We start from the raw sequence: 48262 nt of genomic DNA on the forward strand, positions 1-48262 counted from the left end.
TATATTTTTACACTTCTGAGCATCGGAGCTTTCTGGCATCCTGCGCCTCCCTATTCCGACCCGAGCCCATATTTTGTCTGACGCTCAAGCCCCCCGCCCCCGCTATAAATCCGACCTGATCTACGGCCTGGAAGACCGTCCGCACTTCAGCGCGGCGATCTTCGCTGCGCTGCAGCATGTGCTGGCCAGTTTTGTCGGCATCATCACCCCGACCCTGATCGTCGGCGGCGTACTCGGCCTGGAAAGCGAAGTGCCGTACTTGGTGAGCATGGCGCTGTTCGTCTCGGGCCTGGGCACCTTTGTCCAGGCGCGTACGTTCGGCCCCATCGGCTCGGGCTTGCTGTGCCTGCAAGGCACCAGTTTTTCGTTTATCAGCGTGATTCTCAGCGCCGGTTTTATGGTCAAGGCCCGCGGCGGCGGCACCGATGAAATTCTCTCGACGATCTTCGGCATCTGCTTCTTTGCAGCGTTTATCGAAGTGGTGCTCAGCCAGTTCATCGGCAAACTGCGCAAACTCATCACCCCGGTGGTGACCGGCACCATCATCACCTTGATGGGCCTGTCCTTGATCAAGGTGGCCGTCACCGACATGGCCGGCGGCTTCGGCGCCAGCGACCTCGGCGCGGCCGGCAATATGGGCCTGGCGGCCCTGGTGTTGCTGACCATCGTGGTGCTCAACCGCTTCAATAACCCGTTCCTGCGCCTGGGTTCGATCGTGATCGGCCTGACCCTGGGCTTTGTGGTGGCCTGGTGGCTGGGCCGCGTCGATATGGCGGCGCTGCCCCAGGTGCCGTTGATCAGCGTACCGGTGCCGTTCAAGTACGGGTTTTCGTTCGACTGGGTGGCGTTTATTCCAGTGGCGGTGATCTTCCTGATTTCGCCGTTGGAAGCCGCCGGCGACCTGACCGCCAACTCGATGATTTCCCAGCAGCCGGTAAAGGGCCCGCTGTATATCAAACGCATCAAGTCCGGCCTGCTGGCCGACGGCCTCAACTCGGCGATGGCCGCCACGTTCAACAGCCTGCCGATGGTGACCTTTGCCCAGAACAATGGGGTGATCCAACTGACCGGCGTGGCCAGCCGCTATGTGGCGTACTTCATCGCCGGCCTGCTGGTGCTGCTGGGGCTGTTCCCCATGATCGGCGCGGTGCTGCAACTGATGCCCAAACCGGTGCTGGGCGGCGCCACTCTGATCATGTTCGGCACTGTGGCGGTGGCCGGTATCAAGATCCTCGCCGAAGCCGGCCTGCACCGGCGCAACGTACTGATCGTGGCGATTTCCCTGGGCATGGGCCTGGGCGTCGCCGCCGTGCCGGAAGTGCTGCGCGAGTTGCCCAAGGCGCTGCATAACATCTTCGAGTCGCCGATCACCGTAGGAGCGTTCTGTGCCATCCTGCTGAACATTTTCCTGCCCGAAGAGTTCATAGAGCTGGAAGAAGATGAATTCGATCCGGAGTCCTCTACCCTCAAGGTGATGCAAGACCCGGACGTCACGAACTAGGAGACCTCACATGCGCAAGCTCATGGTGCTATCGCTGCTGCTACTGACCCTGAGCGCCTGCGCGCTGTTTCCGAACCGCGACCCGGTGAACATCAACGTGGTGGGCATCGAACCGCTGCAAAGCCAGGACCTGGAAGTGCGCTTCGCCGTCAAACTGCGGGTGCAGAACCCCAACGAAACGGCGATTGACTACAACGGTGTGGCTCTCGATCTGGAAGTCAACGGCCGACCGTTGGCCTCAGGTGTGAGCGACCAGGCCGGCAGCATCCCACGCTTCTCCGAGACCGTTCTGACGGTGCCGGTCAGCGTCTCGGCATTTTCGGTGTTGCGTCAAACCCTGGGCCTGAGCCAGACCCAGAGTTTGAACAACCTGCCCTATGTGCTGCGGGGCAAACTGGCCGGGGGGCTGTTCGGCACCATGCGCTTCGTTGACCGGGGTACGTTGGACATGCCTAACGGCGCGACGTGGTAAAGCCTGCGCAACCGACCGATACCCCGCCATCGGGGGCAAGCCCCCTCCCACATGTTGGCCCATGGGCAAATTTGGACGCACACAGCCCCCCCTGTGAGAGGGGGCTTGCTCCCGATGGCAGTGGCGCAGTCAACATATCGACTGGCTGGCTCTGCGCCATCGGGACGAGCCCCCCAGCCTTCCCGCCACTGCTTCAGTCCGTGATATAGCGCACGCCGGGTTTGGCGCGTTCATCCACCACCAGCTCGAACACATCCGGCCGTGCGTAATGCCCCACTACGTCGTAGTCATACCGCGCGCGCACCAGGTCGTCGGTATCGATCTGCGCCGTCAGCAGCCCCGCTTCGCCCACCAGCGGCCCGGCCAGGATGTCGCCCATGGGGCCGACAATCACGCTGCCGCCTGCGATCAACGGGCGGTCCGAAGGCCAGTTGGCAATCTCCACGCCGAGGGCTTCGGGCGACGCCTGCACCTGGCAGGCGCTGACCACGAAGCAGCGGCCTTCATGGGCTACATGGCGCATGCTCACCTGCCACATCTCGCGCTCGTCCACGGTGGGCGCGCACCAGACTTCCACGCCCTTGGCGTACATCGCGGTGCGCAGCAGCGGCATCATGTTTTCCCAGCACACCGCGCCGCCGATACGGCCCACCGCGGCATCGATCACCGGCAAGGTGGAGCCATCGCCCTTGCCCCAGATCAGCCGCTCGGTGCCGGTAGGCATCAGTTTGCGGTGCTTGGCCACCAGGCCGCCGGCGGGTTCGAAATACAGCACCGTGCAGTACAAGGTATTGCCGCTGCGCTCGATCACGCCCAGCACCAGGCTGGCGCCCGTGCGCGCCGACAACCCGGCCAGGGCGTCGGTTTCCGCGCCAGGTACATCGATGGCATTGGCAAAATAACGGGCAAAGGCTTCACGCCCTTCGGGCAGGCGATAACCCAGTTGCGTGCCGAACCCTTCGCCTTTGGGGTAGCCACCGAGCAGCGCCTCGGGCATCACCACCAATTGCGCGCCGCTGCGGCGGATCTGGTCTTCATAACCGAGGATCTGTTCCAGGGTGTCGGCCTTGCCGCCCGGTAGGGAGCCGATTTGCAAGGCCGCGACGGTAGAAATAGGCATAACGTTCACTCCGATGATTGGCTGGGGATTGCCCATTCTCCCGCCACCCCGGATCATGAATAAAGCCCACTTCAGTACTGAATGATATGAGCCAAATGAATATCGCCCAGGTCGATCTTAACCTGCTCAAAACTTTCGAAGCACTCCATGACGAGTCCAGCGCCAGCCGCGCCGCCTTGCGCCTGGGCGTGACCCAATCGGCCATCAGCGCTGGGCTGCGGCGCTTGCGCCAGGTGTACGGCGACCCGTTGTTTGTGCGCACCGGCCGCGGCCTGGCGCCGACGTTGCGGGCCAATCAACTCAAACCAGTGATCAGTGAAGCGCTGGACCGTTGCCGCCAGAGCCTCGCCATGGTCGACCCGGTCAATCAGCAGTACCAGGGGCGTTCGGTGGTGGTGGGTTTGTCCGATGACTTTGAAATCGCCTACGGCCGTCGGTTGATGACGCAGATCGCACAACGCCTGCCGCAATTGCGCGTGATCTTTCGCCAGACCCATAGCCAGATTGTCGCCGGCGCGCTGCTCGACCGCACACTGGACCTGGCGATCACCGCCGGCGGTTTTGCCCAGGGCCGGTTGAGCCGACAGGTGTTGGGCGAAGGGGATTACCGCTGCCTGGTGGACCCGGACAGCCTGGCGCCCGGTCAGCAAGGCATCGACCTGGACGAGTTTGTGCGCCGCGCCCATGTGTTGGTGTCGTCCGGCGGGTTTATCGGGATCACCGACGAGGGGCTGGCGGCGCAGGGGCTGAGCCGCCATGTGTGCGCCTCCACCAGCCACTTCGCCGCGCTGCCGTTTTTGCTCAAGGGCAGCCAGGCCGTTGCCACCATCCCCGGGCATGCGGCGCAGGCCATCGCCGAGATGACCGGCCTGCGCGTGCTGGCCTGCCCGTTGGCGCTGCCGCGCTACCCGGTGGAACTGGGATGGCGCACCCAGGCTCAGCTCGATCCGATGTTGCTGAAAGTCCGCGAAGCGATTGTGGCGAGCTTTACTTAGCTGCTGCCATCAGTTTGTTGACTTCGCTGCGCACCATGTTGGAAAACTCCGGCGGCGACATGCCGTCCAGTTCCGCACGGACCCACTCGGCCCATTTGCCCTTGCGCTTGGCGCGCTCGCCGAACAACCGCGCGGCTTCGCCCTTGGCCTTGCCCAGATTGGTTTGCCACAGGTCGTAGAGGCGCGACTTTTCATCTTCCAGCTCGGCGCGTTCGGCGAGGGTCTTGTTGGCGAGATTGAAGCTCATGTTGAATTACCTGCTGCACAAATAGGTGGCATCTTACACTGTAGGTCGAAATTTCCTGATTCGGATTTTGCCCGGCACTGCGCCCCAGCAAAAAAAAAGCAACTTTTAAGGGCGCCGGGTACTCCATTGTTCACTGTTACATTCACTTGCAAGGAGTCACCCCATGGCCCGCAAAACCGCCGCGCAAACCGCCGCCGACCAAATCAAGGACCAAGCTTTCAGTGAGCTCGCCGCGCTGATCGAAGAGTCCGACAAGTTGCTCAAGAGCAGCGCCAACCTGGTGGGCGAAGAAGGAGAGACCCTGCGTGAGCAGGTCGCCCTGAAGCTCAAACAAGCCATGGACTCCGTGACCAACGTACGTGAGCGCACCCAACCGATGGTCGACGCGACCGAAACCTATATTGGTGGCCACCCGTGGCAGACCGTCGCCATCTCGGCCGGCTTTGGCCTGGTGGTTGGCCTGTTGCTGGGTCGTCGCAACTAAACGTCGCCCGTCGCGCCGCTGCCACGCAGCGGCGTTTCAATGTCAGTTGGCCCAGTCACGCAACTGATTCAACGCCTGAAGTTCCACTTCAACCCCCTGCCCCAGCGACTTCGCCCGTGTGCGATGGCGTCTATCCCCCGGTAACCGCCGCAACCCTACGGCATGCATCTGCCGCACCAATTCCTGGCTGCGCTCGGCAAAACTTTGCCCGGCGGTTTTGCTCGGGTCGATAACAATCAACAGTTGCCCGGTCCACGGCGTACGCGCGCCAGGGTGATCGGCCCAGTTGAATTCGAAGGAAAAGTGCCCGCCGGTCAGGGCAGCCGCCAGCAGCTCGACCATCATCGACAGGGCCGAGCCCTTGTGCCCGCCGAACGGCAACAGCGCACCGCCCTCCAGCACGGCCTTGGGATCGGTGGTGGGCTGACCGAGGCTGTCCACCCCCATGCCAGGCGCCAAACGTTCGCCCTTGCGCGCAGCGATCTGCACGTCGCCATGGGCGATGGCGCTGGTGGCCAGGTCGAAGACAATCGGCGGGCCGTCGGCGCGCGGGGCCGCGAACGCAATAGGGTTGGTGCCGAACAACGGGCGATCGGCGCCGTGGGGCACCACGCAGGTCATGCTGTTGACCACGCTCAGCGCCACCAGCCCCTCTTCGGCGAACGGCTCAACGTCCGGCCACAGCGCCGCGAAGTGATGGGAATTGTGAATCGCCAGCAAGGCGATGCCGGCACTGCGCGCCTTGCTCACCAGCAGTGGCCGGGCCGCCGCCAGTGCCGGCTGGGCGAACCCATTGCCGGCATCCACCCGCACAAACCCGGACGCCACGTCCGTGACCACCGGAATGGCCTTGCCGTCGACCCAGCCGCTGGCCAGGGTGCTGAGGTAACCGGGGATACGGAAGATGCCGTGGCTATGGGCGCCGTCGCGTTCGGCACTGGCGCAATTGTGCGCAAGGATCGCGGCCACTTCCGGCGACGTGCCGTGCTGGACGAACACCCTGTGCAGCAACGCCACCAGTTCGGTGAAGCCGATAAGGGTATGGGGACTGTCGACTATCGGGGACTGGGCAGACATCTGTAGCTCCGATTTTATAATTGGAAGAGACAACAAGAATCCAGCCCTCCGATTAAACAACGCCCCATGTGCCTGCTGTCAACGGGCGCCCCCAGTTATCTACCGCCATCCGCGCCACCGCGCCGCCTACCGTGAAGCCTTATCCCGCCGCCTTGCTGGAGAGCGCACCATGGCGAACCTCACGCCCCCGTATTTCTTCGATGAGTTCCTGCAAAACGTCAAACGCAAGACCCCCACGCCCCGCGAGCGCGCGCTCGGGTTCTCGGTCAGGGACCTCGATTGGCTGCACACGCTGTACTACGCCACCCACACCGCGCGTATCGACCCCAGCGTGCAGCGTTACCCGATGCACGTCGAACGCTTGTCGGTCAACCGGCCCGACCACGCCCCCGTGCCCCTGGCGGGTGTGTTCATGATGAGTCCGACACCCGATGACCACAAAGCCGTGCTGTTTACCCCCTACGGCGGCCTGGAACTGTTCGACAGCCGCGCCGCGCTGCTCCATGAGGTGGATGAACGCCTGACGCAGCCAAGCCGGCGCGCCGAACTCCTGCAATTTCTGGCGATTGTCGAACGCGACGGCTTGCCCAGCACAGAACCGCTGAAGACAACGGGCGCGGTGATTCCAGGCGCGGTGATGCAAGACCAGGAACAAACCATCCTGGCCGGCCAGCAACACAACGTCTCTGCGATGCTGGAGGAACTGCGCAAGCTCCCCGACCTGCGCGGCATGCTCGACACCCTGCTGGGCATCATGGCCCGCTCGTACTTTCCGGGCCTGGACCAGCGCGACACGCGGGTGAATTTTTTTACCCAGCCCACGCCTGTGGAGGAGAGTCGCTGGGTGGCCTCCGAGTCATTGCGCGATGCGCTGCTGCAGTTTTACGTCAAGCAAGCCTGGCCGGCGAACCAGACTCACACGTATTTCAATGTGGGCCATGACGACAGCGCACACACCGCGCAACAGAGGGCCCAAGACCACCAGCGCTGGGACAGTGTGGTCGAACAGACCTGCGGCATCCTCTCGAAGCTGTTGAACAGCCTGCTGCAAACCTACTGGAATGAAGATTTCAACCGCGGTCAGTCGCGCCTGCGTTTTTTTGCCCGGGTCATGAGCGACAAGTTTCGCGCCGATCTGTTGTTCAAGCAGCAGGGCCTGGTCCTGTCCAGCCAGGAAAGCCTGGACCTGCGTGCGCTGTTCCTTCCCGACCAGGCGGCGCGTAGCGCCTATGCCAGCCATCTGAGAATAGAAAAGGTCCGTGTGCATGCCCCGTTCCAACACTATGTGGAGCTGGCCAGCACGCTGATGATCAGCGATAGCCAGGCCTACCTCTACACCCAATCGCGGGGGTTGCAGGTACTCAAAAACCTGAGCGACCTCAAAGATGCCTTGTTGCAGATGCTCAGAACGGCGGGCCACGAGGACGAACTGCTGCACTTTCTGTCGGTGGATGAACGCAGTGCGTTCGTGGGCATGGAACATATCCAAGTGACCGGCAAGCCCATCGCGGGCGATGTGTTCCAGGCAATGATCGAGGACATTGTCACCAAGCAGTCCGACAATCTGGACTATGCCTTGGGGCTCTATCGGCGCAGCAACGGCGTGATCGACCTGGCCGCGCTGCTCGACACTGCCCTGGACGTGCGCAGCATGCTCGACACGCGGCTGCTGGAGCAGGAGGCCGATGGGCGCTGGACCCTTCACCCCATCACCAGCGGCAATGGCCGCCCTACTACCGTGCAATCGGAGAAGGCCAAGGTGCACCTGGAACGTTTGCAGGCGGTGGACGCGGCCATGGCGCTGGAACGTAACCGGCAGCCGACCTTGCGCAGCCTGGTCGCCCATGCACTGGACACCGAATTGGCCAAGCGTCTGCTCGATCTCAAGGCCGAGCACGTCTATATCAACACCTATGCCACCCCCGCCGCAGAGCGCGAAGAGCGTGCGCCCCATAGGTCATTGAGCATGGTCGAGTACTTTATCGCGCGTCTGGCCGGGCAAGCCGATCGGCTCACCGAGTCGGCCCTGACCTGGTTCTACACAGAACAGAGCGCCGGCGTGGCCTACCAGTTGCACAACCTGACCATCGACAGTTTCAACGCCGTCATCGAAGAGGTGCTCAGCACGTTCGCGCAATGGGACCTGCGTACCCTGCCCCAGTTGCTGCTGGAGAATAACCGGGCGCACCTGAGCCAGGGCATGTTGCAGGGGCTGCGCGGCGAAACCGAATTGAGGCGCCTGGACCATAGCCTGCCGCCCCCTGCCCTGGCGTTACTCGATAGCGCCCTCAATGCCGACGGCATGAGCCGGCTGACCCGCCATGGCCTGAATGGCTTTATCCCGGATGCGTTCAGCCTGAGCCTGTTCCTGGGCACCGCTACCGAGCCTCAGCCCCTGGCCAATGCCTTTGTGCTGACCGAGCGCGGTGGCATCGACCCCATCCACTCGGGCACCGCCCTGCTGTGGACCCCACGGGGTGGCTATGAGGCGTTTGCGTCGATCCAGGCCCTGCGCGACAAGCTCGAACAGCGCTTGCAAAACCCCGTGCAGCGTCTGCCCCTGCTGGAGAACCTGCCGGTGTCGCGGCGCATCCCTCACCATGCCTGTCGCCTGGGGCCCTTGCAGCGAATCGGCGAACACCTGCTGCACAACCGTCAGCAGAGCTACAGCGACTTCACCCGCGACGAAATCGACCAGGTGCTGGTGATGGGGCTCAGCGCCACGCGCTTCCAGGACTGCATGGACCGGCTGATCAGGCGTCAAACCCCGTCCAATCTGCCCAGGTCGATCACCCTGGCGCGCGCCCTGATCCACCAACAAGCGCTGCCAGTCTGGCTGGGCATGGCGCGGCCCCACGAACAGATCCTGCAGGCCGAGCTGCTTGAGCAATATCGCGTCAGTGCGCCTGACGAACGGGACTATCTGCACAGCATCGTGCCGATGCGCGAACACATCTTCAGTACCCTCTCAACCCTGCTCGGCGCGCGGTTCCCAGGCCAGGTGTACAACCCGGATCACGTGCTGATTCCCGGACGTATCGACCTCGAAGGCCACACCCAGACCCTGACGGACTTCGCGTTGCGGCACCTGCCCGATCTGCGCGCCGAGACGATCCGCCCGCGCTCGCGCACCAGCATCCCACTGCCGGAGACACTCGACGGCGCGGCCATCGTGCAATTGGTGCGACAACTGGATTTGAAAACGCTGTACCGCCAAGTGTTGAGCGGCCTGCTCCAGGGGCAGAGCGACGACGCGCGTGAGCGGCGCCGCCTATTCTGCCGGCAGCTGCCGTGGCAATTGTTGCAGTACGCCCATGAACAAACCCTCACTGAACGGCTGTCCGCCACGGCCTGGGGCTTTATCCGGCAAGTCTTCGACATGCCCGACGCAGTGGCCCGCGCGGCGGTGCATGGGGTCACGGCGATGATCCGCCCGCTGGAGCTGATCGCCACCGCCGGCGCCAGTCAGGCCAAGGCATTGGGCTGTTACCTGATCGGCCCCAAGCCCGGCGCGTCCGGGCCGTTGGTGCTGTATGCACCGTACAGCCCTAAACATTTGTTGAAAGAGTTCCCCAGCGAGGCGGCGCTCCTGCACGAATTCACCAGCCCCGGGGCGCTACAGGAATGGGTGATCGGGCAGTTGCAAGCGCCCCATCAAGCCACTTACCGCAATCTGCTGAGTGAGCGCTGGCGCCCGGATCTCTCGGACATCCGCTTGGGTGACTCGCCCATCGCCGGCAATCTGCTCAACCGACTGTTCGACGACAATACCCAGCTGCTGCTGCAGATGCTGGCCGGCCAGTTTTGCGCGTCAGGCAAGACCCATTGGGACGCGGTGACCAGCCTGTTGAGCAAGGGCATTCCCAAGAGCCTGCAATTTATGGCGGGCAAACTGACCTACCCGCTGACGGTGTGGCGCAGCTACCAACTGTTCAAAACATCGGCCGAAGACTTACAGGAACACCGTTGGCAGCACTCGCTCAAAACCTTTGTCGCGGGCGTGGCCGAGCTTGCCTCTTTACGCAAAGCTCTGGACCAGTGGCTGCCGCCAACCCCATCCAGCGAACAACCGCTTCCCTTTGACGACTGGCTAGATGCCCCTGCCCCCGTGGCCGCCAGCCTGGACGAGCTGGACCTGACCGCACCTGGGCGAACCGCCCTGCAAGCCTTCGAAAATCACCAGGTTGCCCTGAGCGACCTGGAGCGCAGCGCGCCACCCTTCGTGTACACCGACAACGACACGCGCACGCATTTCGTGCCATTGGCGGGAAAGGTGTATTCGGTGAGAAAAGCCGGGGAACGCTGGCGCCTGAGCCGCGACGAGCAGCACGGCCCTTATGTGCGAGCCAACGCCCAGGGCGAATGGACCCTGGACCTGGACCGCCATCACCCGCGCTACGGCAAAACCCTGAGCCGCTACGCGGGCAAAATGCAAACCTGGGCGGCGGAGCGCGACGCTATCAATATCGAGGCGGTGGGCATGCGCGAAATTGCCGCCCTGTCGAGCTGGAAGGCCCAGTGCATCGACGAAGCGCTCAACGTCGCGACCTATTACGCGGTGACGTGCAAACGCAACCTGCTGCACTTTGCACCGCTGCGCGAACCCGGCAGCCGGCTGGGACGGTTCTTCAGTGAGTTGTTCGGCGTGGTTACGCTGACCGGCGAGCAGGTGCAACGAATTGAGCGACGCGTCGACGAAGTGCTCGATGAGCTGATCAACCATACCCTGGTCGGCCCGGACTCCCAGCGCTTCGTCTGCGGCACCCATCGCTACAGCCCGCAAAACACTTTCGCTTTTGTGCTACCCGAGGACCGGGAACAGAAAATCTACCTGGTCGACCGCTTTTTCGATCCGCCGCTGGACATCTATCAGAATCGCCTCACGACACCCTTCAACATCTCTGCCCATGCCCGCGCCACCACGTTGATTCACGAGATCACCCACCTCAAGTCCTTGACCGAAGACCTGGCGTACCTCGACAGCATGCGGCCGTTCCACGACCTGATTAACCTCAACGTCAGTGGCGCCAGGCGAATGCACACGGATCTGGCCGACTTGCGCGATACCGCGCTCTCCACACTCACCCCGGCCACCATGCTGTTCAGAACGTGGGACGAGTTCACCCAGCAATGGGAAGACTTTGGAGCCAGTCGTGGGACTTCGCCGCAAAAGGACAAGGTGTTGAGTACTACCGGGACGCGAACCCTGGACGATGCGCGGGCGGTGTTTATGAGTGACGCCAACAAGCGAATCGATACGATTTTGGCCAACGCCGATTCGGTGACTTACCTGATCAGCCAGCTCGGCAGGGAGTTGGATGCGGGAGCCTGAACCGGCTCCCGGCGCGAGACGTCAGTCTTTCTGGTCACGCAGGATATTGCCCGAGGCGCCGTCGATGCGCGCTTCATACACGGTGCCGTCAGACTTGCGCCCTTTGACTTCCCAGTAGCCGTTATCGTCGGCTTCGGCGGCATAGACTTCAACGTAGCCGGCCTTGGTCTTGGCCACTTCGATGGCCTTTTCGATAGTGATCCAGCCTGCGCCCGGCTTATCGGCCAGGGCGGCACCGGCACTGAGCAGCGCGGAGGTTGCACACAGGGCGACTAAGGTTTTCTTCAACATAACGGAACTCCATAGTGGGAATAACGGACGCGTGTCCTGAAATTTTTAGGTACTGGCAAATAAGAATAAGTTCCAATTGATGTGCAATCGCCATGATGGCTGTTCTCCCCATCGGCCCGCGGAGGTTAGAATGTGGGAAATCAGGATGCGTAAATGACCGAAAAGTCTGTTTCAGAAGCCGAATACGACACCATCACCGATGCCGCAGCGCACTGGTGCATGCGCATGCATGCAGGTGATTGCACACCGGCTGAACGTCAGGCTTTTCAACAATGGCATGACGCCCATCCCCTGCATGCCTTTGAATACGCCGCGATGCTGGAAATCTGGGACGTCGCCGATCACTTGCCGCGCACCGCGCCCACCGCACCGGTATTGGCGTTCAAATCGCGCAGCCGCGTACGTCGTTATGCCGTGGCGGCGGCGCTATGCCTGGCGGCCCTGCCGCTGGCCGCGTTCACCGGGTGGCAGGCCGGGTGGCTGCCCAATTCCTATGAACGTTTCGAGGCGACCCAGGGCTTGCGTCAGGTGACCTTGAGCGATGGCAGCCAGGTAGAGCTGAACCTGGGCACCGAACTGGTCTATAGCAACTACAAGGATCAGCGCCGGGTCACGCTGAAGAAAGGCGAGGCGTTTTTCAATGTCAGCCACGACAGCACCCATCCGTTTGTGGTGCGCGCCGGTGAAGGCCAGGTGCGCGTGACGGGCACCCAATTCAATGTATGGAAATATGGCGATCAGGTCCGCGTGATGCTGCTCGAAGGCTCGGTGCAGATCGCCAGCGATGCCACGCATTGTAGCGTGCCCCTGACTCCGGGCATGCAGGCCAGCTACCAAGCGGGCGATGCCACTCCGCGCGTGAGGCCGTTCAGCCCGAATGACAGCGCACTGGCCTGGCGCCAGGGCAAGCTGATCCTCGATAACCTGGCCTTGGTCGACGCGTTACCGCTGATCAACCGCTACTTGAGCAAACCGGTGATGCTGGCCGACGCCAGCACCGGGGCGATTCGAATAGGCGGCATCTACAACCTCACCGAGGTCAACAACCTCATCCCCTCGCTGCCAAAGGTACTGCCGGTCTATCTGACGCAGAACCAGGACGGCAACCCCGTTCTCAATTCCATCCCGCGTAAAAGCCCTAAAGGCTGAGCCCGGCCGATTCGTGCGGGCCTGTTCGCGCCCGCAGTGTCCATTTTTGAAACACCTGCCTGCCCTGAAGCCCGTGTACAGCGTGGGTTCATGCTTTTGTCATGTGCGGTGTTACGCCGCTGATACACAGGGGTGAATCGTTTGTGGCACAGCGGGCTGCACGCGCTTGAAGGGCAGGTGTTTCAGCACTGAGACACCGGCAACGTCGACGCGCCTCTAGTTATTCACAAACCATTGAATATCAAGACAATTCAAAAAGCGGCACGGCATCTGCTCTATTCCTCATAGCACTGTTTAGGGTCAGTGCTGAGAATAAGGACATGCCGCCGTGAACACACTCACACAACACTCGATGAAGGTACTGCTGACCAGCTGTGTACTCAGCCTCGGCATCAGTGCACCAGCCTTTGCCGGTGATGGTGTGATCGTGACGGGCCGCAACGTACAGGCACACATGTACGGTCGCGCCGCTTTCGGTAAAGACCCCTACCCCACCACCGCCAATGCCAATCCCACCCAAGAGGTTCTTGGCGCCACCGGCGAGCTCAGTGACCTGGCTATCAGCGGTGTCAGCAGCGGTTCAAGTTTCGCCCGCGCCAGCCAGATCGATAGCACGTTGACCGGCGTGCATGCCACGCAGAACAGCATGTCGACCCTCGGCACCGGCGCCACCGCCGGGCATGGCAGCGGCAGCAGCATGGGCGGACAGATCAGTGACTCGATCCAACGCGGCATGGCCCCTCTGAATAACCTCGGCAACATGATGGGGGGCAAATAATGAACCGTACCTTGCTCTTGCTCGCCCTGCTGGGCAGTGCCTCGGCCATGGCCGACAACAACGCTGTGATCAACAACAGCGGCAAAGACTACCGCGGTAACTTTTCGATCAACCAAGCGGCGGGCAATCAGCAGCAACAGGCCAATAACCGTGCCGTCACGCTCGGCGGCCAGGCCACCACCGTGAATATCCAACGGCTCGACGGTCAGGTCGATCCGTCTCTGAACGCCAAGGCTGCGATTCAGGGCGCTTCTTTTACCAATGGCAACGGCATGTTGGGCGTCAACCAGGCGGCCGGGGCCAACAACCAAACCGTCAACGCCGTGCGGATCAGCGTCAACCCTGGCCCGCAAAGCATCGACGACAGCGTCTTGTTGCAACAGAACACGACGCAATTAACCGACTCAGGGCTCACCCCCACCACTGGCAGCCGCCTGGTCGTTACCAGCGACCAGGCCTTCACAGGCAGCCGAGGAGTGATTCAGGTGAACCAGAGTGCCGGGGTGGGGAACCGAATGGCTAACACCCTGGGCATCACTATCAAGTAACGACTTGGTAGTACTCGCAAGACCGTACCAACACTTAACCAACTAATAGAAGCAAGGAGAAACACCATGAAACCTCAAATGGCTCTGAAACCTCTGGTTTTCGCTCTCGCCGCGCTCATGGCTGCTGCTGCTCAAGCAGGTGGCTGGCACCCTGCGCCTCAACCTACCGGCACTATTGCCGCTGTGGTCACTGACGTTCAAAACAGCGCCGGCAACAAGTTTGACGATACCAAGACCGAAAATAACGCCTCTGCCGATAATTCGGTCAACAGCAACAGCGGTAACGCGGGTGTCAACGCGCAAGCTGGCAGCGGTAACCAGGCTGACAACTCTGCCGCTATCTCCAGCGCCAAAAGCGATGCGGCCACTGTATTCGGTCTGGTCGACGTGAATCAGAACAGCGTGCTGAACACCTACGTCAACAAAGGCACCCAGAACAACGCGTCTCTGGATAACTCCATCAACGGTAACTCCGGCAACGTGGGTTACAACGGTCAGGCCGGCCAAGGCAACCAGGGTAAAAACAACCTGGCGATCGTCACTGCCGACGGCAAAAACATCGCAGCTGCCGCCAATACCGAGCAAAACTCCCTCGGTAACAGCTACCTCAACGCTGCGGCCACCAGCCACGGTTATGGCTATGGCGGCAAGCCTCAGTATGTGTCCAACAACGCCAGCCTGGACAACTCGGTTAACCGCAACTCCGGCAACATGGGCGTGAACCTGCAATCCGGCTCCGGCAACCAGGGCAGCAACAGCCTGGCAATCGGTCAAGGTTGCACCGTCTGCGCCAGCGGCGTGCGCTTCTGATCCAACGGGGCCTTGGCAACAAGGCCCTTTCCTATTCCAGTGTCCATCCGGCCTTCGATCATGCGCCTCGCGACCCTTACCCTGCTGATGCTCCTCACCGGCCCGACCTGGGCAGGCACCATGGCGATCTCCGCCATGCCTGGCGGTGCAGTGATCTACAAGAAGGTCGAGAGTATCCGCGAGCGCCGGTTCGCCAACCTGGTGGAACAGAAAACCGATTTCAGCTGCGGCGCGGCCGCCCTCGCCACCATCCTGCGTCAGGGCTATTGGCTGGACGTCGACGAAGACCATGTAATCAAAGGCATGCTGATCAACGCCGATCAGGACCTGGTGCGCACCCAGGGCTTTTCCATGCTGGACATGAAGCGCTACCTGGAAAGCATCGGCATGCGGGCGCGGGGCTACAAGATCTCGCCGGAATCCCTGCTGACCGTGAAGATTCCGGTCGTGGTGCTGCTGGAAATCCGTGGTTACAAGCACTTCGTGGTGATGCAGCGTGCCGACAAAGACTGGGTCTACATCGGCGACCCGGTGCTGGGCCATAAGCGCTACACCCGCGACGACTTCGTCAAAGGCTGGAATGGCATCGTATTCGCCGTACTGGGTGAAGGTTACGACAAGACCAACGCCTTGCTCGCGCCCCCTCCCCCCCTGACCGCCAAGAACCAGTTGAATGAGTTCAGGCCCGTGGGCGACGCCGAATTGATGGATTTCGGTTTTATCCAGAGCGACTTCTTTTAATAAGAAGCGCCATAAGGGACCAGGATGCTCCAGGAGCAGAAGATGAACACTTCCCGTTGGCTGACAGTTGTGTGGCTGGCAGCCGCAATGCCCGCTTATGCGTCATCGGGTTTCAAACCGATCGAATTGAAAGACTCGGAAATGGCCGACCTGCGCGGTCGTTATGTAATGCCGGGGCGCATCATCAGCTTCGGTATCGTGATGAGCAGCACCTGGACCAATGCCATGGGCGACAGCATCACCGGCAAGGCCAGCATGCAGGTCGATAAAACCACGATCACCCCGCAATTTTATGTGCAGACCACCGGCTCGGCGGGCAGCGGCACCGGCCAGAGCACCGGTACCGGCAATGTCGTCGGCGGCGCCGGTTTGGGCAGCGGCCAGGGTGTGACGCAAAGCGTGCGCGCAGCCGGCGATGGCAACACCGCGAACAACAATGTCGGGATCACCGTGAGTCAGGACGGCCTGGCGCCGGCCAATCTCGCGCAATCGGGGCAAGTGCTGGTGGCCGGCGGCACCGTGACCGGTGACAGCGCGGCCGGCAAAGTGAGCGTGTCGGCCAATAACGGCGGACTGCAAATGGCGATCCAGGCCAACCATAACCAAGGCAACAGCCTGCAGCAGATTGGCGGCGGCACGGTGCTGCAAGGTACTGTCTTGACCGGCAATACCAACTTCGTCAACAACATGACTCAACTTAACGTCGTGATGGGCAATAACGGGCTGAACAACCCGGCGTTGAATTGCAACCTGGACCAACTCAAAGGCCTACGTACGCTCGGTTATTGAACTACGCTGACCCTCGACACTTACGCATTAAAAAAGGACGGCTTATTTCATGCATCGATCGTTATCGCTTCGTGCGGTGGTCTGTTTAAGTACGCTCTTGCCCGCATCCGTGTTGTATGCCGCGCCAGATGCCGATATCGAAACACTCAAGCAAGAACTCCTGGAACTCAAGCAACGTTACGAAGTGCAGCAAAAGGCCCTGGCGGTGCTGGAACAGCGAGTGCGTCAGGTCGAAGACCAACCGGCGACGCCGGCGCCCAAACGCCTGGCCAAATCCCCCGCCGACTTCCAGAAAGGCGGCACCACCGTGGCCGGCACTGGCGCCGCTGCGGCCTCCGGTGGCGCGGGCGGCGGCAGTTCCTATGGGCAGTCCCTCAAGGACGACTCGGCGCCTGCGCAAAGTGTCAGCAACCTTTATAACGAAGCTAGTGGCTTCTTCGGCAATGGCAAGTTCAGCTTCGAAACCGGCGTGACCTACGCTCGCTACGACGCGCGCCAACTGACCCTCAATGGGTTCCTGGCGCTGGACTCGATTTTCCTCGGCAATATCAACCTCGACCGCATCAAGTCGGACAACTGGACCCTGGACCTCACCGGCCGCTACAACCTCGACAACCGCTGGCAGTTCGACGTTAACGTGCCGGTGGTGTACCGCGAATCGACGTACCAATCGGCCGGTGCAGGCAACAACGGCACGGCAACATCGGAAGCATCGGTGACCCGCGACCCGACCATCGGCGACGTCAACTTCGGTGTGGCCTACAAGTTCCTCGACGAGACCCCCACCCTGCCGGATGCGGTGGTGTCGGTACGGGTCAAGGCGCCGACGGGCAAGGAACCGTTCGGCATCAAGCTCATCAACCAACCCGGCAACGACAACTTGTTCGTACCTGAAAGCCTGCCCACCGGCAACGGGGTCTGGTCGATCACGCCGGGCATCTCCCTGGTCAAGACCTTCGATCCGGCCGTGCTGTTTGGCTCGTTATCCTACACCCACAACTTCGAAGATTCGTTCGACGACATCAGCAGCGACGTCAACCAGAAGGTCGGCGGCAAGGTCAGCCTGGGTGACAGCTTCCAGGTCGGCATGGGCGTAGCGTTCGCGCTGAATGAGAAAATGAGCATGTCGTTTTCGGTGTCTGACCTGGTCCAGCGTAAAAGTCGCCTCAAACCCAATGGCGGGGACTGGCAATCGGTGGTCTCCAGCGATGCCAACGCCGGCTACTTCAACGTGGGCATGACCATTGCCGCCTCGGATAACCTGACGATCGTGCCGAACCTGGCGATCGGTATGACCGACGATGCGCCGGACTTCACCTTCAGCCTGAAATTCCCGTACTACTTCTAACCAGACGCACAAGGAAAAGCCCCGCAACGATAAGGGTCGTTGCGGGGCTTTTCGGTTTACCCGCCCTAGCGGATCTGGTGTTTGTGCAGCAACCGATAGAACGTAGGCCGGGACACGCCGAGCACACGGGCAGCGACACTCAAGTTGTCGCTATGACGGTTGAGCACATCGCACAGCGCCTGACGTTCGGCGCGGTGCTTGTAGTCTTCGAGTGTAGCCAAGGGTGGCGCGATTGCCTGCTCGCTCTGCAATCCCAGATCAACGGCTTCGATCTGCCGCCCTTCGGCGAGCACCAGGCCACGGCGCACGCGGTTGGCCAACTCACGCACATTGCCGGGCCACGGATGCTGCGCCATGGCCGCCAGGGCATCTTCGCTGAAACTGCGCGGGCGGCGTCCGGTTTCCTGGCTGTAGAAACGCGCAAAGTGGTTGGCCAACATCGCCACGTCACCATGGCGCTCGCGCAACGGCGCGGTGACCACCTGCAGCACATTGAGGCGGTAGTACAAATCCTCGCGGAAGGCGCCCTTGGCCACCGCCGCTTCAAGATTGACGTGGGTCGCCGCCAGCACACGCACATCCACCGGGATCGGCTGGCTGCCGCCGACGCGCTCGATGTGCTTCTCCTGCAAAAACCGCAGCAGGTTGGCCTGCAGCTCCATCGGCAGGTCGCCGATTTCATCGAGAAACAGCGTGCCGCCGTTTGCCGCTTCGATACGCCCGATCTTGCGCTGGTGCGCGCCGGTAAACGCACCTTTCTCATGGCCGAACAGTTCGGACTGGATCAGGTGTTCAGGGATGGCACCGCAGTTGATCGCCACGAAAGGCTTGGCATGGCGCTGGGACTGACGATGCAGGGTTTTGGCCACCAGCTCTTTGCCGGTGCCGCTGTCACCGCGAATCAAGACGGGGGACTCCGTCGGCGCCAGCTTGGATAAGAGTTTGCGCAGCTCGCGAATGGGCCGGCTGTCGCCCAGCAGTTCGTGCCCCTCATCCACCGGCGTGTGGCCTTTACCGCGCAAGCGCGCCATGCCGAATGCGCGTCCCAGAGTGACCTGCACCCGCGAGACGTCGAACGGCAACGTATGGAAGTCGAAAAACCACTCGCAAACGAAGTCGCCGACATTCTGCAAGCGCAGTACATCCTGGCTGAGCACGGCAATCCATTCAGTGCCGCTGCGGCCGATCAGCTCCTTGACCGCTTCGGGCCTCTTCAGGTGTTCGGGCTGCAAGCGCAGCAGGCCGACATCGCAGGAGCGATCCCCCACGTCCTCCAGCGCACAGCTGTCCACTTCCCACCCCGCCGTACGCAGCCCGGGCAACAGCCCATGGCAGTCATCGCACGGATCGACCACAAGCAAACGGCGTTGGACGAGAGGCACACCCATGACTGATCCTTGGCGTCAAAAATCGTTAAAGTTATTTAGAAACAACCAGTTGTAACGACTGGTGCTAACCCTAGCAAGATATTGACGCGCGCCTTGTACCGTTTCGCTATAAGTCGGGGCAAAAAGCCATCTTCTTGCTTCAGCGATTAAAAAGTTGCCGACTGTGGAAACTTTCAATCAGCTTTCAAAACAGGCGCTTACATGACCTCAATCACGGAAAGTTGAAATTTGTTGCTCTAACATGTGACCCGCACCCCGCCATCGCGCATCAGTACAAGTAACTCGCCGCCTGGCTCGCCCAACCGACGGCACTCATTTGATTGGGCATTTAGAGAGAGACCCCAATGAACGCCCCGCTCCGCATCAACGAAGCTCTTTTGATCGCAGACCGTGCCTTCCAGCCCTTTCAGTGCGTGGCCTGGCACGATGGCAATGGCGCCCTCAGCCTCAGCGTCGTCGACCGCACCAACAACCGCATCGGCCGCAAGCAACTCTCGTCGAGTGCCTACACCGATCCCGCGCAATTGGAAAACCTGCTGTTGCAGGCGCGTGCCGAACTGGATAAAAGCGGCTATCAGTTACAATCCTGGGCAATGCCTAAGTAAATAAATCGACGGCACAACTTTCGATCCATACAAAGCGTGATCGTAAGTTGTGCCGTTGAACTTAGCGTATTGAGTGTGACGGCAGAATAAACCGCTCGAAAGCTTCTGCGGCACCGTCGTCAATATTAGTGCCTGTCACTACATTGGCGCGACGTTTGACGGTTTCTTCCGCCTGGCCCATGGCAATCGCCAGCCCGGCCACCTCAAACATCGCCGGGTCATTGCCGCCATCACCGATGGCCGCAGTGTGCTCAAGCGCCACGCCCAGATGCTCGGCCAACGTTTTTAACGCCTCGCCTTTATTGGCCAGCATGGCCGTCACATCCAGATAAACCGGCTGCGACCGCGAAACCTGCGCCAGCCCCTCGACCTTGGGGTGCAAACGCGCCTCCAGTTCAACCAGCAGTTGCGTGTTAAGGCTGGCAGCGACAATCTTGTCGACCCGATCCAGATAGGGTTCAAAACTCTCCACCACCTGCGGCCCATAACCCAGCCCAGCGGTTTCCCGCGGTTCCATCGGGCCGGGCGAACCACGGCGCAGCCAATCGCCATCGGCAAACATCCAGACTTCCACCTCCGACTCGGCCGAAAACAGCGCCAAGGCGATCAGCGCGGCTTCAGCAGGCAGGTGATGAGCTATCAAAACCCTGCCGTCCGGATGGATCAACGTACCGCCATTGAAGCCCGCCACCGGAACATCGATACCGAACGTTTCAATCAGGTGCAACATGGCCTTGGGCGGTCGCCCGCTGGCCAGGCTGAACAGCACACCGGCGTCACGCAAGGCACGAACCGCATCGGCCGTGCGTTGGCTGAGGCTGTGGTCGGGATGCAGCAACGTGCCATCCACGTCGCTGAGGATAAAACGGATGGGTTGGATCGCGGCATCACTCATCCGAGTGTGTGCCAGGTACGACCATCCCGGGCCAGCAGCGTGTCAGCCGCCGCCGGACCATCTTCACCTGCCTTGTAAGTCTGGATGCCATCATCTTCCTTCCACGCATCGAGGAATGGCTGCACCGCGCGCCAGCCGTTCTCAATGTTGTCGGCGCGCTGAAACAAGGTCTGGTCGCCGGTCATGCAGTCGTAGATCAGGGTTTCGTACCCCGTCGACGGTTGCATCTGGAAAAAGTCCTTGTAGGCGAAACCCAATTGGATATTGGCCATATCCAGGGTCGGCCCAGGCTTTTTCGCCAACAGGTCGAACCACATGCCTTCATTCGGCTGGATCTGGATTTTCAGGTAGGTAGGCTTGAGTTCATCCACGTCGGTATCGCGGAACTGCGCATAGGGGGCCGGCTTGAAGCAGATCACGATTTCGGTATCGCGCACACTCATGCGCTTGCCGGTGCGCAGGTAGAACGGCACGCCGACCCAGCGCCAGTTGTCGATCATCACCTTGAGCGCCACGAAGGTCTCGGTGCTGCTGTCCGGCGCGACGTTGGCCTCTTCGCGGTAACCCGGCAATGCCTTGCCGCCGATCTCGCCAGCGGTGTACTGGCCACGTACCGAGTTGGCCCGTGCATCTTCCAGGGACCAGGGGCGCACCGCGCCAATCACCTTGGCCTTTTCCCCGCGCACCGCGTCGGCGCCGAACGCCGCTGGCGGCTCCATGGCGACCATGGCCAACAGCTGGAACAGGTGGTTGGGCACCATATCCCGCAACGTGCCAGTTTTTTCGAAGAAGTTACCCCGCGTCTCCACGCCGACGGTTTCGGCGGCGGTGATTTGCACGTGATCGATGTAGTGATTGTTCCAGAACGCTTCGAACAGCACGTTGGAGAAACGGCTGATCAGGATGTTCTGTACCGTTTCTTTGCCCAGGTAATGGTCGATGCGGTAGATCTGCTTCTCGCTCATCACCTTGAGCAGGCACGCGTTCAACGCTTCGGCGGTGGCCAGATCGGAACCGAACGGTTTTTCGATGACCACGCGACGGAAACCGTGGTCAGTTTCCGTCAACAAGCCGGCGCTGCCCAACCGCTGCACCACCTCGCTGAAAAAACGCGGCGCGGTGGCCAAATAGAACACCGCATTGCCGGTGCCGCTCTCGGCGATTTTCTTGCCGATGTCGGTGTAGGTGCTGTCGTCGAGGAAGTCGCCCTCGACGTAGCTGATGCCTTTGGCCAACTGAGCCCACAACTGCGGGTCCAGCGCGTTCTCGGCATTGCCTTTGACCTTGCTCGCGGCTTCGGTGCGAATGAAATCTTCGAGTTTCTTGGCGAAGTCGGCATCGCTGATGGCGTTGTGATCCACCCCGACAATGCGCAAGCCATCGCCCAGCAACCCGTCGCGACTGAGGTTGTACAGCGCCGGCATCAGCAGGCGCTTGACCAAGTCGCCATGGGCGCCAAACAGGAACAAAGTGGTAGGTGGAGCGGGTTCGGCCTTCAGTTTTTTGCCGTTAGCCGTCATTTTTTGGAAGTCTCCACGTGACCACCGAAGCCGAAGCGCATCGCCGACAGCATCTTGTCACCGTAAGTGCTCTGCTGGCGCGAGCGGAAACGGGCGAACAACGAGGTGGACAGCACCGGCACCGGCACGGCTTGTTCCATGGCCGCTTCGATAGTCCAGCGGCCTTCGCCACTGTCGGCCACGGAGCCGGAATAGCCGTCGAGTTTCGGGTCGGTGGCCAGGGCATCGGCGGTCAAGTCCAGCAACCACGACGACACCACGCTGCCACGGCGCCACACTTCGGCGATATCGGCCACATTCAGGTCGAAACGCTGATCTTCGGGCAAGTTCTCCGAGTTCTTGGTTTTGAGAATGTCGAAACCCTCGGCGAACGCCTGCATCATGCCGTATTCGATGCCGTTATGGATCATCTTGACGAAGTGCCCGGAACCGGCCGGCCCAGCGTGGATATAACCGTGTTCGGCGCGCGGGTCGGCGGCGGCGGAACGGTCCTTGGTGCGCGGAATGGTGCCCAGGCCTGGCGCCAGGCTGGCGAAGATCGGGTCCAGACGCTGCACGGTTTCGGTATCGCCGCCAATCATCATGCAATAGCCGCGTTCCAGGCCCCAGACACCGCCGGACGTGCCGACGTCGACATAGTGCAGACCTTTTTCCGCCAGGGCCTTGGCGCGGCGTACGTCATCCTTGTAGTTGGTGTTGCCGCCATCGATGATCACGTCGCCGCTGTCCAGCAGTTCACTGAGTTCTTGAATGGTGTTCTCGGTGGGGTCGCCCGCCGGCAACATGACCCACACGGCGCGAGGCTGCTGCAGCCCGGCGACCAGGGCTTTGAGATCGGCAACGCCAGTGGCGCCCTCTTCGCTCAAGCCTTTGACAAATGCTTCGTTACGGTCGTAAACAACGGTGGTATGCCCATTGAGCATCAGGCGCCGTGCAATATTCCCGCCCATGCGGCCTAGTCCGATAATCCCCAGTTGCATGTGCTGATGCTCCTAACTACTAAAAAATGTGTGACATAGTTTATAGCGCAATGAGGCTAATGAGGGTTAGTCCAGAGCGGATCGGTGTAGTTTCATGCCAAAAAAGATGCCATCGTTTCACCATTACCGCGGCAAAAGTCACACGACCACCAAAAATAAAAAAGTTCCATTGCTGTGAAAAAGAATTCAGAATTGCTTCCGACTGATGCCGAGAACCTCGACTCAAGCGTTCTGGCACACCGCGACACACCGGCTATTTGCGAGGCAAGCAATGAGCACAGCACAGATGACCCGCCCTCCCCAGACTCTCTACGTCAATATCCGTCGCGATGAGTTGCGTCAGTTGAAAGACGAGCGCGAACAATTGCAGCAGGAAGTCATGCGCCTGCGCTCGTACATCATCCAGGCTCAACTGGATCAGCCGGCCGGCGCGCAACCTGCACTCTGCTGAGCCCTGTCACCGCTTTGTAAGATAACCCCTACAAAAATCTCACAAAGTTTTCACACGCCCATCCCGATACTCCCGCCCCCAAAGGCCGCCCCTTAAAACCAGGGTGGCCGGTGTTGCGTGCAGCCCTGCGCGTCAACTGGAAAACTCTTGGGTTGGAGCGCCGGATGGCAATGTTCAAACGCAGCACTAAGTCTGCGAAAGGCTTTGATTGGGCTGGCCTTGGCTGGCTGTTCCTGTTTTTCTGGTACTTCTCGGGTATTACCCAACTGCTGATCCAACTCAGCGGCACCTCGGGTTTCAGCGGGTTTCGCCAAGCCTTTTTCATGAGCGCCCTGTGGCTCGCGCCGATGCTGGTCTTTCCCCGCCAGACCCGTGTACTCGCCGCTGTGATTGGCGTGGTGCTGTGGGCCTGTTCCATGGCCAGTCTGGGATATTTCTTCGTTTATCAGCAGGAATTTTCCCAGAGCGTCATCTTTATCATGTTCGAGTCGAACATCTCCGAAGCCGGTGAATACCTCACCCAGTACTTCGCCTGGTGGATCGTACTGGCGTTCATTGCCCACACTGCCTTAGCCATCTTCCTATGGACCCGCGTGCGCCCGGTCTACCTGCCGCGCGGCCAGGCGTTACTGGCGGCAACCGCGATCCTGGTGGCCATTGTCGGCTACCCGCTGGTCAAGCAGATTGCCCGTAGCGAGACCCTGGCCGACGGCATCGACCGCTTCGAAACCCGCATCGAGCCGGCCGTACCTTGGCAGATGATCGTGGCCTACCGCCGTTACACCGAACAACTGGACAACATGCAGGGCATGCTGCACAGCGCCAGCCAGATCCCGCCGCTGACCAACCTCAAGGACGCCGCCGCCGGCCAGCCGTCGACACTGGTGCTCGTCATCGGCGAATCGACCAACCGCCAGCGCATGAGCCTGTACGGCTATCCACGCACAACCACACCAGAGCTGGACAAGCTGCGCGACCAATTGGCCGTGTTCGACAATGTCATCACCCCACGCCCCTACACCATCGAGGCGTTGCAGCAGGTCCTGACCTTCGCCGACGAAGAAAACCCCGACCTGTACCTCAAGACGCCATCCATCGTCAGCATGATGAAACAGGCCGGCTACAAGACTTACTGGATCACCAACCAGCAGACCATGACCAAGCGCAACACCATGCTCACGACCTTTTCCGAACAGGCCGACGAGCAGGTGTACCTGAACAACAACCGCAACCAGAACGCCCGTCAGTACGACGGCGATGTATTGGCACCGTTTTCCAAGGCCCTGGCCGATCCGGCCGAGCGCAAGTTCATCGTGGTGCACCTGCTGGGCACGCACATGAGCTACCAGTACCGTTACCCGCCGAACTTCGACAAGTTCACCGACCGTGAAGGTGTGCCTGCGAGCATCAGCGACGATCAATTGCCGACCTACAACAGCTACGACAATGCGGTGCTGTACAACGACTTCGTGGTGTCGAGCCTGATCAAGGACTACGCCAAGACCGATCCCAACGGCTTCCTGCTGTACCTGTCGGACCATGGCGAAGACGTATTCGACTCCGCCGGCCACAGCACTTTGGGCCGGAATGAAGGCAAGCCGACGGCGCCGATGTACACCATTCCGTTCATGGCCTACGCCTCGCCGAAATGGCGCGAAAGCCACAGCTGGAATTTTGCCGGCGACCTGCAGCGGCCCTACAGCAGCTCACAGTTGATTCACACCTGGGCCGACCTGGCCGGTTTGAGTTCCGAGGAGTTGGATCGTAGCAAAAGCCTGGTGAGTGACAGCTTCAAACCGCGCCCGCTGCTGATCGGCGACCCCTATCAGCGCCAGCAAAAGCCGCTGATCGACTTCAGCCTGATCAAGCCGAAGAAAGCCGCCACCACCGAAGTGGTGCTACAGGAAACACCGGCCTTGTAACAGAAAGATAACAATCATTCTCGTTTAAGCCTAAAGTTGCCCTGCTCCTTTCGTCTTTGAGCCATGGCCTTTTCATACCGAAAAGGCCGCAAAGACGACAAGGAGTCTTCCGCGATGATCGCGCCCTTCACCCGTTCCATGTCCTTTTCGCTCAGCGTGTTTGGCCTGTTGCTGAGTCCTGACTTGCTGGCTGAAACCGATAGCGACCCAACACCGCTGGAGTTGCAAGCCACCAGCATCACCGCGGATGGCCTCGGCGCCACCACCGAGCACACCGGGTCCTACACAACCGGTTCGATGAACACCGCCACGCGCCTGAACCTGTCCGTCAAGGACACTCCGCAGTCGATCTCGGTAATCACCCGCCAGCAGATGGACGACTTCAACCTCAATACCTTGACCGACGTGCTGCGCCAGACCACCGGCATCAACGTGCAGCACAACGACTCCGACCGCGTGGCCTATTCTTCCCGTGGCTATGGCATCAGCAATTTCCAGATCGACGGGATGCTCAATACGTTCGGCTATATGAAGTCCGACGCCGACACCATCATCCACGACCGTATCGAAGTGGTGCGCGGTGCGACGGGCTTGACCACCGGTGCGGGCGATCCTTCGGCCACCGTGAACATGGTGCGCAAGCGCCCTACCGCCCAATGGCAGGCAAAAACCGGCGTCAGCGGTGCCAGCCATGACAATTACTACAGCTACCTGGACGTCGGCGGTCCGCTGGCGTTCGACGGTCGGCTACGCGGGCGCACGGTGCTGGCTTACCGCGACAGCCAGTCGTTCCGAGATAACTATGCGCTGCAGCGCTCGGTCGGCTACGGCATTCTTGAAGGTGACCTGTCAGACGATACCGTGCTGGCCGTGGGGTTCGATTACCAGGACAAGCAGGTTCAAGGCACCTCCTGGGGCACCGTACCCTACTGGAACAGCCGGGGCGAAAAGGCCAGGCTGCCGCGCTCGACCAATATGGCGGCGCACTGGAGCTCCTGGCCGCTGACCGACAAAACCACTTTCGCGACCCTGGATCATCGCCTGGCAGGCGACTGGCACCTGAAAGCCGCCTATACCCATCGGCAAAGCGACACGGACGGCAAGGTGTACTACGGCGGCGCGGGCTTCCCCAACGACGACCGCAGCGGCATGAGCGCCTGGGCCAGCCATATGCGCGGCACTTCGAGAATGGAAGCCGTTGACCTGAATCTGGCCGGCAGTTATGCGCTGCTGGGGCGCGAACATGCACTGATGATGGGCTACGGCGAAGCGGCCCAACGCGACGTGTCGCCGTTTATGCGCAGCCGCCTGGATGACAGCTACTACACCATTGAAGACTGGAAATACATGGGCGGCATCCCCAAGTTCACCGACACGGTCACCGACCTCAAGGGCGAACACAGCAGCAAACAGCAAAAGGCCGGTTACCTGGCCACCCGCCTGAGCCTGACCGAGCGCCTGCACGCCGTACTGGGCAGTCGCTACGGCAGTTGGGAGTTGGAAAGCGCGGCCCCGAGCTACGATGCCAACAACCAACTGACCGCCAACGACAAGACCCGCCAGACCCACAACGATATGTGGACGCCCTACGCCGGGCTGCTCTATGACTTGACGCCGGAGTACACCGTCTACGCGAGCTACACCGATATCTTCAAACCGCAAAGCCTGCGGGATGCCAACAAGAAATACCTGGAGCCGGTGGTGGGCAGCAACTATGAAGTCGGCCTCAAGGGCAGCGTGCTCAATGAGCGCGTGAACCTGGCCGCCGCGTACTTCTGGAGTACCCAGAATAACGTCGCGGAACGCGACTACTCGGTGGCGCCGAACCCGGCCACCGGCGAGGAGTACTATAAGTCCGGCGGCAAAGGCAACAAGGTCAACGGCTTCGAGCTGGAGGTTGCCGGCGAGATCATGCCGGACTGGAACCTTACGGCGGGTTACACCTACACCCACTCGGTGAATGGCGCGGGCACACGCAACAACACCGGCCAGCCCCTGAACCTGCTGAAGGTGTCCAGCGCTTATCGCCTGCCAGGCGCATGGCGCAAGCTTACCGTGGGCGGCGCGGTGAATTGGCAGAGCGAGATTTACGATTTCGGTAATCGGCCCACGGGGGAACGGAATGCCGACGGCGAGCTGATCACTACCCGCGACAAGATCACGCAGCAGGCTTACACCGTAGTCAACCTGATGTCGCGCTACCAAGTCGACGAGCATCTATCGGCATCGTTGAACATCAACAATCTATTCGATCAGAAGTACTACGAACGCGTCGGTTTCTATAACGGCGTGTACTGGGGCGACCCCCGCGCGGTTACCTTGGCCCTAGACTGGAAGCTTTAATCTCGACACCCGAAGTTAATAAAAAAAGTTAACTTCGGGTGTGCCTCAGGTTAATTCCCACTTAATGACACACCCCCATAGTTGCCCCATCCATTCGATCAGGGAGCGAGCGAATACCGATCACACTTAATGGGAACACCACCATGAAACTTTCCACCCTGATGCTCGCCAGCCTGATGACGTTGACCTCCGCCGCAGCCTTTGCCGAGGGCGGTTCAGAGCGCTCGAAGGAGTTCTACAACAACTTCGCCTTTATTCAGGAGCAGACTCACGGCCCTCTGCAACAGCAAACCGCAGCTGCTGACGGTAGAGACTTGAAGAACACGCCTGTCGAACAATCTGGCATTGAACAGCAACCCAAGGGTTAATTTAATCGGGTGTTAATCCGCAGCTCCCTTTGTCATTTCGCTCCTTTGGCAATGGTTAACTTGGCGCCATTCAATGGCGCCTTTTTTATTACAGCGGTTTATTCCAAAAAAGCATGCGGCCATGGGCCGGATCAAACACCGCATCATCAAAGCCGAACTTGCGATAAGCCGCCTGCGCCACGGCATTGCCTTCAAGTACTTCCAGGGTGATCTTGCAGCAGCCACGCTGGCGGGCGATTTCCTCGACCTTCTGCAGCATTTTCTGACTCAACCCCAACCCGCGAAAACGCTCCATCACCGCCACATCATGCACATTGACCAACGGTCGGCAGGCAAACGTGGAGAACCCTTCAAAACAGTTGATCAACCCTGCGGGCTCGCCGCCGACAAATGCAAGCACGCTGAATGCATGGGGCCGCTTGGCCAGTTCCGCCGGCAGTTGCTCCAGCAAGTCAGCGGGCAGGCCATGGCCGCCACCCATGGGGTCTTCAGCGTAATGGTTGAGTAACGTGGCGATCGCCTCGGCATGCACGGGATTGGTGTAGCTGGCTTGTAGCACCAGGATGTCAGGGGTGTCCATTTCCGTCCTCGATAGCAACAACAAGGGAATCAGCTCCCTTTGAGAGGCACGATTGTACGCACGGCGTCAGCCGCAGATGAAGGAGATTAACTACAAATCCGCGCATGAAAGCGCGAAGGTTTTACCCATCAAAAGCGTCTGCCGGACGGTTTCGGTGGCTTTTCCTACGGGGTCGCGCCGAAACGCTGTAGCTGCATTTCCCGTAAGCGGCTCAAGGTTCGACGGAACGGAAATTCCAGGTAGCCCTCGGTGTAAAGGCGCTCCAACGGGACGCGGGCTTCGATGAACAGCGGCACCTTGCGGTCGTAGCATTCATCCACCAGGGCGATAAAACGCCGCACGCTGTCATCGTGCACCGACAACGCCGGCAGTTCGCGATCACCGGCCAGCACGCGCTGGGCACCGTCTTCGGTGCCACGGGCAATCCGGCCAGGCCGCTTGCGGGCGCTCAACTCAGGGACTTCGCCGAGCAGGATCGCGCGGTAGCGATCGCACAGCAGCATAAAGTCCATCGCCGCCAAGGGTTGTTCACACAGATCGGCGTAACGGCACCACAGCACAAGGTCGCTGGCGCGCACCGCGAGGATGCGGCGATGCCCGACGTCAATCGGCCCACTGACCACCGGCTGCCCTTCGGCCAGACGCCCAAATACCTCGGCCAACGCCTCCGGCTGGTTGACCCAGTAACGCTGCAGGCCGATTCCGGGGTGCAGACGGTGATCCTCGTCACCGTCCACCGCCACCACCTGCATATGCCGCTTGAGTGCGGCGATGCCCGGCAGGAAGCGCTCGCGGTTGAAACCCTCGGCATACAACTGATCGGGCGGCTGGTTGGAGGTGCAGACCATCACCACACCCGCCTCGAACATGACCTGGAACAAGCGGCCCAGGATGATCGCATCGCCGATATCGTTGACGAACAATTCATCGAAGCACAGCACTCGCACCTCACGACTCAGCTCATGCGCCAGAGCCTGCAATGGGTCGGGTGTGCCACTCAATTGGAACAGACGCTGATGCACCCAGCCCATAAAGTGATGAAAATGCTGGCGCCGCGCGGGGACACGCAGGCTTTGATAGAACTGGTCCATCAGCCAGGTTTTACCGCGCCCCACCGGGCCCCATAAGTAAACCCCGTTGATCGGCGCGCAGCCCTGATGCAGGGCCTGATGGCAGGCTTGCAGGGCCTCGACCGCGCGGCGCTGGGCGGCGTCGGTCACAAAGCCCTGCTGGGTGATGGCGTGTTGGTAGGCCGCTAGAGGCGAGTCGAAAGTCATGCCCGCCAGTATGACCTACACGGAAATATCCAGGCGTGAAATCTTTCCCTGCTCATTCAAGCGAAAGGTGTAGCGCAACTCCAGCGGGCTGCCCGGAAAATTACCGGTTACCACGTTGCTGACCAGCACCTTACCCGTGCGATGCTGCACCTTAAGCACTTCGACCCGCGGCTGGTAGCGCTGGGCCGTGTCCTCCATCCAGCGCGCAATGGCGGCGGTGCCGACCTGATGCTGGCCTTCATCGAACACGTTGGCGTCTTCGGCAAAACATTGGGCCACCACCGAGATGTCGCGGCTATTGGTCGCTTCGATATAGGTGGCGATGGCCGGGGCCAGTTCGTTAAGGGGCATGGCACAACTCCTGTCGGTTGATTTTGTAAGGCCATGCTAAGCCAGCGTTGTGTCAGTTTTTGTCAGGAGTGAAACGGCCGCTGTCATCCTGTTCCATCAGCTTGCGCCAGGCCCGCAACCAGTCACTGCGGCGGCCCGGATAGCGTTCTCCACGGGCCTCGGCGCTGGCCACGCGGTCGGTGCGAAAAGTGCGATAGGCGCCGCGTAACTCGCACCAGGCGACGACCACCCGCACCTCATTCAGAAAGCCCAGGGCCAGCGGCCAGATCAGGCGCTGGCTTTGGGTTTGACTGGCGTCCGCGTAATCGATGTGCAGCTTGCTCTGCTGGCTGATCGCCTCGCGAAACACATTGAGCGGCACGCGGTTTTCCGGATAGCCGAACCCCGGCGGACCCGGCAACAGGGTCGGGTTGCGCAAGGCTTCTTGAGCGGCAGGGTCCAGCACATCGGCGATTTTCGCCAAGGCGTTGGCGGCGGCACGACTGAGCACGTCATCGCCACGCTGATCCACATAGCGCAAACCCAGCACGATCGCCTCGGTTTCCTCGGCGTTGAGCATCAAGGGCGGCAAGAACAGGCCGCTGCGCAACACGTACCCTACCCCGGCCTCGCCGAAAATCGGCGCGCCCAGCGCGGTCAACTCAGCGATGTCGCGGTACAGCGTGCGCTCGGACACCTCCAGCTGCGCCGCCAGCGCGGCCGCCGTGACCGGGCGCTTGCGCCCACGCAGGGCCTGCAGCAAGGTCAGTAAACGAGTGGTGCGGGACACGTTGATGGCTCAGGGGGAAAAGATGCCGCAGTTTAGCACCTGCTACTGACAGAACTTGTCAGTAGCAAATGCCTGCGGTTTGCTGAGGTGTTGCGGTGTTTTGATAGGGCTGCTTCGCAGCCCGGCGCGGGGCAAGCCCGCTCACCACAAAAAAAGCCCGCTCATCTCAGTAAGGGGTGAGCGAACGGGGATGACAACGCACCGGTCCCTTACGCCAGGCTCTTGCTGACCACTTCGTACACATCGCTGGACAACTCGCCGGACGCGAGGATGCGCTCCAGCTCGGCCTTCATCAGCGCCTGGCGCGCGCTGTCGTACTTGCGCCAGCGGGTCAGCGGTGCCAATTGGCGCGACGCGATTTGAGGGTTGAGGACGTTCAACTGGATCACCAGGTCCGCCAGGAAGCGGTAACCGGAACCGTCCGCGGCGTGGAAGTTGATCAGGTTCTGCCCGGCAAAGGCGCCGATCAGCGCACGCACCTTGTTCGGGTTCTTGATCGTGAACGCCGGGTGCTCCATCAACGCCTTGACCCGCGCCAGCCCGCCCGGCAGTGTGCTGCCCGCCTGCACGCTGAACCACTGGTCCATGACCAGCGGGTTGTCCTTGAAGTTCTCGGCGAACACCGCCAGCGCCTGGGCTTTTTCCGCCTCGAACGGCGAGTTGACCAGCACCGCCAACGCCGTCAGCCGCTCAGTCATGTTGTCGCAGGCGTCGAACTGTTCCAGGGTCGCCGCCAGCACTTCGGACTTGGCGCTGAGCATCAGGTAGGACAGCGCAATGTTCTGCAAGGCACGTCGCGCAAAGTGTTCGGCCGAGGCCACATAAGGGGTCTGGCGCGACAATTCGCGGTTGGCCTGATAACGCAGCCACAGGGTGTCGAACAAGTGGTCGGCCAGCTGCTTGCGCGCAAATTCGCGGGCGGCATGGATGGCGTCCACGTCCGCCACGTCGCTGATCTCGGTGAGATAGGCTTCGCTCGGCAACGAGAGCATTTCCGCGACCATGGCCTGGTCGAGGGTTTCGTCCGTCAGCACCGTGCGCAGCGCGTCAATCAGACGCTGATCCAACTGCAGCGGCTGACCTGCCTGATGCTGGCCGATCAGCTCCTGCAACACCTGCACCGACAGTTGCTGTCCGGCATCCCAACGGTTGAAGCCGTCGCTGTCGTGCTGCATCAGGAACATCAGCTGATCACGGCTGTAGGGGAAGCTCAGCTTCACCGGCGCCGAGAAGCCGCGCAGCAGCGACGGCAATGGCTGCTCTGGGATATCGACGAAGGTGAAGGTCTGCTCGGCTTGCGTCACCGACAGCACGCGGGAGGTGCCAGCGGCTGCGGCCTCGCCTGCCAGGCGCAGCGGCAGGTCGGCGCCCTCGCCGTCCAGCAAGCCCAGTGCCACCGGGATCACGAAGGGAAGTTTTTCCATCTTGTCCGGAGTCGGCGGGCAGCTCTGGCGGAACGTCAGGCTGTAGGTGTGGGCGGCAGCATCGTAGGACTCGCTCACCGCCAGGCGCGGCGTGCCGGCCTGGCTGTACCAGCGTTTGAACTGGCTGAGATCCACGTTGTTGGCGTCTTCCATGGCCTTGATGAAGTCATCGCAGGTCACGGCCTGGCCGTCGTGGCGTTCGAAGTACAGGTCACTGCCTTTGCGGAAGCCTTCGGCCCCGAGCAAGGTGTGGATCATGCCGACTACTTCCGAACCCTTTTCATACACGGTCAGGGTGTAGAAGTTGGAAATCTCGATAAAGCTGTCCGGGCGCACAGCGTGGGCCATGGGGCCGGCGTCTTCGGCGAACTGATGAGTGCGCAGGTAGGCCACATCCTGGATGCGCTTGACCGTGGCCGAGTTCATATCGGCGGAGAAGCCCGAGTCACGGAACACCGTGAAACCTTCCTTGAGCGACAGCTGGAACCAGTCGCGGCAGGTCACGCGGTTGCCCGACCAGTTGTGGAAATACTCGTGGGCGACAATCGCTTCGACCCGCTGGTGCGCGGCGTCGGTGGCGGTCTCGGCTCGGGCCAGCACGGCGCTGGAGTTGAAGATATTGAGGCCCTTGTTCTCCATGGCGCCCATGTTGAAGTCATTGACCGCCACGATCATAAAGATGTCGAGGTCGTACTCGCGGCCGTAGGTTTCTTCGTCCCAGCGCATGGATTTTTTCAGGCTGGTCATGGCGTGCTGGCACTTGTCGATGTTTTCCGGCTCGACGTAGATGCGCAGCGCCACTTCACGCTGGGTCATGGTGGTGAAGCTGTCTTCGACGCACCACAGGTCGCCGGCCACCAGGGCGAACAGGTACGCAGGTTTCTTGAATGGGTCTTCCCAGGTCGCCCAGTGACGGCCGTCTTCACCGGGGCCGCTGGCGATCGGGTTGCCGTTGGAGAGCAGCACCGGGTAGCTGTGCTGTTCGGCGATCACCGTGGTGGTGAACCGGCTCATCACGTCCGGGCGGTCGAGGTAATAGGTGATCTTACGAAAGCCCTCGGCTTCGCATTGGGTGCAGAACATGCCGCCGGATTTGTACAGGCCTTCCAACGCGGTATTGGTTTCCGGGTGGATGCGCACGCTGGTGTCGAGCGTGAAGCTGTCGTGGGTCGGGTGCAGGGTCAGGTGGCTGTCGGTCAACTGGTAGTCAGCCTCGGTCAGTTCCTTGTCGCCCAGGTTGACGCTCAGCAGCTCCAGTTGCTGCCCATCCAACACCAGCGGCGGCAGGCCGGCGCCGCGCTCGGGATTGCGGCGCATCACCAACTGCGCGTGGACCAGGCTGTGGTCCTCGAACAACTCGAAGGTCAGGTGCGTCTCGTCGATCAGGTAGTCCGGCGCCTGATAGTCCTTGAGGTAGATCATCTTGGGTTGTTCGGTGCGCATGGTGGGCATCCTTCTACTGATGCACGGCGAGCTGGTAGGCCGTGTACTTGCGAATATTGATAACGCCTGTGTCGAAGATCAGGTATTGGCCTTTGATCCCCAGCAGCGTGCCTTCGGCAATTGGGTTCTTGTCCAGGTTGAAGCTGACAATCTTGGCCGGATACTGCTCGACCGGGTAGCGGATTTCAATCGGTTCGATGTCGGCAATGGTTTGGATGGCCTGTAGGCCAAAGCGTTCCTGCAACCCCTGCAAGCCCTCGGCACAGGCGGCGAATAGCTCGTCGCGCACCTGCTTGAGGTTCACGCTGACGGCGTCGCCCTTGAGCAATGCCCGCCAATTGGTCTTATCGGCCACCTGGCTGCGAAACAAGTCTTCGACAAAACCGGACTGCTGGCGCGTGGCTACGCGCATGATCGGTAACGCTTGGCTGGCGCCCTGATCGAGCCAACGCGTCGGCAGCTGGGTGGCGCGGGTGATGCCGACCTTGATCCCGGAGGAATTGGCCAGGTACACCACGTGGTCGGTCATGCAGAACTGCTCGCCCCAGCTCGGATCACGGCAAGTGCCAGCGTCGTAATGGCAGCGCTCGGGGCTCATGATGCACAGGTCGCACTGGGCCAGTTTGGTCATGCACGGGTAGCAATAACCTTGGCTGAAACTGGTCTTGGTCTTGCGCCCGCAATGGCTGCAATGAATGGCACCGAGGTATTCCAGGCGCACGTGGGTGCCAATCAACGGGTTGACCGGCACTTCGGTATCGCCCAGACGAAACGCATATTGAACGGTCGGCTCACCGAGTTTCGCCGACATTTTGCTGACTGCACCGCGACCGATTTCAATCAATGGATCGCGTCCGACTTGAACAGGATATTCGGCACGGTGGTCGACTTCGACTGGCATTCCTGCGGGCCCATGTAGCCGGTGCGCTGGTCTTCCGGCAGGTTCTGGATTTCCCAGGCGATCATCGCCTGCAACGACAACTCGCGCTGCTCGGCGGTGAGTTTGCGGCCGTCGGACCATTTACCGATTTCCACGGCGAGCTTGAGGCTCTGGTAGATGTCCGGGGTGATGTTTTCGATCATTTCAGCAAAAGAGGACATGGAGGCTCTTCCTTTAATTAATTGGCGTTTTACGACGGCTATAGAGCCCGCCCAGCAGGCCGGTGAAGCAACCGATCACGAGCCCACCCACATGGGCCGCATTGGCGATTTCGCCGAAGCCGATCATCGAGACCAACCCCGACATGCACAGCACCAGCCACACCAGCATCATCGCCAGCACCCCACGGGGCAGGCGATAGGCCGGGTTGGGCGACAACAGTTGATAGATCCAGCAATGCCCGAGCAGGCCATACAACACACCGGACAAGCCGCCGAACAGGCCCGGGCCGCCGTAGGCGTATTGCGCGTAGTTGGAAACCAGGCTGAACAGCAGGGTCAGGCCAAGCAGGTTGATACTGCCCTGGCGCGCTTCGATGCGCCGGCCCAGTTCCCAGTACCACATGCCATTCATGGCCAGGTGCAGAATGCCGAAGTGCAACAGCATCGGCGTGACCAACCGCCACCACTGCCCCGACGCCAGGCTGTCGGCCAAAGGGGTGAACTGAATGTAGTCGCCCAGTACTCGGAACGGCAGAAAGCTCAGCCAGCTCATGGCCTGCAGGTTGTCGCCCAGCAGGGTCAACGCGCCCACCACCAAGCTCGCCAGCAGCACCAACGCGGTCACTGGGCTATGCCGCACTTGCTGGAGGAAACCGGGACGGGTCACGGGAGCCTGTTCGGGAATGTCCAACTGCTGGTCTGGATCGCCGGCCGGGAAGCGTTGATACAACACGCGCACATCATCGCTGATGCTTTCCGGCACCCACAACACTTGCTCACCGGCCTCTTCGCTGACGCGATGGGGCACTTGCATGCGTTGCAGCAATTTGACGAAACCACCCAGGTCGACGCTCAGGGGCAAGCGTAATACGGCCACGGTACTCATAGGATCACCTCCGGCCGCTCGACATCGACCCACACGAACTTATGCGGGTCCAAGCGAGTTTCCTGGTCCAATCGATAGGCCACCAACTTGCCATACAGCACCGCGCTGTAATCCAGACAGGCCAAGTTGGGGCGAATCGGCGCAGGTTTGCCACTGCGCCAGTAGTGGCCGACGAACAGCAACGGCTCGTCGGCGCCATAGCGCAGCAGGGAGTTCTTTTCATGGGGCGATAACGGCGTGCGCGCCACCGGCTCGGGCAGTGCATCGGGTTGGAACACGATGTCGCCGTAGGTCTTGGGGTCGTCTTCCCAGAACTTGGTGCGGAAGAACGAGCGCGTCAGGCCGTCGCCGCCGGTCAGCGTCAGGCCGTCGGGCAGGCGCATATCGGTGCCGCGCAACAGGCGGTCAAAGGCATTGCAGGCAAAACTGCCAGGCACGGCGGCGGCCTGCAGGAAGTGCGGGTCGATGCAACCATCCGGGAATGTGGCGCGCAGCGGCTGGATAAAGCTGTCGTCCCAGCACGCATGCACCACGCGGAAACGCCCGGCATCGACAAACAGCGGCATGTCGTAGAACCAGCCGAGGAAGTCGTGCCAGTCGGCCGGATGCTGCTCGAACTGGGTCAGGGTTTCGTGGATTAAGCGCTCATGCCGTGGGGTGTGCTCGCGCACGTACTGCTTGCCACTGCCCGGCGGCGCCGGCGTGGCCCAGCCCAGGGCATTGAACTCGTGATTGCCCATGATGCACAGCGCCTGGCCGGCTTCGGCCATGTCGTGGACGATATGCAGCGCTTCGCGGATGCGTGGGCCACGGTCGATGATATCGCCGAGGAACACCGCCATGCGCGACGGATGGCGCCAGGTGCCGGCCTGTTTGTGATAACCCATCTGGTCGAGCAAGTGCTCAAGGGTATGTGCGCATCCGTGCACGTCTCCAATCAGGTCGTAGCTACGCGCGGGATCGAGCATCAGTCGCCTCCACCCCCCAAGCGGCTGCCCCAGCCCAACTTGGTGCGGCACACTTCGTAGTAGTTGTGATCCAGCGGGTGGATCAAGCGCAACTTCTGTGCCTTTTTGCTCACGGTGATGGTGTCACCGGGGGCGCAGGTGAAATGGTTCTGCCCGTCGCAGGAGACTTGCGGGTAGATCTGCATGTCTTTGGACACCACGATTTTCAGCTCACTGTTGCCATCGACCACAATCGGTCGGCTGGACAACATATGGGGATACATCGGCACGATCACAATGGCATCGAGCTTGGGGTGCATGATCGGGCCGCCGGCGGACAGCGCATACGCGGTGGAGCCGGTGGGCGTGGCGACGATCAGGCCGTCGGCTTTCTGGCTGCACACGAACTGGCCGTCGATATACAACTCGAATTCGATCATGCGGGTGGACTTGCCAGGGTGCAGCACCACATCGTTGAGCGCATCACCCTGACCGATGGCTTCGCCATGGCGACGCACTTCGGCTTGCAGCAGGAAACGGTTTTCCACCAGGTATTGGCCGTCGAGCACCTTGGCCACTTCGACTTCCAGCTCATCGGGGCGGATATCGGTGAGAAACCCCAGACTGCCCCGGTTGATCCCCAGCACCGGCACGTTATGCCGCGCCAGCGCCCGGGCTGCGCCCAGCAGGCTACCGTCGCCGCCGACCACAATCACCATGTCACATACTTCGCCGAGCATCTTGCGCGATGAGGTCTGTAGGCCGTGGCCCGGCAGGATTTCGGCGATGGTGTCTTCGAGGATCACATGCAGGTGGCGCTCGAGCAGAAACTTCTTAAGCCGGCGGACGGTGTCCAGCACCTGGGTACTGCCCAGGCGACCGATAATGCCGATATTGCGAAATTGCTCCATGGGGCTCCTGCGGGATTGGGGTGTGGCGAAAAACCCCGATTATGGGCGAAAGGCCGCGCCAGGCAAAATCCTTTGTCGCCGCGAAGCCTTGATGACAACGGTTCTCAGCCCCCTTCTGCGCGGTTAAACGGCTATGCTCGGACCATGACTGTGTTCCCCGATCTACTCAACCTGCCCCGCCAACTGCGCCACCCGGAGGTGCGCGACTTGGCGTGGGTGATCCTCGCCCCGCCGATGCTAGCCCGCGCGCCCTGGCCGCAGCGTCACCCGCTGGCCGGCAGTGACTGGGTGCAAGCACCGGATCGGCTCGCCCACTGGCTGCGCAGCCTCGACCAAGACAGCCGGACCTTGCAGCACTGGTTGAGCCTGTCGCGCACGCGGCGCTTGGGGCTGTACTACGAACGCTTGTGGCAATTTGCCGTGCAGCATGCGCCGGGCGTGGAACTGCTGGCCGCCAACCTGCCGATCCGCCGCGCCGGGCATACCCTCGGTGAACTGGACATGCTGCTGCGCGACCGCGACGGCGTGCATCACCTGGAATTGGCGATCAAGCTCTATCTCGGCCCGCAGCACGGCAACGGCCAGGACACCGCGCAATGGCTGGGCCCCGGCTGTCACGACCGCCTCGACCGCAAACTGGCGCACCTGGCCCAGCATCAACTGCCGATTTCAGCACGGGCCGAGAGCCGCGAAGCTTTGGCGGCGCTGGATATTCAGCAGTTCGACGCGCACTTGTGGCTGGGCGGGTATTTGCTCTACCCCTGGCCCGGCCTGGCCGAACCACCGACGGGCGCGCACCCTCAGCACCTGCGCGGGCGTTGGTTGCATCAGCGCGACTGGCGGGATTTTGTCGCGGTCAGCGCGCCCGGACGCTGGCAACCCCTGCCCCGCCATGCCTGGCTGGCGCCGGCGCATTACCCGGCGGATGAAGTGTGGAGTGAGGAACAGCTGCGGGCGTGGCTGGCCGACCTTGATCCGCTGGCGCCTGCGCAGTTGCTCGTGCGCATGGTGCAGAACGGCGGGGATTGGGAGGAAGCCGAGCGCTTGTTTCTGGTGGCCGATCTTTGGCCGAATGTGCCGGGGGCTGGTTGATGGCGGGTGTGGTGTATGTGAGTGCGTCATCGGGGGCAAGCCCCCTCCCACACTGACCGCATTCCAAAGGGTGTACTCGATCAAATGTGGGAGGGGGCTCGCCCCCGATGGCGGTGGTACCGCCACTACACCTCATCGATATGCCGGTAATCCAACTGCAACCCAGCCGCCAACTCCTGGGCCCGCCCCAGCCTGATCGGCCCGCGCTCGATATCCACCAGCAACCCCGCACACGCCAATAACGGCAACCCGCCGATGTCCTTGAGCCGCCCATCCGTAATCACCAACACACGCTGCTGCTCAGCCGGATACCGCTTGCGTCGCGCCACCATCCAATGCTGCGCCTCGGTCAGTGCCGCCAGCAACGGCGTGCCACCGCCCGCACCCAGCTGATCCAGCCAGCCGGTCAGGCTTCTGGCAGCTTTCAACCCTTGAACCTGCCACTTCGGCGCCTGGCCGCTGGCGGTCAACAAGGCCATGCGTGCGCGTTGCCGGTAGGCGTCGTCAAACAGCTGGGCGAGCAACCCCTTTGCGTCGGTTAATGCACGATGCCGCCGGGTGGACGCCGACGCATCGACGATCACCAGCCACAACTCGTGGGCCGCGCGGCTGCGCAGGTGGTAGCACAGGTCTTCACGGGAATGCGGCCGGCCGCCGAGCAAAGTACCGGGCCAGTTGATCGAACCCTGCCGGGCACTGCGCGCCTTGCCTTGCCTGCCATTGTCCAGTCGCCCGACCTTGGGGCGGGCATCCGTCCCCGCGTCAGGTCGGGGGCGGATGCCTAGGGCTTTTTTGGCCAGGTGGGCACGTCTCGACGAGTGCCGGTAGGCAGGGCCGGCGCGGGCATATCGCCCCATTGGCCTTGAGCGGGCGAGCTGTCCGAAGGTTTCGGCGACTGTGCCTGGCTGGGTGGGCTGGCCGGTGGAGATGGTTCCTGGCGACGATGGCGCAAGGCAAGTTCCGCGACGGCTTCGATGTCCTCTTCGGCAATCTCATCCGCGCCCCGCCACGCCGCATGGGCCCGAGCGCCGCGCAGCCAGACCAGGTCAGCACGCAAACCATCGACACCGGCGGCAAAGCAGCGCTCGGTAATCTGCGCCAGGGCCTGATCATCCAGCTCGATACTGTCCAGCCGCGCCCGCGCCTGAGTGCAGCGCTCGCGCAACGCTGCCTGCTGTTCGGCCCACTCGGTGCAAAAGGCGGCGGGATCGCTGTCGAAATCCAGGCGGCGCCGGAGGATCTGCCCGCGCTCGGCCGGCAAGGTCTGCCCGCTTAACGCCACATTGAAGCCGAAGCGGTCCAGCAGTTGAGGGCGCAACTCGCCCTCCTCCGGGTTCATGGTGCCAACCAGTACAAAGCGCGCCGAATGGCGGTGGGAAATGCCGTCGCGCTCGATCAGGTTGGTGCCACTGGCGGCCACGTCCAGCAGCAGATCCACCAAATGATCGGGCAGCAAATTCACTTCATCCACATACAGCACACCGCCATCGGCCTTGGCCAGCACGCCCGGGGAAAACTGCGCACGCCCCTCGCCCAGCGCGGCGTCCAGATCCAGAGTGCCCACCAAGCGTTCTTCGGTGGCCCCCAGCGGCAACGTCACGAATTGACCGCTGGCCAACAGATCGGCCAGGCCACGGGCCAGGGTGGACTTGGCCATGCCGCGCGGACCTTCGATCAGCACGCCGCCGATCTTGGGATCGATAGCCGCCAGACACAGCGCCAGTTTCAGGTCATCGGCGCCGACCACGGCGGACAGCGGGAAATGGGGAATATCGGTCATTGACTGTCTTCTTCTATATCCAGCAACAGGTTTTCCAAGGCGTCACGGTAAGCACCTGGCGCCTGCCAGAGGCCGCGCTGCTGGGCTTCGAGCATGCGCTCGGTCATGTCGCGCAATGCGTCGGGGTTGTGTTGCTGCACGAACGCCCGGGTGTCGGGGTCGAGCAGGTAGGCATCGGCGAGCAAGGCATATTGATGATCGTCAATCAGCGCCGTGGTGGCGTCGAAGGCGAACAGATTGTCCACGGTGGCCGCCATCTCGAACGCGCCTTTATAGCCATGACGCTTCACCCCTTCGATCCACTTGGGGTTGGCGGCGCGGGCGCGGATCACCCGGTTCAGCTCTTCCTTCAAGGTGCGAATCTTCGGCAGGTCCGGCTGGCTGTGGTCACCGTGGTAGCTGGCGGCTTTGTCGCCGCTCAGGGTTTCCACGGCGGCGAGCATGCCGCCCTGGAACTGGTAATAGTCGTTGGAATCAAGCAGGTCGTGTTCGCGATTGTCCTGATTCTGCACCACCGCCTGCACCTGGCTCAGGCGCTGGGCAAACTGCTCACGGGCGGCGGTGCCCTCGTCGGACCCGCCATAGGCGTAGCCACCCCAGTTCAGGTAGACCTCGGCGAGGTCCGCACGGCTTTGCCACAAACGCCCATCAATCGCGCCCTGCACCCCAGCGCCATAGGCCCCCGGCTTGGCACCGAAGATGCGCCAACCGGCCTGTTTCGCTGCCGCGTCGTCGTCCAGCCCGGATTGACGCAATGCCTCGCGCTCGCTGCGCACCTTGGCGGCAAGCGGGTTCATATCGTCCGGTTCGTCCAGCGCTGCCACCGCCTGCACCGCCGCGTCGAACAGGCGGATCAGGTTGGCGAAGGCATCACGGAAGAATCCCGACACGCGCAAGGTCACATCGACGCGCGGGCGATCCAGCAGGCTGATCGGCAGGATCTCGAAGTCGTCCACCCGCTGGCTGCCGGTGGCCCAGACCGGGCGCACGCCCATGAGCGCCATGGCCTGCGCGATATCGTCGCCGCCGGTACGCATCGTGGCGGTGCCCCATACCGACAGGCCGAGCTGACGCAGGTGATCGCCATGATCCTGCAAGTGCCGCTCCAGAATCAGATTGGCCGACTGGAAGCCGATACGCCAGGCCGTGGTGGTGGGCAGGTTGCGCACATCCACGCTGAAGAAATTGCGCCCGGTGGGCAGCACATCCAGGCGCCCGCGACTCGGCGCACCGCTGGGCCCCGCCGGCACGAAGCGACCGCTCAGCGCATCCAGCAAGCCGCGCATTTCCGCCGGGCCGCAGGCGTCCAGGCGCGGCGCGACGACACTGCGCAGGTTGTCGATCACTGCACTCACCTCTTCCCAGCCCGGTGCCTGCAATACCGCCAGCGGACCGTTCAAGGCTTGCTCAATCAACTGCGCCGCATACAGCTCCAGGCGCTCGCGGGTATCGCCAGCGGTGCGCCAAGGCTGACTATCAATGCCTTGCAACACCTCGGGGCGCCGGCCGGTCCAGGGTTCGGCCAGGGCGCAGTCCAGCGGGTCGAAGCCCAGCGCGAAGGCCTTGGCCAACACGCGCAGCAGGCTCGATTGCGCGCCACGCCCGTCGCCGCGCGGAATGCGCAGCAAGGCCAGCAATGTGTCGATGCGCAAACGGCCCTGGGGCGATTCGCCAAAGATGTGCAAGCCGTCGCGAATCTGAGATTCCTTGAGGTCGCACAAGTAGGTGTCCAGGCGCGGTAGCCAAATCGCGGCATCGGCATCGCCGTCCAGCTGCAGTTCCTGGTCGATGCGGGTTTCGCGCACCAGTTTGAGAATGTCTTTCTGCAACTCGCGGGCGCGGCGTGGGTCGAGCAATTGCGCTTCGTAATACTCGTCCGCCAGCAGCTCCAGGTCGCGCAGCGGACCGTAGGTTTCGGCGCGGGTCAGCGGTGGCATCAGGTGATCGATGATCACCGCCTGGGTACGACGTTTGGCCTGGGCGCCCTCGCCCGGGTCGTTGACGATAAACGGATAGATGTTCGGCAGCGGCCCCAGCAATGCATCCGGCCAGCAGTGCTCCGAGAGGCCCACGCCCTTGCCCGGCAGCCATTCCAGGTTGCCGTGCTTGCCGACGTGGATCACGCCATGGGCGCCATAGGTATGGCGCAACCAGAAGTAGAACGCCAGGTAGCCATGGGGCGGCACCAGGTCCGGGTCGTGGTACACCGCGCTGGCGTCCACCTGATAGCCGCGCGCCGGCTGGATACCGACAAAGGTCAGGCCCAGGCGCAAGCCGGCAATCATCAGGCGGCCATCGCGGCACATCGGGTCTTGCTGCGGCGCGCCCCAACGCTGCAACACGGCCTGACGGTTGGCTTCGGGCAAGCGCAAGAACAACGCCTCGTACTCGTCCAGGCCCAGGCTCTGGTGGCAAGGGCGCAGGTCCAGGCTGTCGAGGTCGTTGGTCACGCCACCGAGCAGTTCATGGATCAACGCCGGGCCGCTGTCGGGCAGTCGATCCGGCAGCGGATAGCCCTCGGTTTGCAGCGCGCGCAGGATATTCAGCGCCGCCGCCGGAGTGTCCAGGCCGACGCCGTTGCCGATGCGACCGTCACGGGTCGGGTAGTTGGCCAGCACCAGGGCGATGCGTTTTTCCCCATTCGGCACCCGCGCCAGCTCGACCCAGCGCCGCGCCAGTTCGGCGACGAAATCCATGCGCTCGGGCGCGGCGCGATAGCACACCACGTCGGACTGGCTGCGCTCGCTGCGCCAGGCCAAATCCTTGAAGCTGATCGGCCGGCTGATGATGCGCCCGTCCAGCTCCGGCAAGGCAATGTGCATGGCCAGGTCACGGGGCCCCAGGCCCTGTTCGCTGGCCTCCCAGCCGGGCTGGTTGTCCTGGGCGCAGATCGCCTGGATCACCGGGATATTGCGCCGAAACGGGCGTAAATGCGGCGCCTCCGGACTGGATTGAGCAAAGCCGGTGGTGTTGAGAATGACCGCCGCGCCGACCTCGTCCAGCAGATCCTCGACCACCGTCAGGCAGCCAGGCTCTTTCAAACTCGCCACCGCCATCGGCAACGGGTTAAGCCCCGCCGCCTGCAGACGCTGGCAGAACACATCGATAAAGCAGGTATTGGCCGCCTGCAGATGGGAGCGATAGAACAGCACCGCCGCCACCGGCCACTCGGCGCGCCAATCCGCCTGCCAATCGCTCAAGCGCGGGTTGGCGTGGCGCGGGTGATAAATCGCCGTGCGCGGCAAGGTGTGCGGCTCGGCCCAGACATAGTCACGGCCCAGGTGAGCGCTGGCCAGGCAGCGATAGAAACCCAGCGCATTGCCCAACCCGCCCTGGCGCAGGAACTGCCACAGGCGGTCGCGCTGTTCGGGGTCAACCGTGCTCAGGCCGCTGAGTTCCGGGTCCGGGCGATCATCCCCCGGCACCAGAATCAACGTCACCCCACGCTCGGCCAGCTCCACCAGGCGCTCGACGCCATAGCGCCAGTAACCGATACCGCCGTGCAGCGAAATCAGAATGACTTTCGCGTGGCGCAGCACCTCGTCGACGTACAGGTCCACCGAGGCATGGTTCTGCACCTGCATGGGGTTGGCCAGGCGCAGGCTGGGATAGTCGTCGGGCAGTTGCCGGGCTGCTTCGGCCAGTAGCGCCAAGCTGGAATCGCCGCTGCACAGGACCACCAGTTCGGCGGGCGTCTGGCCAAGGTCGGCGATATTGTCGTCCGCGACAAAACCGCCGGGCTGAGTCCTGAGCAGGTGCATGGGTTAAACGCTGAGCGCGGCGCGCAGTTGCGCTTCGAGGCCGGCGGCGTCCAGGTCCTGACCGATCAGCACCAGGCGCGTGGTGCGCGGCTCGTCGGCCGTCCAGGCGCGGTCGAAGTGTTTGTCGAAACGGGTGCCCACGCCCTGAATCAGCAGGCGCATCGGTTTGTTGGGGATAGCGGCAAAACCTTTGACGCGCAGGATGCCGTGCTGCACCACCAATTGCGTCAGGGCGTCGAGCAGCAGCGCTTCATCGGCCTGTGGCAGATCGATGGAGATGGAGTCGAACGCGTCGTGGTCGTGATCGTCTTCACCTTCATGGTGATGATCGTGATGGCTGTGACGCGCGTCGATGTGTTCCTCGGAGCCTGCGCCCAGGCCGATCAGCACCTCCAGAGGCAAGCGACCGCTGCTGGCTTCGACGATCTTCACCGCCGGCGGCAGTTCTTCGGCGACTTCCAGGCGCACACGGGCCAGGTCATCGGGGCTGATCAGGTCGCACTTGTTGAGGATCACCAGGTCGGCGCTGGCCAGTTGGTCGGCAAATAGTTCGTGCAGCGGCGATTCGTGGTCCAGGTTCGGGTCGAGCTTGCGCTGGGCGTCGACCTGATCCGGGAACGCAGCAAAAGTGCCGGCGGCCACGGCTGGGCTGTCGACCACGGTGATTACCGCGTCAACCGTGCAGGCGCTGCGGATTTCCGGCCATTGGAAGGCTTGGACCAAAGGTTTTGGCAGGGCCAGGCCCGAGGTTTCGATCAGGATATGGTCGAGGTCGCCACGGCGCGCCACCAATTCGCGCATCACCGGAAAGAACTCTTCCTGCACCGTGCAGCACAGGCAGCCGTTGGCCAGCTCATACACGCGGCCGTTGGCTTCTTCCTCGGTGCAGCCGATGGAGCACTGTTTGAGGATCTCGCCGTCGATGCCCAACTCGCCGAACTCGTTGACGATCACCGCAATGCGACGGCCCTGAGCGTTGTCGAGCATATGGCGCAGCAACGTGGTTTTGCCCGAGCCGAGAAAGCCGGTAACGATGGTGACGGGAAGTTTGGCCAGTGTTTTCATCGGATGCCCTTGGGGGCGGGCATACGGGACGATAGGCCCTGCGCAGGCGCGCAGCAGCGGATTTCGTCACCGGATCACCCCGCCCGGTTGAATTAAAAAATCGGTGACGAGGCAGGTCTCCTGGCTTGGGGCGTTCGGGTCGCAAGACCGGCGCTGACTGCGCCTTCCCGCCTGATGGCAGTGGCGTGGCAGTCAACTGAACCCTTCACAGTTGCGGGGGCAGCCGCGGCTTGGACCGCGTTCCCTTCTTAGCTTCGACCTGGGCCGAAGAACCTCGAAGGTGCAAGGCTACAGGGGGATGGTGAATTTGACTACCGCTGCTCTGCATGCTTTCCTACAGGCCTTGTTTCGGGTGCCCTTCACAGGGTGAAACGGGAAACCGGTGCGCCATCTTGCGATGGTCAGTCCGGTGCTGCCCCCGCAACGGTAAGCGAGCGAAGCGTCACGGCCACTGTGCTTGAGCATGGGAAGGCGACGCTTTAAGGGTTCTTGGCAGAGCCCCCTCGCAAGCCCGGAGACCGGCCCGAAAAAATCAGATAACAAACCCGCGGTGGGCGGGCGCTGTTCAAACCCTGCGGGTCCGGCTCGCGGGGTTTTTATGCGCACGTCCCCACCCCAGACACCTGAAAGGGACGCGCCATGTCGATCATCAGCAGCACTTCGCCCGCCACCAGCGGCACCACTACCCTGAGCCAACGCCTGACCGCCGCCATCGGTGCGTCGATCCTCGGCGCGTGCCTGGTGTACTTCGCCGGTTTTTCCCACATCGAGGCGGTGCATAACGCCGCCCACGATACCCGCCACAGCGCCGCGTTCCCGTGCCACTGAGACCTGCCGAGATGATTAAGCGTATTGCGCAAACCGCAGGATTCACCGGCCTGCTGGCCGCCCTGCTGCTGACCCTGCTGCAAAGCTTCTGGGTGGCACCGCTGATTTTGCAGGCCGAGACCTTCGAGCAGGCACCGGCAGCCCATGAACACGCCACCGGCACCGCCGCGCACACCCACGACGCAGAGGCCTGGGAGCCGGAAGATGGCTGGCAGCGCGTGCTGTCGACTACTGCCGGCAACCTGGTGGTGGCCGTCGGTTTTGCCTTGATGCTGGCCGGTCTCTACACCCTGCGCGCCCCGACCCGCACGGCTCAGGGCCTGCTGTGGGGCTTGGCCGGTTATGCGACTTTCGTGCTGGCACCCACCCTGGGCCTGCCGCCGGAACTGCCGGGCACCGCAGCAGCTGACCTGGCGCTGCGTCAGACCTGGTGGATCGGCACTGCCGCGTCCACCGCGGCCGGTATCGCCCTGCTGGTGTTCGGTCGCAATGCGCTGCTCAAAGTCCTGGGCGTGGCCATCCTTGTAGTGCCCCATGTGATTGGTGCGCCACAGCCGGCAGTGCATTCAATGCTGGCGCCGGAGGCGCTGGAAGCGCAGTTCAAAATCGCTTCGCAGCTGACCAACATGGCGTTCTGGCTGGCCCTGGGCCTGATCAGCGCGTGGTTGTTCCGGCGTAACCGCGACAGTCATTACGCGGCATGAGCCTCGTCGCCGGTCTGGGCTGCCAGCGAGGTTGTGAGGTTCACAGCCTGTTGGCGCTGCTGGATGAGGCATTGGCCGAAGCAGGCGTCGAGCGCCGGCAGCTCACTGCACTGGCGAGTATCGATCTGAAACACGCTGAACCAGGGCTGCTGGCATTGGCCACAGCCTTGGACCTGCCCTTGTGCTGCTTTAACGCCCAGCACTTGGCGGCATATGAAGGTCGGCTGAGCCACAAATCTGCCGTGGCTTTTGCCCATACCGGCTGTTACGGCATTGCCGAAAGCGCCGCGCTGGCAGCGGCCGAACAGCTCGACGCAGCCCCTGCCAGACTGCTGATCACCCGCCGCAAAAACGCCCGTGCCACCGTGGCATTGGCCTGCACGGGTTAAAAACCCGATAATCGCCCTCCCCGATCATGAACAATCTTCATGCTCGTCCGTTTTTTCACAGGAACGCTCCATGACCGTCTACTTTATCGGCGCTGGCCCCGGCGACCCGGAATTGATCACTGTCAAAGGCCAGCGGTTGATCCGCAGTTGCCCGGTGATTATCTACGCGGGGTCACTGGTGCCCGCGGCGGTGCTGGAGGGTCATCAGGCCTCACAGGTGGTCAACAGCGCTGAGCTGCACCTGGAGCAGATCATTGAGTTGATCCAGACCGCCCACGCCAATGGCTTCGATGTGGCGCGAGTCCACTCCGGCGACCCGAGCCTGTATGGCGCCATTGGCGAGCAGATTCGCTGCTTGCGTGCGTTGGGCATCCCATTCCAGATCATCCCCGGCGTCACCGCCGTTGCCGCTTGCGCGGCCTTGCTGGAAACCGAACTGACCCTGCCGGACATCGCCCAGAGCGTGATCCTGACGCGCTACGCCGACAAGACCCCCATGCCCGCCGGCGAAGACTTCGCCAGCCTGGCTCGACATGGCACCACCATGGCGATTCACCTGGGGGTCAACCATCTGGAAAAGATCGTCGCCGAACTGCTTCCACACTACGGTGCGGATTGCCCGATCGCCGTGGTGCATCGCGCAACCTGGCCGGATCAGGATTGGGTGACAGGGACGCTGGGGGATATTGCCGAGAAAGTCGTCGCCAAAGGGTTTCGGCGCACGGCGTTGATTTTAGTGGGTCGGGTGTTGGCCAGTGACGGTTTCAGTGAATCCTCGTTGTATCGGGCGGGGCATGCGC

The 48262-nt window shown here is 61.9% G+C and carries 44 protein-coding genes and 2 riboswitches; of the genes, 22 read left to right on the top strand and 22 right to left on the bottom strand.

All coding sequences use genetic code 11. The features are described from left to right. Positions 1-73 precede the first annotated feature (73 nt). Both YA0848_RS18190 and YA0848_RS18195 read left to right on the top strand, forming a co-directional pair. On the top strand, positions 74-1501 hold the full coding sequence (locus tag YA0848_RS18190; RefSeq protein WP_034097093.1) for a nucleobase:cation symporter-2 family protein: 1428 nt from the start codon (positions 74-76) through the stop codon (positions 1499-1501). A 10-nt stretch (positions 1502-1511) separates the two neighbouring features. After that, positions 1512-1973, top strand: coding sequence for an LEA type 2 family protein (locus YA0848_RS18195; RefSeq protein ID WP_034137945.1), 462 nt, complete (start codon positions 1512-1514; stop codon positions 1971-1973). Between the two features lie 193 nt (positions 1974-2166). Here the strand turns inward: YA0848_RS18195 and YA0848_RS18200 are convergent, their stop codons facing one another. Next, a complete protein-coding gene (locus tag YA0848_RS18200) occupies positions 2167-3093 on the bottom strand; it encodes a carbon-nitrogen hydrolase family protein (protein WP_034097090.1) in 927 nt (308 codons plus the stop codon). 86 nt (positions 3094-3179) lie between these two features. On the opposite strand from YA0848_RS18200, the gene YA0848_RS18205 reads away from it, so the two are divergent. After that, entirely contained in the window at positions 3180-4088 is a 909-nt protein-coding gene (locus YA0848_RS18205; RefSeq protein WP_169903210.1) for a LysR family transcriptional regulator, read from the top strand. Here the strand turns inward: YA0848_RS18205 and YA0848_RS18210 are convergent. Further along, on the bottom strand, positions 4081-4335 hold the full coding sequence (locus YA0848_RS18210; RefSeq protein ID WP_003190904.1) for a hypothetical protein: 255 nt from the start codon (positions 4333-4335) through the stop codon (positions 4081-4083). The two genes, YA0848_RS18205 and YA0848_RS18210, sit on opposite strands and share 8 nt — an antisense overlap. Before the next feature lie 163 nt (positions 4336-4498). On the opposite strand from YA0848_RS18210, the gene YA0848_RS18215 reads away from it, so the two are divergent. After that, positions 4499-4819, top strand: a complete 321-nt coding sequence (locus YA0848_RS18215) for a DUF883 family protein (protein ID WP_034097086.1) — start codon at positions 4499-4501, stop codon at positions 4817-4819. Between the two features lie 42 nt (positions 4820-4861). Here the strand turns inward: YA0848_RS18215 and YA0848_RS18220 are convergent, their stop codons facing one another. Then, entirely contained in the window at positions 4862-5896 is a 1035-nt protein-coding gene (locus tag YA0848_RS18220) for an Ldh family oxidoreductase (RefSeq protein WP_169903209.1), read from the bottom strand. 169 nt (positions 5897-6065) lie between these two features. Between YA0848_RS18220 and YA0848_RS18225 the strand changes: the two genes are divergently transcribed. After that, positions 6066-11228: a dermonecrotic toxin domain-containing protein gene (locus YA0848_RS18225; protein ID WP_198712481.1), complete on the top strand. Its 5163-nt coding sequence runs from the start codon at positions 6066-6068 to the stop codon at positions 11226-11228. A 21-nt stretch (positions 11229-11249) separates the two neighbouring features. Here YA0848_RS18225 and YA0848_RS18230 read toward each other — a convergent pair whose 3' ends face one another. Then, on the bottom strand, positions 11250-11519 hold the full coding sequence (locus YA0848_RS18230; protein ID WP_034097081.1) for a PepSY domain-containing protein: 270 nt from the start codon (positions 11517-11519) through the stop codon (positions 11250-11252). 153 nt (positions 11520-11672) lie between these two features. Here YA0848_RS18230 and YA0848_RS18235 point away from each other — a divergent pair, with 153 nt between their 5' ends. From YA0848_RS18235 to YA0848_RS18265, 7 genes are all read left to right on the top strand, one after another. Further along, a complete protein-coding gene (locus YA0848_RS18235; protein ID WP_198712482.1) occupies positions 11673-12668 on the top strand; it encodes a FecR family protein in 996 nt (331 codons plus the stop codon). A 328-nt stretch (positions 12669-12996) separates the two neighbouring features. After that, entirely contained in the window at positions 12997-13446 is a 450-nt protein-coding gene (locus tag YA0848_RS18240; RefSeq protein WP_034097078.1) for a hypothetical protein, read from the top strand. Continuing rightward, entirely contained in the window at positions 13446-13994 is a 549-nt protein-coding gene (locus YA0848_RS18245; protein WP_034097077.1) for a hypothetical protein, read from the top strand. The genes YA0848_RS18240 and YA0848_RS18245 overlap by 1 nt, the downstream gene beginning before the upstream one ends. Before the next feature lie 66 nt (positions 13995-14060). After that, entirely contained in the window at positions 14061-14804 is a 744-nt protein-coding gene (locus tag YA0848_RS18250; RefSeq protein WP_034113206.1) for a hypothetical protein, read from the top strand. 60 nt (positions 14805-14864) lie between these two features. Beyond that, positions 14865-15545: a C39 family peptidase gene (locus YA0848_RS18255; RefSeq protein WP_169903207.1), complete on the top strand. Its 681-nt coding sequence runs from the start codon at positions 14865-14867 to the stop codon at positions 15543-15545. Between the two features lie 42 nt (positions 15546-15587). Continuing rightward, positions 15588-16334 carry a hypothetical protein gene (locus YA0848_RS18260; protein ID WP_034097073.1) on the top strand — a complete coding sequence of 249 codons (747 nt, stop codon included), beginning with the start codon at positions 15588-15590 and terminating at the stop codon, positions 16332-16334. Positions 16335-16383: 49 nt separating this feature from the next. Continuing rightward, positions 16384-17682, top strand: a complete 1299-nt coding sequence (locus YA0848_RS18265) for a hypothetical protein (protein ID WP_034097072.1) — start codon at positions 16384-16386, stop codon at positions 17680-17682. Between the two features lie 65 nt (positions 17683-17747). On the opposite strand, the gene YA0848_RS18270 is transcribed toward YA0848_RS18265, so the two are convergent. Continuing rightward, positions 17748-19070, bottom strand: coding sequence for a sigma-54 dependent transcriptional regulator (locus tag YA0848_RS18270; RefSeq protein WP_034097071.1), 1323 nt, complete (start codon positions 19068-19070; stop codon positions 17748-17750). 344 nt (positions 19071-19414) lie between these two features. Between YA0848_RS18270 and YA0848_RS18275 the strand changes: the two genes are divergently transcribed. Then, positions 19415-19675 carry a hypothetical protein gene (locus YA0848_RS18275; RefSeq protein ID WP_034097070.1) on the top strand — a complete coding sequence of 87 codons (261 nt, stop codon included), beginning with the start codon at positions 19415-19417 and terminating at the stop codon, positions 19673-19675. Positions 19676-19736: 61 nt separating this feature from the next. Here YA0848_RS18275 and YA0848_RS18280 read toward each other — a convergent pair whose 3' ends face one another. Genes YA0848_RS18280 through gnd form a run of 3 tightly spaced genes read right to left on the bottom strand, consistent with a single transcriptional unit; the run spans position 19737 to position 23070 of the window. Then, positions 19737-20570 carry a Cof-type HAD-IIB family hydrolase gene (locus YA0848_RS18280; RefSeq protein ID WP_040268084.1) on the bottom strand — a complete coding sequence of 278 codons (834 nt, stop codon included), beginning with the start codon at positions 20568-20570 and terminating at the stop codon, positions 19737-19739. Next, positions 20567-22090: a glucose-6-phosphate dehydrogenase gene (gene zwf / locus YA0848_RS18285; RefSeq protein WP_034097068.1), complete on the bottom strand. Its 1524-nt coding sequence runs from the start codon at positions 22088-22090 to the stop codon at positions 20567-20569. The genes YA0848_RS18280 and zwf overlap by 4 nt, the downstream gene beginning before the upstream one ends. Then, on the bottom strand, positions 22087-23070 hold the full coding sequence (gene gnd / locus YA0848_RS18290; protein ID WP_034097067.1) for a phosphogluconate dehydrogenase (NAD(+)-dependent, decarboxylating): 984 nt from the start codon (positions 23068-23070) through the stop codon (positions 22087-22089). Before gnd ends, zwf begins: the two co-directional genes overlap by 4 nt. Positions 23071-23341: 271 nt before the next feature. Between gnd and YA0848_RS18295 the strand changes: the two genes are divergently transcribed. The 4 genes from YA0848_RS18295 to YA0848_RS18310 all read left to right on the top strand — a co-directional run bounded on the left by YA0848_RS18295 (position 23342) and on the right by YA0848_RS18310 (position 28154). Beyond that, entirely contained in the window at positions 23342-23521 is a 180-nt protein-coding gene (locus YA0848_RS18295; protein ID WP_256203854.1) for a DUF6026 family protein, read from the top strand. 164 nt (positions 23522-23685) lie between these two features. Continuing rightward, positions 23686-25443: a phosphoethanolamine transferase CptA gene (locus YA0848_RS18300; protein ID WP_169903206.1), complete on the top strand. Its 1758-nt coding sequence runs from the start codon at positions 23686-23688 to the stop codon at positions 25441-25443. Positions 25444-25557: 114 nt separating this feature from the next. Further along, positions 25558-27786, top strand: coding sequence for a TonB-dependent siderophore receptor (locus tag YA0848_RS18305; protein WP_198712483.1), 2229 nt, complete (start codon positions 25558-25560; stop codon positions 27784-27786). Positions 27787-27929: 143 nt separating this feature from the next. Continuing rightward, positions 27930-28154, top strand: a complete 225-nt coding sequence (locus YA0848_RS18310; RefSeq protein WP_034137928.1) for a hypothetical protein — start codon at positions 27930-27932, stop codon at positions 28152-28154. An 88-nt stretch (positions 28155-28242) separates the two neighbouring features. Here the strand turns inward: YA0848_RS18310 and YA0848_RS18315 are convergent, their stop codons facing one another. The 10 genes from YA0848_RS18315 to YA0848_RS18360 form a co-directional block, all read right to left on the bottom strand. Then, positions 28243-28734, bottom strand: coding sequence for a GNAT family N-acetyltransferase (locus tag YA0848_RS18315; RefSeq protein WP_034097063.1), 492 nt, complete (start codon positions 28732-28734; stop codon positions 28243-28245). Positions 28735-28898: 164 nt separating this feature from the next. Continuing rightward, on the bottom strand, positions 28899-30011 hold the full coding sequence (gene zapE, locus YA0848_RS18320; protein WP_169903204.1) for a cell division protein ZapE: 1113 nt from the start codon (positions 30009-30011) through the stop codon (positions 28899-28901). A 15-nt stretch (positions 30012-30026) separates the two neighbouring features. Further along, entirely contained in the window at positions 30027-30362 is a 336-nt protein-coding gene (locus YA0848_RS18325) for a nuclear transport factor 2 family protein (protein ID WP_034097061.1), read from the bottom strand. A gap of 52 nt (positions 30363-30414) precedes the next feature. Further along, positions 30415-31131, bottom strand: coding sequence for a helix-turn-helix transcriptional regulator (locus YA0848_RS18330; RefSeq protein ID WP_034097060.1), 717 nt, complete (start codon positions 31129-31131; stop codon positions 30415-30417). Between the two features lie 209 nt (positions 31132-31340). Further along, the gene (gene pepN, locus YA0848_RS18335) at positions 31341-33998 is read right to left on the bottom strand and encodes an aminopeptidase N (protein ID WP_047881921.1); all 2658 of its coding nucleotides are present in this window, start codon (positions 33996-33998) and stop codon (positions 31341-31343) included. 13 nt (positions 33999-34011) lie between these two features. Further along, the gene (locus tag YA0848_RS18340) at positions 34012-34842 is read right to left on the bottom strand and encodes a DUF2797 domain-containing protein (RefSeq protein ID WP_034113190.1); all 831 of its coding nucleotides are present in this window, start codon (positions 34840-34842) and stop codon (positions 34012-34014) included. Then, positions 34839-35099, bottom strand: coding sequence for a YeaC family protein (locus YA0848_RS18345; RefSeq protein ID WP_034097057.1), 261 nt, complete (start codon positions 35097-35099; stop codon positions 34839-34841). Before YA0848_RS18345 ends, YA0848_RS18340 begins: the two co-directional genes overlap by 4 nt. A 13-nt stretch (positions 35100-35112) precedes the next feature. Then, entirely contained in the window at positions 35113-35985 is an 873-nt protein-coding gene (locus YA0848_RS18350; RefSeq protein ID WP_034097056.1) for a rhomboid family intramembrane serine protease, read from the bottom strand. Continuing rightward, positions 35982-36956: a metallophosphoesterase gene (locus tag YA0848_RS18355; protein ID WP_162276718.1), complete on the bottom strand. Its 975-nt coding sequence runs from the start codon at positions 36954-36956 to the stop codon at positions 35982-35984. Before YA0848_RS18355 ends, YA0848_RS18350 begins: the two co-directional genes overlap by 4 nt. Then, positions 36953-37843 (bottom strand): NAD(+) kinase, encoded by an 891-nt coding sequence (locus tag YA0848_RS18360; protein WP_034097054.1) that lies wholly within the window; start codon positions 37841-37843, stop codon positions 36953-36955. Before YA0848_RS18360 ends, YA0848_RS18355 begins: the two co-directional genes overlap by 4 nt. A 144-nt stretch (positions 37844-37987) precedes the next feature. On the opposite strand from YA0848_RS18360, the gene YA0848_RS18365 reads away from it, so the two are divergent. Next, positions 37988-38935 (top strand): DUF1853 family protein, encoded by a 948-nt coding sequence (locus tag YA0848_RS18365; protein ID WP_047881920.1) that lies wholly within the window; start codon positions 37988-37990, stop codon positions 38933-38935. 125 nt (positions 38936-39060) lie between these two features. Here the strand turns inward: YA0848_RS18365 and YA0848_RS18370 are convergent, their stop codons facing one another. The 4 genes from YA0848_RS18370 to cobW are packed head-to-tail and all read right to left on the bottom strand — an operon-like array spanning position 39061 to position 45541. After that, the gene (locus YA0848_RS18370; protein WP_034097363.1) at positions 39061-39663 is read right to left on the bottom strand and encodes a vWA domain-containing protein; all 603 of its coding nucleotides are present in this window, start codon (positions 39661-39663) and stop codon (positions 39061-39063) included. Positions 39664-39716: 53 nt separating this feature from the next. Then, positions 39717-40715 (bottom strand): ATP-binding protein, encoded by a 999-nt coding sequence (locus tag YA0848_RS18375; RefSeq protein ID WP_169903202.1) that lies wholly within the window; start codon positions 40713-40715, stop codon positions 39717-39719. After that, positions 40712-44476: a cobaltochelatase subunit CobN gene (gene cobN / locus YA0848_RS18380; protein ID WP_198712484.1), complete on the bottom strand. Its 3765-nt coding sequence runs from the start codon at positions 44474-44476 to the stop codon at positions 40712-40714. Before cobN ends, YA0848_RS18375 begins: the two co-directional genes overlap by 4 nt. A gap of 3 nt (positions 44477-44479) precedes the next feature. After that, entirely contained in the window at positions 44480-45541 is a 1062-nt protein-coding gene (gene cobW, locus YA0848_RS18385; RefSeq protein WP_034097050.1) for a cobalamin biosynthesis protein CobW, read from the bottom strand. 93 nt (positions 45542-45634) lie between these two features. After that, positions 45635-45833, bottom strand: a riboswitch (cobalamin riboswitch). Between the two features lie 41 nt (positions 45834-45874). Beyond that, a riboswitch (cobalamin riboswitch) is annotated at positions 45875-46082 on the top strand. 98 nt (positions 46083-46180) lie between these two features. Between cobW and YA0848_RS18390 the strand changes: the two genes are divergently transcribed. From YA0848_RS18390 to cobM, 4 genes are all read left to right on the top strand, one after another. Beyond that, on the top strand, positions 46181-46369 hold the full coding sequence (locus YA0848_RS18390; RefSeq protein ID WP_034097049.1) for a CbtB domain-containing protein: 189 nt from the start codon (positions 46181-46183) through the stop codon (positions 46367-46369). A gap of 11 nt (positions 46370-46380) precedes the next feature. Next, on the top strand, positions 46381-47073 hold the full coding sequence (locus YA0848_RS18395; protein ID WP_034097048.1) for a CbtA family protein: 693 nt from the start codon (positions 46381-46383) through the stop codon (positions 47071-47073). After that, positions 47070-47462 (top strand): cobalamin biosynthesis protein, encoded by a 393-nt coding sequence (locus YA0848_RS18400; RefSeq protein WP_034097047.1) that lies wholly within the window; start codon positions 47070-47072, stop codon positions 47460-47462. The genes YA0848_RS18395 and YA0848_RS18400 overlap by 4 nt, the downstream gene beginning before the upstream one ends. Positions 47463-47532: 70 nt before the next feature. Then, positions 47533-48262, top strand: a 730-nt coding sequence (gene cobM / locus YA0848_RS18405) for a precorrin-4 C(11)-methyltransferase (protein WP_198731381.1), incomplete at its 3' end; no start/stop codon positions are given.

Origin of the sequence: Pseudomonas sp. S4_EA_1b (genome assembly GCF_016307435.1) — a bacterium.
GTDB lineage: Bacteria > Pseudomonadota > Gammaproteobacteria > Pseudomonadales > Pseudomonadaceae > Aquipseudomonas > Aquipseudomonas rhodesiae.

Bases quoted from the DNA above. Each gene is read 5' to 3' on its own strand.
- YA0848_RS18195 (WP_034137945.1), top strand. From the start codon at position 1,512: ATGCGCAAGCTCATGGTGCTATCGCTGCTGCTACTGACCCTGAGCGCC.
- YA0848_RS18200 (WP_034097090.1), bottom strand. From the start codon at position 3,093: ATGCCTATTTCTACCGTCGCGGCCTTGCAAATCGGCTCCCTACCGGGC.
- YA0848_RS18205 (WP_169903210.1), top strand. From the start codon at position 3,180: ATGAGCCAAATGAATATCGCCCAGGTCGATCTTAACCTGCTCAAAACT.
- YA0848_RS18210 (WP_003190904.1), bottom strand. From the start codon at position 4,335: ATGAGCTTCAATCTCGCCAACAAGACCCTCGCCGAACGCGCCGAGCTG.
- YA0848_RS18215 (WP_034097086.1), top strand. From the start codon at position 4,499: ATGGCCCGCAAAACCGCCGCGCAAACCGCCGCCGACCAAATCAAGGAC.
- YA0848_RS18220 (WP_169903209.1), bottom strand. From the start codon at position 5,896: ATGTCTGCCCAGTCCCCGATAGTCGACAGTCCCCATACCCTTATCGGC.
- YA0848_RS18225 (WP_198712481.1), top strand. From the start codon at position 6,066: ATGGCGAACCTCACGCCCCCGTATTTCTTCGATGAGTTCCTGCAAAAC.
- YA0848_RS18230 (WP_034097081.1), bottom strand. From the start codon at position 11,519: ATGTTGAAGAAAACCTTAGTCGCCCTGTGTGCAACCTCCGCGCTGCTC.
- YA0848_RS18235 (WP_198712482.1), top strand. From the start codon at position 11,673: ATGACCGAAAAGTCTGTTTCAGAAGCCGAATACGACACCATCACCGAT.
- YA0848_RS18245 (WP_034097077.1), top strand. From the start codon at position 13,446: ATGAACCGTACCTTGCTCTTGCTCGCCCTGCTGGGCAGTGCCTCGGCC.
- YA0848_RS18250 (WP_034113206.1), top strand. From the start codon at position 14,061: ATGAAACCTCAAATGGCTCTGAAACCTCTGGTTTTCGCTCTCGCCGCG.
- YA0848_RS18255 (WP_169903207.1), top strand. From the start codon at position 14,865: ATGCGCCTCGCGACCCTTACCCTGCTGATGCTCCTCACCGGCCCGACC.
- YA0848_RS18260 (WP_034097073.1), top strand. From the start codon at position 15,588: ATGAACACTTCCCGTTGGCTGACAGTTGTGTGGCTGGCAGCCGCAATG.
- YA0848_RS18265 (WP_034097072.1), top strand. From the start codon at position 16,384: ATGCATCGATCGTTATCGCTTCGTGCGGTGGTCTGTTTAAGTACGCTC.
- YA0848_RS18270 (WP_034097071.1), bottom strand. From the start codon at position 19,070: ATGGGTGTGCCTCTCGTCCAACGCCGTTTGCTTGTGGTCGATCCGTGC.
- YA0848_RS18275 (WP_034097070.1), top strand. From the start codon at position 19,415: ATGAACGCCCCGCTCCGCATCAACGAAGCTCTTTTGATCGCAGACCGT.
- YA0848_RS18280 (WP_040268084.1), bottom strand. From the start codon at position 20,570: ATGAGTGATGCCGCGATCCAACCCATCCGTTTTATCCTCAGCGACGTG.
- zwf (WP_034097068.1), bottom strand. From the start codon at position 22,090: ATGACGGCTAACGGCAAAAAACTGAAGGCCGAACCCGCTCCACCTACC.
- gnd (WP_034097067.1), bottom strand. From the start codon at position 23,070: ATGCAACTGGGGATTATCGGACTAGGCCGCATGGGCGGGAATATTGCA.
- YA0848_RS18295 (WP_256203854.1), top strand. From the start codon at position 23,342: ATGAGCACAGCACAGATGACCCGCCCTCCCCAGACTCTCTACGTCAAT.
- YA0848_RS18300 (WP_169903206.1), top strand. From the start codon at position 23,686: ATGGCAATGTTCAAACGCAGCACTAAGTCTGCGAAAGGCTTTGATTGG.
- YA0848_RS18305 (WP_198712483.1), top strand. From the start codon at position 25,558: ATGATCGCGCCCTTCACCCGTTCCATGTCCTTTTCGCTCAGCGTGTTT.
- YA0848_RS18310 (WP_034137928.1), top strand. From the start codon at position 27,930: ATGAAACTTTCCACCCTGATGCTCGCCAGCCTGATGACGTTGACCTCC.
- YA0848_RS18315 (WP_034097063.1), bottom strand. From the start codon at position 28,734: ATGGACACCCCTGACATCCTGGTGCTACAAGCCAGCTACACCAATCCC.
- zapE (WP_169903204.1), bottom strand. From the start codon at position 30,011: ATGACTTTCGACTCGCCTCTAGCGGCCTACCAACACGCCATCACCCAG.
- YA0848_RS18325 (WP_034097061.1), bottom strand. From the start codon at position 30,362: ATGCCCCTTAACGAACTGGCCCCGGCCATCGCCACCTATATCGAAGCG.
- pepN (WP_047881921.1), bottom strand. From the start codon at position 33,998: ATGCGCACCGAACAACCCAAGATGATCTACCTCAAGGACTATCAGGCG.
- YA0848_RS18345 (WP_034097057.1), bottom strand. From the start codon at position 35,099: ATGTCCTCTTTTGCTGAAATGATCGAAAACATCACCCCGGACATCTAC.
- YA0848_RS18350 (WP_034097056.1), bottom strand. From the start codon at position 35,985: ATGAGTACCGTGGCCGTATTACGCTTGCCCCTGAGCGTCGACCTGGGT.
- YA0848_RS18360 (WP_034097054.1), bottom strand. From the start codon at position 37,843: ATGGAGCAATTTCGCAATATCGGCATTATCGGTCGCCTGGGCAGTACC.
- YA0848_RS18365 (WP_047881920.1), top strand. From the start codon at position 37,988: ATGACTGTGTTCCCCGATCTACTCAACCTGCCCCGCCAACTGCGCCAC.
- YA0848_RS18375 (WP_169903202.1), bottom strand. From the start codon at position 40,715: ATGACCGATATTCCCCATTTCCCGCTGTCCGCCGTGGTCGGCGCCGAT.
- cobN (WP_198712484.1), bottom strand. From the start codon at position 44,476: ATGCACCTGCTCAGGACTCAGCCCGGCGGTTTTGTCGCGGACGACAAT.
- cobW (WP_034097050.1), bottom strand. From the start codon at position 45,541: ATGAAAACACTGGCCAAACTTCCCGTCACCATCGTTACCGGCTTTCTC.
- YA0848_RS18390 (WP_034097049.1), top strand. From the start codon at position 46,181: ATGTCGATCATCAGCAGCACTTCGCCCGCCACCAGCGGCACCACTACC.
- YA0848_RS18395 (WP_034097048.1), top strand. From the start codon at position 46,381: ATGATTAAGCGTATTGCGCAAACCGCAGGATTCACCGGCCTGCTGGCC.
- YA0848_RS18400 (WP_034097047.1), top strand. From the start codon at position 47,070: ATGAGCCTCGTCGCCGGTCTGGGCTGCCAGCGAGGTTGTGAGGTTCAC.